Below are 57,671 nucleotides of genomic sequence, written 5' to 3' on the forward strand. Positions count from 1 at the left end.
CGCTGTTTGTAATTGTTTTTCTGTAGCAGCACGGTTTTCAACGATACCAGCTTCAGGATTCCAATCAATATTTGTTAAGCCAGTAATATACCGACCTTCTACAGCTTTATCTGGTACATCTTTATCACCAACTTTTGGCATCGGTGTTTGTTTCCCAATGTAAATACCGCCAGTTAGGGTACCCTTTTCATCTGTAGTTCCGCCAATGCGCACACTACCGTCATCAGGAAGATTGATATTCTTAGCTAATTTAACGCGTAAGCCTATAATCTTGTTATCCTTAGAATCTACATCAGCTACTACACCAATGTTATTATCAGTTAAGGAATCTGTTGCTGCACCACCTTTAATATCTAGCCGTTCATTAAGTTTCTTAGCTACATATCGGTTAGTGCCATCTTTAAAGTCATCACCAGCAAACTTCATACCGTCATTGAGCGTAGCTACTTCGGTAACAATTGGCTTTCCATCGGCACCTTTTTCGCCAGTTTCATATACGATACGCGTGATAGTTTCACCATCTTTACCATCAACGCCTGGTGTGCCTTCTTTTACAGTAATCTCAGCAACAGCATTCTTACCTGGTGTACCATCAGCACCATCTTTGCCTTTTTCACCAATAATTGTAATAGTACCTTTTTCAGCATCCTCGCCTGGTTCGCCTGGTTTGCCTTCTTTACCTGGGTTACCAATAGTCACATCATTATTAAGCTTAAGATCATATACCTTCTTGCCATTAACTTCAGTTAAACCAAGTGTTAAACTACCTTCACCAACATACTTATCCTTAACAGCGGACGTACCATCAACTTTAAGCTCTGTATGATTACCGCCAACAGATGTCTTCACCTTACCAAGCTCGTCCAGTAACTGACCATAGTTAACTGCATCAGTATCTGCTGTACCTTCAGCTACATTAGTAATCCGTTGGTTACCATTATCTAAGCCTGTAGAGGATAGTTTTACCGCGCCTACTACTGGTTTTTCTACTGGATTTACAGCTGCATTATCTTTTGTATACGACTTGGATTGTTCATCATAAACAGCATCAGTTAAATCAGCATACCAGTTTCCATCTCGGCCTTTTACTAAGGCATTACCATCAGCATCTTTTGCAGTTTCTGTAAAAGCTACACTGCCATCATTTAGAGCTAAATTCTTAGCCAGTTTAACGCGTAAGCCTATAATCTTGTTATCCTTAGAATCTACATCAGCTACTACACCAATGTTATTATCAGTTAAGGAATCTGCTGCTGCACCACCTTTAATATCTAGCCGTTCATTAAGTTTCTTAGCTACATATCGGTTAGTGCCATCTTTAAAGTCATCACCAGCAAACTTCATACCGTCATTGAGCGTAGCTACTTCGGTAACAATTGGCTTTCCATCGGCACCTTTTTCGCCCGTTTCATATACGATACGTGTGATAGTTTCACCATCTTTACCATCAACGCCTGGTGTGCCTTCTTTTACAGTAATCTCAGCAACAGCATTCTTACCTGGTGTACCATCAGCACCATCTTTGCCTTTTTCACCAATAATTGTAATACTACCTGCTTCAGCATCCTCGCCTGGTTCGCCTGGTTTGCCTTCTTTACCTGGGCTACCAATAGTCACGTCATTATTAAGCTTAAGATCATATACCTTCTTGCCATTAACTTCAGTTAAACCAAGTGTTAAACTACCTTCACCAACATACTCATCTTTAACAGCGGACGTACCATCAACTTTAAGCTCTGTATGATTACCGCCAACAGATGTCTTCACCTTACCAAGCTCGTCCAGTAACTGACCATAGTTAACTGCATCAGTATCTGCTGTACCTTCAGCTACATTAGTAATCCGTTGGTTACCATTATCTAAGCCTGTAGAGGATAGTTTTACCGTGCCTACTACTGGTTTTTCTACTGGATTTACAGCTGCATTATCTTTTGTATAAGACTTGGATTGTTCATCATAAACAGCATCTGTTAAATCTGTGTACCAGTTTCCATCTTTGCCTTTTACTAAGGCATTACCATCAGCATCTTTTGCAGTTTCTGTAAAAGCTACACTGCCATCATTTAGAGCTAAATTCTTAGCCAGTTTAACGCGTAAGCCTATAATCTTGTTATCCTTAGAATCTACATCAGCTACTACACCAATGTTATTATCAGTTAAGGAATCTGCTGCTGCACCACCTTTAATATCTAGCCGTTCATTAAGTTTCTTAGCTACATATCGGTTAGTGCCATCTTTAAAGTCATCACCAGCAAACTTCATACCGTCATTGAGCGTAGCTACTTCGGTAACAATTGGCTTTCCATCGGCACCTTTTTCGCCCGTTTCATATACGATACGTGTGATAGTTTCACCATCTTTACCATCAACGCCTGGTGTGCCTTCTTTTACAGTAATCTCAGCAACAGCATTCTTACCTGGTGTACCATCAGCACCATCTTTGCCTTTTTCACCAATAATTGTAATACTACCTGCTTCAGCATCCTCGCCTGGTTCGCCTGGTTTGCCTTCTTTACCTGGGCTACCAATAGTCACGTCATTATTAAGCTTAAGATCATATACCTTCTTGCCATTAACTTCAGTTAAACCAAGTGTTAAACTACCTTCACCAACATACTTATCCTTAACAGCGGACGTACCATCAACTTTAAGCTCTGTATGATTACCGCCAACAGATGTCTTCACCTTACCAAGCTCGTCCAGTAACTGACCATAGTTAACTGCATCAGTATCTGCTGTACCTTCAGCTACATTAGTAATCCGTTGGTTACCATTATCTAAGCCTGTAGAGGATAGTTTTACCGTGCCTACTACTGGTTTTTCTACTGGATTTACAGCTGCATTATCTTTTGTATACGACTTGGATTGCTCATCGTATACAGCATCTGTTAAATCTGTGTACCAGTTTCCATCTTTGCCTTTTACTAATAAATTGCCATCAGCGTCAGTTCCTACTTCAGAGAAAGCTACACTACCGTCAGCCAGTTTAATGTTCTTAGCTAATTTAACAGTAAGTGTATCCGTGCCAGAAGCTACTATACCAATATTATTATCAGTCAGGTCTGAAACAGTTGCACCACCAACAATGTTTAATTGTTCACTAATACCTCTATGTAATACATCAGTTGCATCACCTTTAAAATTAAGACCTGCTTCACGTAATGCTTTTAATTGTGCTACGTTAACCGCATCAGTATCTTCTGTACCAGCTGCTACATTTGTAATTTGGCGAGTATCCGCTGCAGTACCTACTGATACTGCACCTAAGCCTGATAGATACGATGAAATAATAGCATTTCTAGCATCATAGCTCTTTGAAGTTTCAGCATAAGCTGTTTTAACCTCGGCTTGTAGTTGTTCATTTTCTTTATCAACTTCTAGGGCTGCACTTTTTTCACGATATACTGCTAATTTAGCTTTAAAATCGTCATCCGCTATCTTATATTCGTCATCCTTACCTAGATACTTAGCTATATCTTCTGCTTTACTAAAAGTAACGCCATCCACTGTATACCCAAAGGCCCCTGACTCTCTATCTACAACGGAATAAGCCCCTAAGGCAACGCCACTTTCAACATTCCCTTCAGAAGCATAGCCCAAGGCCATTGCTTTATCATTAAAAGCTTCTGTATAACCACCTAAAGCAATAGTATTTGTCCCTTTAGTTTTTGCATTATAGCCTATAGCTGTACCAAACCGACCTTCTTCTGTATTTGCCCAAGGGCCAATAGCAATAGAACGATACCCATTGGCCATTGTTTTATAACCTAATGCTGTTGTCATTTCACCATTAGCTTCTGTGCCTCTACCTACTGCTAAAGACCACCCACCATTAGCTTTAGTTTCACCACCAATAGCAATACTTCCACTTGTTGGTGCTTCTGCATACGTCCCTAAAGCCATACTGAAAGTATCTTCAGCTTTTGCTCGATTACCAAGAGCTATTGCGCCTGCTGCTATTGCCTTTGATGTATCACCAATAGAAACAGAACCACGACCTGTAGCCTTTGCTTCTGACCCCATCGCATTTGATTGGAAAGTCGCTGATGCTAAATTACCTACCGCTACACCACCTTGACCCGTAGCGGTTGCTTTAGATCCTATAGCAACAGAAAGACCACTTGCATCACTAGTTGAATCATTAATATCAAACGCATTTGCTCCATCACCAATAGCTACACTAAGACCTCTTGCTTTAGCATAATTACCAATAGCTACATCTGCTTGATTAGAATCGCCGGCTACTGTATTTTTACCAATAGCCACACTAAGGTCTGATGTTGCCACAGAGCTTACACCAATTACAATCCCTTTGCCATCAGTAATATTACTACCAATTACAATTGCATTGTCAGTACCAGCTGCTACATTAGAACCTAACGCTACTATATTAGCTGCACTAGCACTTGCATTAGGACCTATAGCAATAGAATCTTCTCCAACAGCACCTTTACTGTTTTTATTACCATCTAATTTAGAGTTGATAGATACATATTCAACTTCATTGGTAATAGTATTAGAAACTTGATTTATTTTAGTTGTCAACGCAGTATTCAACGCGTCTAATTGTTTAACATTGACTGCATCATACTCATCAGCACCACCAGCAACATTAGTTATGCGGCGACGATTAGCTTCTACTGTGTAATCGCCAATACTATATTTAGCATTCCCCACAGAAACTATGCCCTGCGCTTTATTAAATGCTTCTTTTGATAAATAAGCTTCTGTACTCACATCATCAGAAATATACGCTAACGAGTTATTCCCCAGTGCTACTGAATTATCTGAAGCAGCTCGTGAGTAGCTACCCAATGTAGCCGAGCGATTTACATCTGTTGTTCCATCTAATGAGCGAATAATCGAATATGTACCAATTGCTACAGAGTTCTCACCTGTTGTTCGTGTCCAATGACCTAATGCCATAGCATGCTTGCCCTCTGCATATGCTTGTTTACCAATAGCTGTTGCATAATGGTCTTTTGCCTTAGCTGCTACCCCAATAGCAATGGTATTTGTATCGTAGGTCTCGGCTCCTGAACCAATAGAGAGTGCTTGGTACCCAAATGATTTTGCGCCATGACCTACAGCAACAGAATTCATTTGCTCCTTGCCTTCTTCAGGATTTGTATCAGACTCAACTATTTCAATGCTATTATTAGGTATACCAACTTCTGGATCACTATCTCGTACCGCTCCAATATAAGTATTACGACCTAAAGCAGTACCATTAATTCCCGAACGCTCTATAGTTGAAAGATAGCCTAAACCAACTGAGTGATTTCCACTAATTGTACTAGCACTACCTATGGCCATTGAGCTATAACCGAACGCTCTAGCTGCAGTACCTATAGCCAAAGCACTATCAGCTGATGCACCTGTCTCACTTACTACACCAATGGCGATAGATTGTAAGCCTTTAGCCTTATTACCGTATCCCATAGCAAGTGCAACTTGTCCTGTAGTTTCATTTTCTTGACCAAAGGTATAACTATATGCAGCTGTCGATTTATTATTATTTCCTACAGCTAAGCTATTCAATCCACTAGCACTAGATCTTGGTCCAATAACCACAGCATCAGTAGCTCCCGCTATAGAGTTAAACCCTAATGCAACCGAGCGGTCTCCTATACTATTGGTTCCATGACCAATAGAAATTCCATCTTCATTCGCTACATTAGTAAGATGCCCTATAGCTACACCACTCAACGCACCTTTAGATACGGTAACGTCTGGCCCTATTGCAATAGAATCAGGTGCACCTGCTCCGGCAGGGTCATTGAACAATCCAAAGTTTCTTGCTACAGGGTCTAAATCCTGACCAGTAGTGTTCACATGGACATAACCACTGGGACCTTCCGCTACTTTTTCAACTTTAGTATTAAGAGCCTTAAACTGCGCCACGTTAACTGCATCAGTATCTTCTGTACCGGCAGCTACATTTGTGATTTGACGAGTTGCATATGCAGTACCTACCGAAACAGCGCCTAACCCAGATTTATACGCAGCACTTAATTTATTTCTCTCATCTACAATAGCATAAAGTTCATCTCTTGCTTTTACTGCCGCATTATACAAAGTCTTATCATCTGGATTAGCATCTGAGACAGCTTTTTTCTCCAACATCTCTTTTTGCTTATCTATTGCTTGTGCTGTTAATGCATTATATTCATCAACCTTACCTAAATAAGTTATAATATCTGCTTCACTTGTAAAAACAGTTCCATTTGGTACATAGCCATAACTTCCGCTTGCTCTATCAGCCATTGAAAATGAGCCTAGTGCAATAGACTGTTCAGCCTCAGCCCGTGCACTTGAACCTAAAGCAATAGCACGATCCGCTTTTGCCTTTGCGCTTGCCCCCATAGCTACACTACGAAGTCCAGAAGCCAACGAATTCGCACCTAATGAAGCTGAATTTACACCACTAGCTTCAGAAAAAAAGCCTAGGGCTATACTTCTATCACCAGAACCAATTGATCTCGTACCAATAGCGACACCTGAATCGCTTTCAGCGTGAGCCCTATCACCAATAGCAATAGAGCCTTCCTTTTTAGTCTCCGTATTACTTACTGCCTTATTACCAATAGCAATACCAGCATTACCATTAGCTGTTACACTTGTGCCTAAGGCAACTGCGGATTCTCCTAAAGCATTACTATTTTGACCATAAGCTACACTATAATTACCGGTAGCTATAGATTTCCAACCTACTGCTGTATTTCGTGCATTACCAGATGCATTTGCCTCAACACCGATAGCAACACTATGATTAGATGTTGTAGAAGAACTTACACCAATAACAATACCTTTACCATCAGTAATATTACTACCAATTACAATCGCATTGTCAATACTTGCTTTTACATTAGAACCTAAAGCTACTGTATTAGCTGCACTAGCACTTGCATCAGGACCAATTGCAATAGAATCAGTACCACTAGCGCCTGAGTTATCTTTATTACCTTCCACTTTCGAATTTATATCTACATACTCAACACCACTACTGGTACTTATTTTATTAGCAATACGCGCATCTACAGCTGTACTCAAAGCTTTTAACTGTTTAACATTAACTGCATCATAATCATCGGCACCACCGGCTAATCCAGTGATACGACGATGGTTAATTGGTGCAACATTATTCCCTAAATTTAGTTCAAAATTATTACCTATTGCAACAATACCATTATCAGCAGAGAATGTTTCGCCACTTAAATACGATGTATTAGCTACACCATCAGTAAATGCATAGGAATTATGACCTAAGGCTACTGAATTAGGCCCTCCAGCAAAACTAGTAAAACCAATAGCTACGCCATTATCATGCAAAGTATGTGCACCAGCACCAATGGCTACACCAGTAGGGCTAGTACTTGCAAAATTACCAATAGCAACCGAGTCATAACTTGGATTTACATTATATCCAATACCTACCATATAATTGTTTGAATTAGGGTCATCTACTTTACCAATATCACTACCAATCAAAATAGAACGCACACCATTACTGTATACACTATGCCCAATCCCAATAGAATTACTAGCAACGTTATCATTTTCATCTGTCAATTTTACATTGGTACCAATAGCTACAGCACCATTAGTTATAGATTCAGCACCCGCACCAATAGCAATAGTTGACCCTCCAAGTGCCTGAGCTAAAGTACCTATAGCAATATTCGCATACTCTTCCTCACTAGCATTAGCCCTATTACCAATAGCAATAGCTGATTTCCACTTTGCTACCGAATCAACACCTAACGCAATACCATCTCCTGTTCCTGATGTTGGCATAGCACTGCTCTTAGTATATAAATCTCTTGTCCAACCTTGTAACTCTGTGATTTGCTTATCTTGATTTGTAATCTGCTCTCCAAACTTCGCCACCACCGCATCATACACCGCTTGTTGATCCGCTGTTAAGTCAGCAGCCAAAAGTCCCCCTCCAGTATATAAAATAGAGGTTGTAGCTAATGTGGCTACTAAAAGTGCTCTTGATTTTTTGTCCATACTAACAGTCCCCTTTCGTGTTAACAGTTACTTTGTTTTTCCCTTCTTACCTAAATTTGTGTATTTTCTCTAAACTCTCCCATAGAATAAAGAAAACATACAAACTCCATTGCAAATCACTCATATCAAACATAACTATTCTGCACTTGTACCATTATAATGGCACATTTCTTAAATTAAATCAAATATTTTTAAATTTTTTATTTATTTTTTTATTTTATAATTATAATATTTTATATCGTTTATTTTCTTAATTTTTTATCTATTTTCAATATTTTATTAATAATGTGATTAATTTACCTCATACCCAACTATTAAGATGCGGATAAGAATATTTAATTATTATTCACTAATTTTATACTTTTTCATAATAAAGCAAAAAAGTGATGGTCACTTAAACCATCACTCATACTCCACTCTATTATTTATCTAATTTGTAGGCTATCCTAAGCCACAACTAAACTAAAAGTGACTTACTTAAGTATTTTATAAAAGTAAAGAGAAAGTAAAAAAGACGAACTCTCAATGTCTTGAAAGTTCGTCTTTTTTATGATTTGGTGGACGATGACAGGATCGAACTGCCGACATCCTGCTTGTAAGGCAGGCGCTCTCCCAGCTGAGCTAATCGTCCATATGTTGGTGACCCGTGGGGGAATCGAACCCCCGATACCGCCGTGAAAGGGCGGTGTCTTAACCGCTTGACCAACGGGCCAAAATGGTGACTCACCCGCGACTCGAACGCGGGACACCCTGATTAAAAGTCAGGTGCTCTGCCAACTGAGCTAGTGAGTCATGTAAAAAATGGCAGGGGTAAAAGGATTCGAACCTTTGAATGACGGAGTCAGAGTCCGTTGCCTTACCGCTTGGCGATACCCCTATCTATACAAAGGACCAAGCCTGTGTTAATAAAATGGCTCCCCGAGTAGGACTCGAACCTACGACCGATCGGTTAACAGCCGATTGCTCTACCGACTGAGCTATCGAGGAATGAAAGTGGAGCGGAAAACGAGATTCGAACTCGCGACCCCCGCCTTGGCAAGGCGGTGCTCTACCACTGAGCTATTTCCGCATTTCACAACAGAAACAATTCTACACCGTTAACGATATTTTGTCAAGATATTTTTTAACTTGACACCATTCAAAGTGTCTTGTCCCTGACCGCTTAATAATAATAACAGACATACCTAGTCTCTGTCAACACTTTTGTAAAAAAATATTGGCAAAATTTTTACATTTCAAACAGCGTAAACACATTAGGAATTGGTAAATCCATCGACCCAAGGCCTATCCCCTTTTTAGTAGCCGTATCGGCTTGTTCCATCATGGCCATAACCGTTTCTTGCATCATCGTTTCAGATGCTAAATCGTAGGAATTACTTTCAGATGTAGGATCAACTGTTTTAGCCGTAGGCATAACTGTATTTACTGTCAAAGTCTTAACCAAAGTAGCACCTGTCGGTGTAACTAGTTCACCTTTAACAGGTGTTACATAGGTAGGATAGCCTTCAAGTAACGCTGCCGTAGCCGGTGTGGGTATATCCATTAAGCCATGATCACACCGTACCTTGCCCTGTCCTACATGGAGCGGTGAAAAAATGATACCAGTTACCCCTAAATATTCTAAACAACACATAGTCCCTACGATATCTATGATACAATCAATGGCCCCCACTTCGTGGAAATGTACTTTTTCAAGAGTCGTTTCATGCACCTTAGCTTCAGCCTTACCTAAATTCAAAAAAGCGGCTAATGCCTTTTCCTTTACCCAAGGACTTAATGGTGCGCTTTCAATCAGCGCTTTAATTTCAGGATAATTGCGACGACCTTTATGGCTATGCCAAGTCAACGGATTAAACCAACGAGGCTTCGTATGATTAAGTAGCTTTACATCAAAATATGTACCTTTTACGCCCAATTTTTCATCAGACTCACAAAGATACTCAAAATCACTAAGTCCTAGTGGTTGTAGAGCTTCCTGTAAATAGGCAAAGGGTACCCCATAATCTAAAAGAGCCCCAATCATCATATTGCCACTTATGCCAGAAGTACAAAGACCATACAAATACTTACTCATACTCATTCCTCATCTCAAACTCTCATATTTCTCTAATTATACTAAAAATAAATCGCTATATATCAGAAATAAATCGCTATATATTAGAAATAAGTCACTCACATAATCATTCCTAAAATTAATATTAGCTATTAACAAGACTGGCAAACACGGTCTAGTATTTCCTGCGTGTTTGCCAGTAACTCACGTACCTATATAACTAACGACTCATCTAAATAATTCTTAACGACCATCTTGGCGTTTATTACCAGGACCATCTTCGGCCACAGTTACAGTAGCTTCACCAAAAGTTTTCATATCATTTAGCATGTGAAGGGCTGCATCTACAACAGATAAGCCCATAACAGAGCCTAAGGCTTCATCCATTTCAAGATTATAATATAAATAAGGACTAATCCCTAAAAATTTCATCTGTGCTTTGTGAACGGGTTCATTATAAGCTGCAGACTGGAACACAAAATCCATAACAGACGGATTAATAGCACGCGCTACTAATAGAGCAGCACCTGTTACTGCATTGTCAAAGACAACGGCTAAGCGATTAACAGCGGCGCCTAAATAAAAGCCTACCATAGCCGCTATTTCAAGCGAACCTACATGTTGAAGCACGACTAATGGCTGTGCTGGACTTAATTCATAACGGGCTAAGGTAGCGGTCAAGCGCTCTGCTTTTTCTTGAATAGACAACGTGCATTCATTATCCGTTAACAATTCTGTCATTGGATATTGTGTAATGGCAGCTGTCACCGCTAAAGCACTTAATAAAGCCCGTTCGCCTACATTACCAAGAGCAACGGCCTGAACACCTTTATTGGCTAGCTCTTCAGCCATAGCAAACCCTACTTCTAAGGCTTTCTCCATAGTTTCTACTGTCATAGCCGGTCCTTTACCAAAGAACTTAGCACCATTGGCTACTTTTTTATTACTGACACCTGCTACGGTATCAGTAGCCTGTTCCAAGCCCACATCTACCGTATATACAGTGGCGTCTAGTTTTTTAGCGGCCGCTTCCGTAGCACTATGGCCACTGCCAAGACGGGTTACTGCTCGTAAACTTTCTTCACCCTTCGTCAGATTTTGCTTGCCATCAACCGCTGTATCACCAGCAAAAACGATAACACCATTTTTAATATGGTTTGGTTGTTCCACATTATAAATGCCTGCCAAACGAACAGCAATTTTCTCTAATTGTGCCAAACTATAAATTGGCTTAGTTAAATTATCTACGCGAAGTTGGCATGCCTCCATGCACGCTTCGTTTAATGGTTGAATCGTAAACTCTCTCATGCCTGGTGCCCTCCTTCTAATTCTTGATACATGCGAATGGCTAAGTCTAACATCCCCATCTGAATAGAGCCACCTGAGGCTTCACCTAAACAAAGCCCAAGATTAACATACGCTTCTAAGCCTAACGTTTTTAAGGCTTGTACATGTGCTTTTTCAGCCGATAAATGAGACGCCATTACATAGTCCATACTAGCTGGTGCCATTGTATGAGCCACTAAGGCACAGGCTGTTGTATTAAAACCATCAATAATAACCATAGCATGAGCAGCCGCAGCCCCTAATATAATACCCGTAATGCAAGCAAACTCTAAGCCTCCTACGGAATGTAAAATACCAAGGCCATCGTTTTGATCAATATCGGCATATTTTACCAATGCATCATGAACGACCTTTTGTTTTACTTTTAGACGTTCGTCTGAAATATTTGTACCACGACCAGTCGCCTGTTCAGCCGTAATACCGGCAAATTTGGCGGTCATAACCGCACTTGCCGTAGTATTAGCAATGCCCATTTCACCAACAAGGAATACATTATATCCTTCTGCTACCTTTTCATTGACGAGAGCAATCCCTACTTCCATGGCTTTAATACATTCTTCTTTGGTCATGGCTGGTTCTTTTAAAAAGTTACGTGTGCCCATCCGAATTTTATTGTGGCGTAAGCCTGGCACCCAAGTCATATCCGCTTTGATTCCTACGTCCACGACTTCCATATCAGTACCACAATAGTTGCCTAATGCATTCGCACCTGCTCCTTTAGGAATTAAATAATTTTGCGTCATGCCTACGGTTACATCAATAGGATAGGCGCTTACGCCCATTTCAGCCACACCATGATCAGCCGCTGCAATAATCATGCACCGCTTAGGAATTGTTGGCGATACTTGCCGTGTTACCATGGCATATTGTTTTACCATATCCACTAATTTACCATAGCTACCATAGGGTGTTTCCCGATCCCATACCGCTTGTACTGCTTCCCCAATACTCGTATCCTTAGGGGTAATTTTTTTACAAGTCTCTTCAAATAAGCCCATCATATCCTCCTATAAGTGGGAAAAGTCATCGCGAATTGTTTTGGCGATTTTCAAATACGTCTCTAGTGTATCATCATCTGAGGTCAAAAGTAAATTTTTAATATGTAATATTTGCTCTTCTAATTGTGATAATGCTCTCACCACTTCTTGGCGATTACTCGTAATAATTTCACGCCACATAGCTGGATTGCCACCAGCTACCCGCGTAATATCTCTGAAACCACCGGCTGCCAGCCGAAGGCGCAAAGCACCGTGCGCATCACCACCTGCTAAAGTTGCAATCATAGCGGCTACTGTATGAGGCATATGGCTCACCGTCGCCATAAAACCATCATGATCCTTCATCGCAATTTGTTCTACACGGCCGCCTAAATATTCACCCATAGCAACGAGTTCTTGGGCGCCCGCTTCACTCCAACTCGGCTCAGACTCATCAGTTAATACAATCCAAGTGCAACCTTTAAATAAATCGGCCTGTGCCATAGCATAACCGCCTTTTTCAGAACCAGCCATGGGATGAATCGATACAAAATGAGCTCCCATCGGTATATATTGTTTCACTGTACGAGCAAAATTAACCTTTGTACTGGACACATCAGTTATAAGAGTGCGAGGCTGTATATAAGGAGCTAACTCCTCAAACAGCCTCGCATTTGTGTCAGGTGGTAAGGCGAATACTAATATATCGGCCTGCTCCACCACTGCTCGAGCTTCCGTATACGCTGCCTTAACAACCCCATCCGCCATAGCCTGAGCGCCTATATGTGAGCGCCGTGCATACCCGATTACCTCATAATCGGGATGCAACGCCAATCCTTTTGCTAATGAACCACCTAATAGACCAAGTCCAATAATTCCTACTGTCCGTTTCATAACGTTCTTCCTTCCTTGAGCCTTGTGAAACAAATGCTTCACCAAACTCCCTACTACGCAGGCTCTTCAATAAGCTTGCGGTTCTTCCACTTACCACTGTGCCAACGCCATACAAAAATAATCGCGCGCACACCTTCATCAATGGCCATAGCAATCCAAATACCGATTAAGCCCCAACCTAGCCATATACCTAGGACATAGGACAAATTAACAGCACAGAGCCACATACCAAAGATTCCTACAATCATTGGCGTCCGGATATCACCGGCAGCCTGCAAACATTGTACCATAATAATATTCACAGAGCGACCAATTTCTAAAAAGATTTCAATAAACAAGATTGTTTTACCTAAGGATATAATTTCCTGATCCGATGTAAAGAAAGCAAATATATAATCACTTAATAGGTAAAACGTAGTCGATAAACCCACACTTATTGCCATACCTAGCCACATCGTATGCCATACCCGCGACGATATTTCATTCTCCCGATTAGCCCCTACTAAGAACCCTACAATAATCTGGGCTGCATTAGCCAGCGCGATCGTATACATGTAGCAAAACATAGAAATAATATAGGCATATACTTTTGTATTAATAACTACAATCCCAAAGATATTAACCATCTTCATAATCGTGGTCTGCGACAATTGGTAGGATAAGGTTTCACCACCTGATGGCACCCCAATATGAAGGAGTCGTTTCAAAGTTTCTTTCGGGAATGGTTTCAGATAGGCCCAAGATAATTTCACAGATAATTGGGTACGGAATAAATAATAAATAAGTGCTAACCCAATTCCTTTACTTACAGCCGTAGAAACGGAAACACCTAATACACCTAGAGACGGGATTGGCCCCCAACCATAGATTAATACTAAATTACTTAAAATATGGATTACGTTCATTACAAAAGCTACACACATAGTAATGATTGGTAACGAAAAACCTCTAAATGTAGCTACAAACGCTGTATAAATACCTGTAATAGGAATACTACAAGCCACTATTGTCATATACAAACTTGTGTCATCCATAATTTCATCAGGTACACCCAACCATTGAAATAAAGTCCTATGAGCCACCAAAATAAACGCTGCGGCACAAGAGCTAAACACAAAATTAAAAGCAATGCTTACGGTTGTTACTTCATTAATTTTATCGGGATTTTTCGCCCCTAAATACTGGGCAATTAAAATTGTGCTTGCTGTACTCATAACAATAATCAGCATGATAAAAATGTTCATAATCTGATTCGCATTCGCTACAGCCGCAACGGCTTCTTGGGAATAATGACTCATCATAAACTGGTCAATATTACCAATCAGCATTTGTAAGAAAATTTCGATAAAAATTGGCCAGCTTAATGAAACGACCGATAAGCTGGCGCTCTTTTTAAAGGATTTCATGCATCAACCTCAACTTTTAATTCTCACCCTTTACTTCTCAATCACTACATGCTTTATATCTCAAGCCTTGCTTGATTAGATTTTACTAAGTGCTTCGTGATCAATTAAACACTGCCAATCGGCTACAAGTTTATATTTTGCATTAGCCTGTGCTACGTCCCAATTTTCACCTTCTGGGAACCAATTGCCAGGCATGCAGCCACTTTTAGCAAAATTAATAGCAAACCCTAGCTTACGCACTTCTTTAGCAGCCCACCAAGCACCAATCGCATCACGACCTACTAAAAATAAATTCTCTACATGGGTAGCTTCTAACCAATGAGCAATCTCATCCCAATATTCACGAGGAACTACACTTTCACTCAAACACTCTTGTAAACTTTTACGTGCTGCCTCCAAAGTTTCTGGGGTTAACTCCGTCATTGTTGTCTCTCCTATTTATGAAAGTAAAGCGCCCAACTCATTGGCTAGGCGCCCTATGACACTACTATAAAGTTGCAAACGCTTCCTCTGCAACAGCTAATGTTTTCTCAATATCCTGAGGCGAATGCATAGCAGACATGAAATTGCTTTCATACTGACTTGGTGCATAATAAATGCCATGACTTAAATTATAATGGAAGAACTTTTTAAAGGCTTCCATATCACAAGCCGATGCATCATCAAAGTTTAATACTGGCTTATCACTAAAGAATAAAGTAAACATAGAGCCCACCGATTGTACTTGTACGGGAATATTATACTTAGCAGCCCGTTCACGTAAGCCTTCGCAAAGCATATCTGTAGCTTGTTCAATACGTTTAAATACCGTTGGATCTTGCTGTAAAATACTAAGAGTTGCAAGGCCAGCCGTCATGGCAATCGGATTACCACTCAATGTACCAGCTTGATAAATTGGGCCTGCTGGCGCTACATGATTCATGATTTCACGAGAGCCCCCAAATACAGCCATTGGTAAGCCACCGCCTACAATTTTACCTAAACAAGTTAAATCAGGCTTAATACCATATTTTTTCTGAGCTCCACCAGAACTTGCTCTAAAGCCACACATAACTTCATCAAAAATGAGTAATGCGCCATGAGCCGTCGTAAGTTCACGCAATGTTTCCAAAAAGCCCGGTACTGGTGGCACACAGCCCATATTGCCAGCCACTGGTTCTACGATAACGGCTGCAATAGCATGACCTTCTTTTTGGAATAAATCACGAATCGCTTCAATGTCATTATAAGGCACTGTCAATGTATCAGCAGCCACGCCAGCCGGTACGCCAGGACTATCAGGCACACCAAAGGTTGCAAGGCCTGAACCGGCTTTTACTAATAAACAATCACTATGACCGTGATAACAGCCAATAAATTTTACAATCTTATCACGCCCCGTGTAGCCACGAGCAACACGTAACGCACTCATAGTCGATTCTGTGCCAGAGTTAACCATGCGCACCATTTCCATATGAGGCATAAAAGCTTGAATTTTCTTCGCCACTTCTGTTTCTAATAAGGTAGGTGCCCCATAACTAGTACCACGAAGTACGGCTTCTTGCAAGGCTGCCACTACTTCTGATTTAGCATGACCTAAAATCATAGGTCCCCAAGATAACACATAATCAATGTACTCATTGCCATCAATATCATAAATACGATCACCAGCCGCTGAACTAATAAAAGGTGGTTCAGAGCCTACACTACGATAGGAACGGACCGGACTATTAACACCGCCCGGCATATAAGCCTTTGCCTCAAGAAAGGCTTGCTTCGATTTTTCTAACGTATACATAATTCTCTCCTTATGGTATTAACAACAGTGTATCTTATCGCAACCAACGCGCTACATCAAGAGCATGGTATGTAATAATAATCTTAGCGCCAGCACGTTTCATAGATAATAAAGTTTCTAATACAATTCGCTTTTCATCAACTAAGCCCTGAGCGGCTGCCGCTTTAACCATAGCGTATTCACCACTTACATTATATACAGCTAATGGATAGTCAAAGTTATCGCGAGCTTCCCGCACAATATCTAAATAGGAAAGAGCTGGTTTAATCATAATAATGTCAGCCCCTTCACAAATATCGCGTTCAATCATACGCAAAGATTCTAAACGGTTCGCTGGATCCATCTGATAGCTTTTACGGTCACCAAATTCAGGGGCTGAATGAACAGCATCACGGAATGGACCATAATATGCACTGGCGTATTTAGAGGCATAACTCATAATGGATACATTATTAAACCCAGCTTCATCCAAGCTTTGACGTAAATAGGCAATATGTCCATCCATCATATCAGACGGTGCTACCATCTGTGCCCCTGCTTTTGCTTGACTAACAGCGACTTTACCTAATAAAGGCAACGTTTCATCATTTAAAATTTCATGGTGATCAATCATACCACAATGACCACTGGACGTATATTGGCATAAGCATACATCACCAACTACAATTAATTCAGGTACTTCTTTACGAATCGCCGCGATCGCTTGTTGTACAGGTTGCTCCATATCCCAAGCAGATGAACCTTGTTCATCTTTATAAGTAGGAATACCAAATATTTCAACACCTAAAATCCCAAGTTCATGAGCTTCTTTGGCCATTTTAACAGCTTCATCAACAGATAAATGATATTGTCCAGGTAACGATGGGATCTCTTCTTTAACACCAGTCCCTGGCACAACAAATAATGGATAAATCATATCCTCTACTTGAAGTGTTGTTTCTTGTACTAACGCACGCATAGCTGGTGTTGTCCGCAAACGGCGCGGACGATAAGTTAAGTCTACCATAAATCCTCGTCTCCTTTATTTTAATACTACCTACTATTGTAGTACGAATTTACCAATAAGGCTACCTCTGATTAAGAAGTAGCCTCAGTATCATATTAATTATTGTTCGCTGCATCAGCTTGAATCATCGCTACCATAGCTGGAATAGTAAAAGTATCGCTAATTAAATCTGGCTCAATACCCTGTTCCACACAAGTGGCTGCTGTAATCGGTCCAATACAAGTGACCTTAGCTTTTTTAAGTAACTCTTTACCCTCTTCACCTAATAGTTTCAACGTATTAGTTACCGTTGAAGAGCTAGTAAAGGTAATGTAATCTACTGTATCAGACTGTAAAGCCTCTTGTAAGGTAACTGCTTGAGATTCATCTACCAAGGTCTCATATAAGCGAGCTACCGTCACATCAATGCCGCCTTCAGTTAGCCCATTATAAATCACTTTGCGCGCTACTTTAGGTTGAATAAGTAAAACTTTATCCCCTTCCTTTAGTATGGGGCGCAAAGCTTTAACAACGGATTCGCCTTTATAATCGGCTGGTACAATATCCGCCAACAAGCCTTTATCGTGCAAGGCTTTAGCAGTAGCACTGCCAATCGCACACAATTTAGCCTGTCCTAACACACGACTATCTTTCCCCATAGTTTGTAAAGCTTTAAAGAAATAACGTACCCCTTCTGCGGAAGTAAAAATAACAGTCTTAAAACTATGGGCCTGTAATAAAACATCTTCCGTTTTTTTCTCTAATGGTAACGCCTGTGTCTTAATAGCCGCCGCTTCAATCACATTAGCGCCTAATGCTTCTAATTGTTCACTTAAAACACTCGCCTTAGAACGAGCGCGTGTCACCATAATCGTTTTACCAAATAATGGCTTGTTATCAAACCACCGTAAGGACTCACGCAAATTAACTACGTCCCCCACGGTAATAATAGATGGCGGTTTAATCCCTGCTTTTTTGACATCATCAGCCACTGTTTCCAATGTAGAAATAAGCGTTTCTTGAATTGGTTTGGTGCCCCAACGAATAACAGCTACCGGTGTGTCCTTAGGACGACCATATTCCATAAGTTTCTGAGAAATCATAGGTAAATTACCAATGCCCATAACAAAGCTAATCGTATCAACTGAGGTGGCAAGCCCTTCCCAATTAATACCAGACTCATTTTTAGTTGGATCTTCATGCCCCGTTACAATAGCAAAGGATGTCGCCATAGCTCGTTGAGTAACCGGAATGCCTGCATACGCGGGCGCTGAAATACCAGAGGTAACACCTGGTACAAACTCAAAAGGTACGCCTGCTTTAACGAGTTCAAGCGCTTCTTCGCCACCACGCCCAAAAATAAGTGGGTCGCCACCTTTAAGGCGTGCTACAATTTTACCTTCTTTGCCAAATTTCACAAGCAATTCGTTAATTTCATATTGATGTAGCGTATGATGCTTACATTGCTTTCCTGCATAAATCAATTCTGCATCAGGCCGTGCCCAACGAAGCAAATGTTCATCAGCTAAATAGTCATATACAATTACATCGGCCTTTTCTATGCACTCACGGCCCTTTACAGTAATTAATTTATAGTCCCCTGGTCCTGCACCAATTAAATATACGATACCGGTCATTGCAAAATTCCCTCCTGAACTAACTCTTCAATAATATGTTTGCCCCCTTCTTCGAAGAGTGCTTTTGCTAAATTACGACCAATAATCTCTGCCGTTTGTTTAGGGCCTGTCATTTCCCCTTCGTAACAATTTTTACCATCTAAGGATGCAATAATAGCTTTTAAGGTTAATTGTCCTTTATGAATCGTACCATGTACTCCCATTGGTACCTGACAGCCCCCTTGCAACTGCCGTAAAAAGCTTCGTTCCCCGCGCGTACACCACATAGTGTTTTCATCATTAAGCTTAGCTAGCATGGCTAACATTTCTTCGTCATCACTGCGGCATTCAATAGCTAATGCCCCTTGACCGACAGCTGGAATTAACTCATCCGCTGTAAATACCTGTGTAATTTGATCCGCTAACCCCAATCGTTTAAGGCCGGCTTGTGCTAACACGATAGCATCAAAATTTTCATCTTCCAATTTACGTAAACGAGTCTGTACATTCCCTCGTAGTACATTAATCTGTAAATCAGGACGATGGTGCAATAATTGTGCTTGTCGACGTAAACTACTCGTTCCCACTTTGGCGCCCTGGGGCAATTTATCTAAGGTCTTATATTTTGGTGAAACAAGGGCATCACAAGGCACCTCTCGTTTCGTAATAGCCCCTAGCGTAAGTCCCGCTGGTAAATCAGTCGGCATATCTTTCAAGCTATGAACTGCAATATCAATTGAGCCTTCACGCATTGACGCTTCCAATTCTTCAGTGAATAACCCTTTACCACCAATTTCAGCTAATGGCTTTTCTAAAATGCGATCCCCTTTAGTGCTATGATGCACCAGTTCAACCTGACAGCCAGGAAATAAACGTTGTAATTCTGCCCCTACAAATTCAGCTTGCCACAAAGCTAAGGCACTACTTCGTGTACCAATACGGATTACGTCTCTCATAAGGATTTTCTCTCCTTTGCTAGGTCAAACATATCATGGAATAATTTCCAGTATTCATTCTCTTCGTCTTTACCGGCCACTTCACCAAAACGAATCATCGGATCACGCAACAATTTGCGGACAATCATACGACTCATATTATCCATAATCTTGCGCAATCTATCATCAGCATCTGGCAATTTAGCTAACGCTCTATGTAGTTCACGCTTACGAATGCGTTCGGCTTTATCACTTAATAACACCATCATCGGCCGTACCGACAAATAACCTAATTTTTCTTCTAATTCTTCAATGGCTTCAGAAATAATTGGTTTCGCTTTTTCTGCTTCTAATTCACGCTGATGTTTATTCGCTTCTACTACACTTTCTAAAGAGTCAATATTAAACAAATATACGTCTTTAATATCTGAAACGTCTGGATCAATATCACGTGGTACGGCAATATCAATCATCACAATTGGATTTCCCTTACGATTAGCCGCAATCTTGGCCGCTTCTTCAGGTCCAATAATATAATGAGGCGCTCCTGTAGACGTAATTAAAATATCGGCTTCTTTGGCTTGCTCAATAAACTTGTCAAATTGAATCGCTTCCCCACCAAAGCGTTTAGCCAATAATTCGGCTTTATGATATGTGCGGTTTGATACAAAAATACTTTTTACCCCTTTAGATTGCAAATGAGTGGCTGTTAATTCACTCATTTCACCAGCGCCCAGAACAAGAACCTTGGCCTCAGCCATAGGCTTAGTCAAGCAGTCTTCAGCTAGATTAACAGCGGCATAACTTACCGATACCGGTGTATTGGCAATCCCTGTTTGGGTACGTACTTTCTTCCCTACACTAATGGCTCGTTGAAATATAATATTAAAAATTGGACCTGTCAAGCCACGACTATAGGCTGTAATATAAGCAACTTTTAATTGACTTAAAATTTGCCCTTCACCTAGCACTAGTGAATCAAGACTAGAAGCTACATTAAATAAATGAGCTAACAAATCACGGCCTTCGTAGACAAAGAACCAATCATCTTCAATATGCATATCTTCACAGCCTTTTAAATGCTGTAATAAATGAAGCATAAATTCTTTGGGTTTCGCTACATCGTCTAATACGGCATATAATTCAGTACGATTACAAGTTGATAACAGTACACACTCGGCTACTTGTTCATGTTCGTACACATGATTTAAAGCATCCCCCACTTCAGATTTATCAAAGGAAAACACTTCACGCACGTTAACGGGTGCGCTTCTATGGTTTAATCCTAATACTACTAATTGCATTGTTTAGTATCTCCTCCACACGTTTCCATTTACCATCTATAATCATCGCCAACTGTTCCTCACCAAGGTAGGTCTGCCAGAATGTTTCACGCTCTGCTGGCGTTGGTAACAATTGTCGTACTTCTCGTCGTAACTTCTTAAATGCAGGCAATATGTCTGCCACAGGTTTATATCGTTTTAGTAAATCTTGTTTCATTAAACGACTTAGGCGTGGACTCACACGGCCCGTAAAAATCGCAAATTGTAAATCACCTATATCTACACTAGCAGGGAAGGTAAAATCACAATCATCTCGATTATCCGCCCGATTGACTAATGCCCCAAAACTTCTGGCTCGCTGCGCTACCTGCTCATTTAGTTGACTATCACTAGTCGCCAATAACACAAAATCAGCCTCTAAATCCACTGTTTCTGAATAAGGCTGCGGGTGCCAAATAATTTGTCCGGAATTGGCTAACGCCTCAATCTCAGGCGTTACCCTAGGACTTACTACGGTAATCTTAGCTTGCTCGGCTAAAAATAAAGCGATTCGCCGAGCCGCTACTGGGCCTCCACCGATAACGACACAGCGTTTCCCGGCTAAGCGTAGCGCCATTGTAATCATGTCATCCTCGCTTCCTATAGAGGTACATAATCCATATAATGATTCACTGCTAACCAATGATTCACTGCTAACATGGATAGGTAAAACCCTATAAGCTATGAATATTTTTCATAAGTTCCTCATACCAAAAACGGCTTGATATAAGATCAAGCCGATTGATACGCCATATGCAATATACACTTATTTTTGGGAGTCTGCCTCCGTCTGATTACCCTCAGACTCGGATTGGACTTCCTCGCTCTCACTATCGGCTGCTTCAGCAGCTGCATTAGCATCAAGAACCACTTGATCAACGCCAGCATTGTCATGAATAGTCGAATTATCTTCTGCTACCGCAGCCAATACTTCATCAATATCAACGGATTCTACCGGTACTGAACTATCACCAAGTACACAACCTTCTAACATCTGTAATTGAGAATTCAAAATAGATTCCATACGGGCTTTAAATACAGCCACTTCATTACGAATAATAGAATATTTTTCTTGACCTTCTCGCAAGCTACGTTCTGCCTCTTCTAAAATCTGTTTACGCTGTTGTTCTGCTTCCTGAATAATAAGGTCCGCTTCTTTACGAGCTGCATTTTTAACATTTTCACCCGTCTCTTGTGCTAATACTAATGTATTATTCATAGTCGCTTCCATCTGTTCGTATTGGGCAATGCGTTTTTCCAACTGCTCAATTTTGTCTGTCATTTCACGATTATCACGATAAAGTGTTTCATAGTCATGAACTAATTCAGCCATAAACGCATTAACAGCATCCTTATCATACCCACGAAAGCCTGTTTCAAACTCTTTATTGTGAATATCCATTGGTGTAATCATAGCTTACCTCCTATTACATGAAACGTTTGAGATAGACCCCAATACGTCCTTTACGAGATGTGCCTGTGATGGCCTCAATCTTCATCCGTCCACGACCACGAAGAGATATAATATCTCCTTCTTTCACTTCTTGCGCTGGCCCCTTAGCAGGCTGCCAATTAACTTGAACTAAACCTGCATTAATAGAGCTAACTACTTTAGTGCGAGATACACTAAAGCCAGATGATGCGACAGCATCTAAACGCAATGAAGCTACCGTAGTGCGTATTTCTTTAATTTTTTCTTCTTTTGGCTGAATCTCAGCTAACTCCATATCCTCTACCGATACGGATACCATGGCGATTTTAGTAAAATTTTGTTTTACATACTCAGCCATAGCTGAATCAACAATCAACTGAGCCCCACCAGTTTGCATGATAATATCACCAAAACTAGTACGCTCAACACCCAAACCCATGAGCGAGCCCAACACATCACGATGTGTTAACAATCGGAACCGCGGATCCCAGGATACCTTTAAGGCGCTAACGCCTAAATCAACGGTACCTTGAAAATCTTCCGCTACAAATGCAACCCGTATGCGCTCGGCTCCTTCATAGCCACCACCAAATTCTACACGCAATTGCGGTAGATTGGCTTTAATCGCATCTGCAATGATAAGTCCTGCAGGCGACATAAATTCTGTCACGCGAAATGGCTTACCGGCCACCACTTGTTCTGCTAAATCAAGCATGCGTCGTGCTTCTTCACCATTACCAGATGCTTCAAAATAACGAATTAATTTTTCTTTATCTTTCACAAATCCTCCTTTATTTCTTGCTTAACTCAAAGGAGCGTTCATAACAAGCTACTACGCCTTCTTGCATGGCCGTACGAAGACCCACTTTTTCCATAGCTGCAATACCAGCAATTGTTGTGCCTCCTGGCGAAGTCACCTGATCTCTTAAAATAGCGGGATGAGTCCCCGTTTCAAGAGCCATTTTACCAGCGCCAAACAACGTATAGGCCGCTGCTTTAATCGCCAACGAACGTGTTAAGCCAAGGCGTACACCAGCATCAGCCAAAGCATCCATAATCACAAAGGCATAGCCCGGCCCAGACCCAGAAACCGCTGTCAATCGTTCAAGATCAGCCTCTGAAACAACAACAGCTTCCCCAATAGCTCCAAATAGCTTAGTAAAAGCTTCCGTAGCTTCATCGGTCCCTTTAGTTCCTACAGATACGGCCGTTAAACCAGCGCCTACAGCTACCGGTGTATTTGGCATAGCTCGATACCAAGAGGCTTGTGGCAACGCTGTTTCTAGGGTAGCTAAATTAATACCCGCAGCTACAGACAAACAAGTTGTACCCGCTGGAATAGCTTGAAATTGCGGAACAACTTGAGGCCAAACTTGTGGTTTGACAGCCCAAATAATCGTATTAAGTTTGCTCAAATTAGGCATCTCAACACTGGCATTTACACCTAATTCAGTTCGCAAAGCATGTGCACTAGCCTCTGTTCTAACAAGCACCTGTACTTGTTTTGGTTCCAGTAAACCGGCCTGCAAGGCGCCACGCAATATAGCGCCTCCCATGGCTCCGGCTCCCACGAATAGAATCTGTCCTAACATACTAGCTCCTATTAAATTTGTGGTTCTTTCCAAGCAAATTGTTCCGACAAATCATTATAGCTCTTATCGTTATAATCAACAGTTACATTAACAGGCACACAAATGAAAATATCTTTCCCAATCTTTTCTAATTTGCCATCCAACGCAAAAGTTGCACCACTTACGAAGTCTACAATACGAGCCGCTTCATGAGCATCAGTTTTTTCAAAATTGATAACTACAGGACGCATATCACGAAGTTCATTCGTAATTTTTTCAGAATCTTCAAATACAGTTGGTTCAACAATTACTACTTTCATTGCATTAGGACGCTGTGCCACGGTGTTATATCCTCCTGTTTTTGCTGGACGAAATGCGGAACTGGTAGAATTAGTTTGAGGGGCTTGTTGTGCCGGCTCATCATAATCGGGACCTAAGTTCTCTTCATATTCTTCTTCATCATAATCGGCCGCGTTGGTTGTAAAAAACATATTTTTAATGCTATTCCAATTTAAGCTCATTTATAAACCCTCCTACATTGCGCTAAGCTATTAATTATATACTCGGTTACCAAAAATTGCGGTGCCAACGCGAATCATATTCGCGCCTTCTCCTAAAGCCACTTCAAAGTCATGGGTCATCCCCATCGATAAATAGGAAATCTGTCCGTCTGGGAATTGAGATTTCATATCTTCATAAAGTGCATGGGCTACTCGAAAAATAGGACGAGCTTCTTCCGGATTTTCAAAAAAAGGCGCCATACACATCAACCCTCTTACTCTGACATTTGGCAATGTCTTCGCATAATCGCGCACTTCTGGAAAGTCTTCCACCGTCAACCCCGATTTACTTGCTTCTCGCGCCACATTAACCTGTAATAAAATATCTTGCACTTTATTACATTTTGTGGCTACTTTATTTATTTCATCTAGTAGCTTTTTGCTATCAACAGAGTGTATCAAGGAAAATAGTGGCACTGCTTGCCGAACCTTATTCACTTGTAAATGGCCGATTAAATGCCATTCTAGTTCTGGTCCGTTATAGGTCAAAATCTTTTCCTTTGCTTCTTGTACGCGGTTCTCACCCACTGTCAGAACCCCTAATTGAGCCACCGTTTCCACCGCTGTCACAGGATGGTTTTTAGTCACTGCTATGAGCGTCACTGAGTCTGTTCGACCAGCTTGTGCCATAGCTTCTTGCATACGCTTTTGCACAGCTTCTAACGCATCTTTTATCATAGCCTACCCCCTATATGCACCAGCTAACACTTGTCAGTGCATGTCAAAAAATTACTTTCATGCGATAATATTATATAATACTTTAGATAAAATGCCAATGAAAATATGAGAAACACTGTATATATTACGGTTATTTTTAAGCTATTTTCATTTATTTTCATCTACGCTCAGTCAACATAGCAAACAGAGCCATACGCCCCGTTTTCCCATATTCTCGGCGATAGGAATAGCAAGCTGGTGCTGTCATACTATCTGTAGCAGATACAGTAATCTGCTGTAAAGGCACGCCTAGATAGCGTAAATCTTGTACTATAAATTGTTGTAGGTTAACTCTTGGCGTTTGAATTCCTTTGTCCGCTCGATATCGATACCCTACAATTTGATCTGGAATACGTGAGGCTTTTCTAAATGTATCCGCCAACTCTTCACTCACTTCAAAGGACGTATATTGAATCGATGGTCCCAAATAAATATAGCATTCTTCCGGCTTTGTACCATAAGCATTTCCCATAGCTTCCAAGGTAAGTACTGGTACATGCCCAATAGTCCCACGCCAGCCAGCATGAATCACCGCCATTGCATGATGATTTGGATCATACACTAACACTGGCACACAATCAGCAACCAGCAAGAGTAACGGCACACCAATTAGATTCGTAAACAAAGCATCACTATCAGGAATTGCTTTATCCATCTGAAATGCGCCCGCTCCCACCTTATCTTGCGTCACTTCTGAAATTTGAACACCATGAACTTGCTGAGCACACGTTAACATTTCAGGTCCTACCCGCAAATGCTTAGCTAATCGCCTACGATTTTCCCATACACCTTCTATATCATCGCCTACATGAAGGCCCAGATTAAAAGAGTCAAATGGCTTTTTAGAAACGCCTCCAAAGCGACGCGTGACACCATGCATAAGAGGAAATCCAGTGAGTGCCGTAGCGGCTTCAAATTCAAAAGGTCGACCGGGAAAGCCGCCCCCTTCACGAATTACCGTTCTATTCTGTCGTGCCATACGTTTCACCTCATCCCACACAAACGCCACAACGCTTACAGCCAACCTGACAAGGCGCTGTATAAACTTCTGTCAAACTACGCCTCCATTCCGCCGCTAAATATCCATCGGCTAATTGCATATCTAACATATCCCACGGCAATGGATCTTCGAGCCCTCGTTCCGTATATAAAGCACCTTCCATGTCATAATGAAACTCGCTACAAGCTCGTTTAAATTGTTTAGGTCCACCCGCTTCAACCGCAGCTAAGATTATATCTCCTAACCGACGATCACCACGAGCCAGCACTCCTTGAATATATGCTTCTTTGGGCGATTCAACGAGGACTTCAATACGACGATTTTTACTTAATGCTTTTTTAATCGTATTCAATTTCTTAGTCACTTCTTTTTGATGAGCCATAGGCATCCATTGGAATGGCGTAAAAGGCTTAGGAATAAAAGGGTTTATACTTAGAGTTAACCGTCCTTTACAGCCCGCTTCTTGCATATAACTATACACGTCCTCAGCCATGCTTACTATGGACAATATATCCTCATCAGTTTCCGTAGGTAAGCCTACCATAATATATAAGCGAATGTGAGGAATTCCTGCTTTAGCCGCCAATTTCACAGCCTTTGCCATATCCTCATTAGAGATTCCTTTATTAATAACACGACGCAACCGGTCACTACCAGCTTCTGGCGCAATGGTAATTGTTTGCTGTCCACTAGCGGCTAAGCCATCAACAACAGCTTGTGTTAATGAGTCCGCTCGGAGTGAAGCACACGAATAACGAAGCCCTTTAGAACGAATATAAGTTACTAGTTCATCAATATCTGGATAATCCGAAATTGCGGCCCCCATAAGCCCCACCTTTTTATTCAAAGCAGCCGCTCTGTCAACACCTTCTTTCAGAAGATCAAGGCGACGAACTCGAGGTGTGCGGTAACAATAACCAGCCATACAAAAACGACAATGTCGTCCACAACCGCGAGCTACCTCTACAATATACATAGCGCCAAATTCCGTAAAATCAGTAACAATAACTGTTTCCCCCACAGTATCAAGAGATTTCCAATGACGTGTTACCTTAGGCACATCATTGGCTTGTGTTTCAGAAAATGTGTATCCCACAAATTGCCCCGCTTCATCAAATTGCGGTTCATATAGAGCCGGCACATACACACCACCTACTTTACTTAAAGCTATTAAAATATCTGACCGTAGCCACTGTTCATTACGCCCCTGTTCAATCACATCTAATACACGAGAAACCAGTTCTTCCCCTTCACCAATAATAAAGGCATCGATAAAATCTGATATAGGTTCTGGATTAAAAGTAGCGCAAGGGCCACCGGCAATAACAATCGGATCACGTTCAATGCGATGGATTCGTTTTACCGGCACACGACCTAATTTTAAAAGCACGGGAATATTGAAATAATCCATTTCAAACGTAATGTCAATGCCAATAACATCACACTCATTTAAAGGGCGCTGTGTTTCTACACTCATCAATGGTAACCGATGCTTTTCATAATCACGCAATTCAGAATTAGGTGGTAAAAAATAGCGTTCACCACAGCTACTTTCTCTTTGATTGACTTCTTCATAAATAATTTGTAATCCCAAATTACTCATACCTACAAAATATGTATTTGGGTATACTAACCCCACTTTAAATGGTTTGTGAGGATTGCTTTCAATTCGACTTACTTCTTTCGCTCGAAGCGATTGTAAGCCATTTAATATATCATTTCTTGTCACGGCACAACCTCCTTGAGCAATCAACATCTTAATTATTAATTATAACACGAAACCCTAATATAGATAAATATAGATAAATATAGATAAATATAAATAATATAGCTCAACACAGATGAACACGAGTGAATATAGATCAATGCAGATGAACACAGATTTGTACAGAGAAACTAAAAAGAGCACTCTCCAAACCTGTAAGAATGCTCTTTAATACTCATGATTATCAATATGTTATTTTATAAAACTCATCTATGTGAACGGCCAAAGACGGAAATATATATATGTATTCAGCTATGCTTATTCAGCCAAGGCTGCTTTAATCGCTTCTTCCATAGCTGCTGGTTCTTCCGTCGGTTCAAAACGACCAATAACGTCTCCTTTACGATTAATCAAGAATTTCGTAAAGTTCCATTTAATAGAATCATCGCCTAAAAATTCAGGGAATTTTTCTTGCAAGAAATTATTCATAAAATCAGCTTTTTCCCCTTTAAACCCCTTAAAGCCCTGTTGCCCAGTTAGATACTTGAATAAAGGAATTTCACCAGCACCTCGAACTACAGCTTTACCCATTACAGGGAATGTTACACCATAATTTAATTTACAAAAACTCTGAACTTCTTCATTAGAGCCTGGCTCTTGCTCTAAAAATTCATTAGCTGGCACAGCAATCACAGAGAACCCTTGCTCCTTATATTCTTTATATAAAGCTTCTAGGCCTTCATATTGTGGTGTAAAACCACATTTACTAGCTGTATTAGCAATCACTAACACCTGACCTTCAAACTCTTTTAAACTAACTTCTTTACCTGCTTTATCTAATACACTGTAATCATATACACTCATGATAGAATCTCCTTTATTATTGCCAATAAATTTTTATCAAAAAAACTAGAAGAATCTAGTAATTTACGTCTTAATACATATACTTCCTAATCGATGTTTCGAGTGTTACCGGTTATCTCTCTTTCGATGATTTAATTGTACACAATATTTTAGTTGTTGTCAACTATATTTTACACAATCTAATTATCTAAAATCTTCAAAAAATAAAACAGAATTTTAATTTTAACAACGTACAACAAAAAAGCCATTCAGTCACAACTCGTGGTTTCTCAACGCCCAACGAATTATAACTAAATGGCCTTTATTATAACCCTTACTATTAAATATCCCTACAATTAAATCCCCCATAAATTAAGTGTACACTCAATTTATATGTTAACTTAATGAATTAACCATCCCCTTTTCTGTAGACGTTTCACCTTGTAGCGCTTGGTCGACTACAATAGAACGTTTACTAACTAATGTACATATACCAAACGTTACAGCACATACAATCCACTCTAAGTAAATAACATGAGGCACAATGCGAATAGCTGGCATTATGTTCCACAAAACCAATGTTACTACAGCCGCTACTAATGTATAAAAAGCCCCTATGCGACTACAATACTTAGGCGCAAATAATGTCATCAACACGATAACAGCAAACGCGGCCATTAAGCTTAACCCCTGCATCAAAGTAGCAATAATTCCGCTAATTGTTAAGGCAAAGGTAAATGTCAATAAACCCATCGCCACAATAGCAACACGAGTAATCAATGTATATTGCTCATCCGTTACATTTGGATTGATGAAACGCTTATAAATATCTTGCGAGAATAAAGTACCAGAGCTTAACAATAAATTGCAAGCTGTACTTACATCTGCCGCCCATAAAGCCGCCAAGGTTACACCTGCTAGCAACGGATGCAAAGAAACAATCAATTTAGGCAATGCTAACGCTGGTGATAAGTTTGGATATAATTCAGCAGCAATAACGCCTAAATAAGCACTTACGAAGCCAATAGGAAGCATAACTAAACCACCAAGAATAAAACCTTTACGGGCTACACCAACTGTTTTGGCGCCAAGGGAAATTTGAATAATGCTCTGTAGTGATAAATTCACCGTAATCAAAGTAACAATCCAAGTTAAAATAGTGAGTCCCCCTACCCCTTCAACTAGATCAAACATATGAGGCATAGGCGCTTGTGCTTCTACTGCAGCAGTGCCCCCCATTAAATGAACAGCCATATAAGCAGCCGCAGCAATGCCAATATATTTAAGCGTAACATTTAATAAATTAGAAATGCTGGCTGACCACATACCACCCATCATAGTTACCCCAATAAAAACGACAGCGCTCATAATCATACCCGTTGTCACTGTAAATACTTCTGGCAATAAAGCAGCTAAAATAGTGCCCCCAGCCACATACTGTAAACTCATAACACAAAGTTGCACTAAAATTTGGATGACAATGCCTGCAATACGACTTTTCTTGTCATAATAGCGTTCTAACATCTCAGGCACTGTCGTAATTTGCAACCGGCGATACCGTTTAGCAACCGTAAGTCCCATGACGATTGCGCCAAGCCCCCAAGCTGCCGTATACCAGCCTGCAGAAATCCCTTTCATATAAGCTTGTTCAGCTACACCAATGGTGGATGCCCCACCTACCGCGAGTCCTACAATGGACACAGTTATTAACGGTGTTGTCATTCGCCGTCCAGCCAATACATAGTTTTCTGCTTTCCCTGTTGTTAAACGACGCGATGCTAAGGAAATTACAAAGAGCAATACCACGTACAGCCCCACAATCACAGTTGAAATAGTCATTTTTTCGCTCCTTTCGCTGTGGTGATTGGGGCTTATCACCGGCTCGTCCGCCTTTTTAACTACACTCTCTTCACTCTCAAAATATGAAATAAAAAATCGCCCCTCTAAAAAGGGACGATGACGAATCGCGGTACCACCCTCATTGACGATTTTGGATAATAAAAAAAGAGCGTAGCACCAAGGGACGGAAAATCCGCGGTACCACCCTCATTATCTCGAATCGACCAACTCATAGTTCTTCTAACGACAACCACGCCGGCTCAGCCTACTCTCATTCAGCTTTGCAGTTCAGAAAGGAACTTCACACTATACTCATCACCGTTTTACACCAACCAACGGCTCTCTGCGCATGCCATATAGAGCTACTTTCTTTCATCATCACTTTTATCTGTGCTCAGCACATTTAAGATTGAACTCATTATACGAAAAACATTTGTCCATGTCAAGTGCAAATTTTAAAATAATCAAAAACACCGCCCAAGGTAATCCTCAAGCGGTGTCTCATCAAATTTTAACAACTATATGCTTATAATTGTTTCCTTACATCACGAAATTAGCCTTCGATGATTTCAGTAACAACACCAGCGCCTACTGTGTGGCCACCTTCGCGGATAGCGAAACGAAGACCAGCTTCGATAGCGATTGGTGTGATTAATTCGATGCTCATAGTGATGTTATCACCAGGCATACACATTTCAGTACCTTCTGGAAGTTCGATAACGCCCGTTACGTCTGTTGTACGGAAGTAGAACTGTGGACGGTAGTTGGAGAAGAATGGAGTATGACGGCCACCTTCTTCTTTAGTCAATACGTAAACTTCACCTTTGAATTTAGTGTGTGGGTGAATGGAACCTGGTTTAGCCAATACTTGACCACGTTCGATGTCTTTGCGGTCTACACCACGAAGAAGAGCACCAACGTTGTCACCAGCTACTGCAGAGTCCAATGTTTTACGGAACATTTCAAGACCTGTTACAACATAGCTTTCAGCTTTTTCTTTCAAGCCAACGATTTCAACAGTGTCGCCTACTTTAACTTCGCCACGTTCAACACGGCCAGTTGCTACAGTACCACGACCAGTGATTGTGAAAACGTCTTCCACTGGCATCAAGAAAGTTTTGTCAGTGTCACGTTCTGGAGTTGGGATGTAGGAATCAACAGCGTCCATCAATTCTTTAATTTTAGCTACGTATTTTTCGTCGCCTTCTAAAGCTTTTAAAGCGGAACCTACAACGATTGGCACATCGTCGCCAGGGAATTCATACGTGGAAAGAAGTTCACGAACTTCCATTTCTACTAATTCGATTAATTCTTCATCGTCAACCATGTCAGCTTTGTTCAAGAATACAACGATAGCTGGTACACCTACCTGACGAGCAAGAAGGATGTGTTCACGAGTCTGAGCCATAGGGCCGTCAGTAGCAGCGATAACTAAGATAGCGCCGTCCATCTGAGCAGCACCAGTGATCATGTTTTTAACATAGTCAGCATGGCCTGGGCAGTCAACGTGTGCATAGTGACGAGTTTCAGTTTCATATTCAACGTGAGAAGTGTTGATTGTAATACCACGTTCACGTTCTTCTGGAGCTTTGTCGATCATGCTGTAATCTTGGAAATCTGCTTTCCCTTCTTCAGCTAATACTTTAGTGATTGCTGCCGTAAGAGTTGTTTTACCATGGTCAACGTGACCGATAGTACCGATATTAACATGTGGTTTAGTACGTTCAAATTTTGCTTTTGCCATTGAAGTAATGAGCCTCCTTCACAAAAATAAAAACCTATATACGCTCATTATACTCCGTATCGATTTTGTTTGTCTACTTTTTTATAAAAATGAGTAATAATGCATATAAAAAGAGGGCTATATCGCCCAAATGAATAAAATTCACCATTCGATACAACCCTCTTAAAGTTTAGTTACCATAATTTTGTTTAAATGTTTGTAATTTATAGAAACACCATAACAGGCCAAACCAAACTGGCGTAAAGAGAAGCGCAATTAAGGTTTCCTCATTAAATGCTAACGATACTAACACAAACGCATAAAAAGCTAAAATAATGTAATTCATAGCTGGATACAAAGGCATTTTAAATGGATTCACCTTCACTTGTTCTGGATGTAACTTCCGATATTTCATATGGCATACTAAAATAATTGCCCAAATGAAAATAAAGCAGAATGTTGATACGCTAGTAATAATGATAAATACATTTTCAGGCATAATATATTGCATAATAACCGCCATAAAAATGACTAATGCGGAAAATACTACTGCATTAACCGGTACCTGATTGGAACGCAAACGGAACATACGGCGTGGCGCATTGCCTTCGCGAGCCAATGTATATACCATGCGACTCGTACTAAAAAGCCCGCTATTACAAGCTGAAGCAGCCGATGTTAACACAATAAAATTAACAATCGCCGCCGCTGCCACAATACCAGCTGCTTTAAATACTTGCACAAAAGGACTAGCTGTCGGATTAACGGCTGTCCAAGGATAGATACTCATAATAATAGCTAAAGCACCTACATAGAAAATAATAATGCGAATTGGAATATTATTAATCGCCTGTGGAATTACCTTTTTAGGATTCTCTGTTTCCCCAGCCGTCAAACCAACTAATTCAATGCCTGTAAAAGCAAATACAACCATTTGAAAGGACAGTGCAAAGCCTTCCCAACCATTGGGGAACCATCCCCCATGAGACCACAAATTAGCAAAACCAACAGCCCCTACATCTGTTTGATACCCAATAAATATAAGATATAAGCCACCCATAATAAGTCCTAAAATGGCAATGACTTTAATCAAAGCAAACCAAAATTCTAATTCCCCAAAAATCTTAACGGCCATCAAATTAGAAGCAAATAAGATCAATAGAATGCATAGGCTGGGTATCCATGGTTCCACATTAGGAATCCAATATTGTATATACACTCCAGCGGCCGTGACGTCAGCCATAGCCAAAGATACCCAACAAAACCAGTATGTCCACCCCGTAATAAAGGCGGCACCAGGTCCTAAATATTCATGTACAAAATCCACAAACGAATGGTTATCAGTATTAGATAACAAAAGCTCCCCTAAAGCACGCATCATAAAAAAAGAAATAAGTCCTGTTATGATGTATGCTAATAAAATGGATGGACCAGCCAAATGGATGGATCGACCAGATCCTAAAAACAAACCCGTCCCTATAGCGCCCCCTATCGCTAACAATTGTACGTGACGGTTTTTTAGCCCTCTAGCTAACTCCTTTTTCTCTGACATACAAATGTATACCTCCTAAACACTAAAAAAACTAAAAAAATAACTCACATTTAAAATGTGAGTATCTGATAATTTAATGGTGGCGGCACACGGATTTGAACCGCGGACACACCGGGTATGAACCGATTGCTCTAGCCAACTGAGCTATGCCGCCATGTGTATATGGAGCTAGTGACCGGGATTGAACCGGTGACCTTATCCTTACCAAGGATACGCTCTGCCGACTGAGCTACACCAGCATACGTATTTAAAAGAATGGTTGCGGGGACAGGACTTGAACCTGCGACCTTCGGGTTATGAGCCCGACGAGCTACCAACTGCTCCACCCCGCGATGAATGGTGGAGGGAGAAGGATTCGAACCTTCGAAGTCGAAGACGGCAGATTTACAGTCTGCTCCCTTTGGCCGCTCGGGAATCCCTCCACGAATAAAAATGGAGCTGGCGATAGGAATTGAACCCACAACCTGCTGATTACAAGTCAGCTGCTCTACCGATTGAGCTACGCCAGCGTACCACGACAAGGAATATTATACATATTCCTGAACATCTTGTCAATAGATTTTTTTCAGCTCAGTTTGACAATCTGTTCGCTAACACATCCAGTGCGTTAGTGCTTTATTATAATAGCATAGACATAATAATTGTGCAAGTACTTTTTTCATAAAATTCAAAAATTTTTTCAAAGAGTTAAAAATAGCTCTGCATACAGTATTAATCAACTATACACAGAGCCTGTTTTATTCATTTTAAAATACGAAGAAATAAATTAACGCAACAGCGGCCACAGCAAATCGATAGTATGCAAATCCAGCCAAAGACGATTTATTTAAGAATTTTAAGAACCATACAATGGACAAGTACGCAAATACAAAGGCTGTTACGAAACCAATGAAGAACATAATAAAGTCGGACCAATACAATTGGTCAATGATTTTTAATAAGTCATATATACAAGCAATCAACATAATAGGTACTGCCATAATAAAGGAGAAATCAGCAGCAGCCTTGCGACTCACCCCTAAAATTAGGCCCCCTGCAATTGTTGAGCCAGATCGCGAAAAACCGGGCCATAAAGATAATACTTGAAATAAACCAATCAATAAGCATTGGTACATGGTCAAACGCTCTACATTATGCGTAGTAATTGGGCGGTGATACTTTTCAGCGAATAGCATGAACAAGCCACCAATAATTAAACCAATAATAACTGTACCCGGTGAAAAGAGATTGTTTTTAATAAACGAATGTCCTAAATAGCCAATTCCCATAGCCGGTAACATACCAAAAAAGATATGAGCTAACGATAACCCATCATTGCGAATCCAATTCTCACGACGCAACATAGTCATAAACTTTTCTCTATAATAAATAAATACAGAAAGAATCGCACCTAACTGGATAAACACTTCAAATACGCTAGCACGTTCCCCTGTAAAGCCTAAAAAATCTCCCACTAAAATCATATGACCCGTACTTGATACCGGTAAAAATTCAGTGGCCCCTTCTACAATACCTAGTATAAAGGCAATAATATTTTGATCCATTATGTCACCTCAGTTACCAATCTGCTAGTTAACTTCGTGGTTCTTATATAAACCACATACACTAATATAACACTGTAACGTATATAACACTAACATAGCGCTATAACTCATTCATTATAGACGTTTTAGTCGAATTTCACAACGCTAATTTCTATGTAATCGTTAAAAATTTAAAATTTGTTTAAGTTTTCGCTGGTTTTATTATACTTTACCTTCTTTAAACGTAAATATTGTAATTTCACGTGGACAATTATAACGAACGGGGAACCAATGACCTGTCCCCTTATTCACATAGCCATACTTCCATGAATCACGGTACATACCTTTATAATACGGTGTGCCTACTGGCACTAATGGCGTATCCCCCACTACAATTTGACCACCATGAGTGTGTCCCGAAAGCGTTACAGGAATATCATGGGCAAAAGCGTTTTCAATAAAGTCAGGATGATGTGCTAATAAAATAACAAAGGCTTCAGAAGGCACATTAGCTAAGGCTTCTTGTAAGTATACTTCCCGTTGTTTGCCGCTACGATCAAAAGAGTACTCTACCCCCGCCAAATAGACAGGCCAAGAACCACCACTTAAACGCAACGATGAATTACGATGCATACGCATAGAAATTTTACTAAATGCCTCTAGTACAAGGGGTAAATTTTTAAAATACTCATGGTTACCTAAAATATAATCAATACCATCTGGAATTTTAGGAAACAATTCTTCTAATCGCCCACATAAAGGATTTAACCAATCCAGTTCATCAATTAAATCGCCTGTAATTACCAAACGATCTGGCTTTTCAGCCAACACGGCTTCCGTAATTTTATCAAAATCATGTAAATCAACAAAAGGACCAATATGGACATCACTAATTTGGGCTAATTTATAGCCTTTTAAATACTCAGGTAAACTACGGAATACTAAATCAATATGATTGATTTCTAATTCTTTAGAGCCTTCATAAGCTCTTACTACGCCACCGCCAGCAGTTACTGCAGGAACGGCCCATAACGCATTCCGTAAAAATGTACGCCGGCTCGCCTGTTCGGCCTCCGTAGTTTTATGCGCACGCCAATTAACCGCAGCCACGACTAATGCGAGTGGAATCATAATCGCAAAACAAACGCCCAGACCTAATAATAACCCATATGAACCAACCGTCCAATGTTTCCAAAAACCATATAAAGCGGTATCAAATATTTGAACTTGTGCCATCTGATAATACGTGGCCCCAGCAATAGCTATGATTTGTACAATTACTAATCCCCAAAACCATAACGCACGCCTTGCTACTTTAGTTAATCGTACAATTAAATACGAATTCACAAATACAATAAGGAACACTATTGTTCCTGCAATAATTTTAAACATAAATTATGTAATCATCCTTTCACTCTCTTCTTTACTCTATTACTATTTATAACATAACTCAAAACTATAAAATTTTAATACATCCAATCAAATTATATACTTTCGATATAATTTATAATATCATATTTAACTTTTACAATATACAGTTAATTTACCATGAGGACCAGCCCACGGCAAATCTGTAAATTCACTAGGTAACACCCAACGCCACTGCGTCTCTTCTATCCTATCAATCTTCTCGTCCACAAAATCAGGCCAAATCCCCCTATATACTTCCATGTCCCAACAACGATGAGAAAATACATGACGTAAGGTCGTTATAGAAGAATCTTGCCATTGAATCTTAGCCCCTGCGTTTCTCCAATATGTGGCCAAAGGTTCTACGCCAATTAGCGGTAATGACTTCTTATCTTGTACCAAAGCCTCTCGCGGTACTTCTACATTAGGAAATTCCCACATAGAATGCAACAAGCCTTTACTCGGACGTCGGTGTAACAAATATTCGCCACGTTCGTTTTGAATAAGACCTGTCACAACCGAAATGATTGGTACGGCTTTTTTTACAATGCGAATCGGTAATTCCGTCGCTATCCCCAATGCATCAGCTTTACACCAACGACGTAAGAGGCAACTTTCACAACGAGGCACTTTAGGAATGCAAACACTCGAGCCAAAGTCCATCAATGCCTGATTAAAATCACCAGGACGATTATAGGGCAACGTTTCCTCCACCAAAGCAGCAATAGCCTTTTTACCAGCCGTTCGCATAATATCCTCTTGCACGGCATATAAACGCGCATATACACGCAATACATTCCCATCTATGGCCGCTTCTCGTTGATTAAAAGCAACAGATAAAATGGCGCCTGCCGTATAAGCACCTACCCCTTTTAAACTTTCTACTTCTTTACGAGTCTGTGGTATTTCGCCCCCATATTTACTCATCACTTCTTGCACACCTAAACGCAAATTACGAGCTCGCGAATAATAGCCTAATCCTTGCCAAGCTTTTACAACAGTATCCTCGTCAGCCGCCGCTAACGCTTCTTTAGTAGGAAATTGTGCCATCCAATTCTCATAGTACGGTTTCATCGCTTCAATACGAGTCTGTTGTGACATAATTTCAGACACCCAAATACAATAGGGATCCTTTGTCTGGCGCCAAGGTAAATCACGCTTATTTACGTCATACCATTGTAATAATTCCTGTGGCCACCTAGCCATATTTCCTTTATTTTTTGTTTCACTCACAATTGATTATCCCTTTCGCAAACAAGCGGCAATTTCTGCTGTTGTTTCAAATTCTTCAATAGTGTCAACATATGTATTTTCAGCCAATTTCACTTCATCATTATCTTTACCAAACACCAGTAATGTATGTAGTAATTTGCCCTTTAAAACCTCTGGAATCCACATGTCATCCCCTTTCCACATTGTTTCAAAAGGAATGTCATCAAAAGCAAACCAACGAGGCTCCATTTCTTCACTTTCTAAAGGTAAGCCTTCATAGTTCTTAACAATATATGTATAATTTAAATGATTTAATTCTTCCTCATAGGGAAATTGAAAATTCATAATCGCCACTGGTATTAAATCTTCTGGTTGTACCACTAATGATACTTCCTCAAAAATCTCACGAACTGCACATTGACGAAATGTTTCATTCTCCTGTTTCTTCCCGCCAAAGCCATTATATTTACCAACCCCAAAGCCACGTTTCTTCCGGCCTAGCAAAATCTCATTCTTATCATTTATTATTAAACATAATGTTGTCGGTTTCATATAAACTCCTAGCAAGCGCTTTTTTCATAAATAAACACTACCTATAACTCATTGTTATAATATTTCTATATAGATTTTTTTAAATTATCTATACTAATTAATTATATCATACTGCCCAAAAGGTCTAACCTGTGATAGTATTAAATAAGAGAGGTGCATTTATGAACGAACCACTAACATTTAATATTGCCATGGGCCGCAGTAAACCTGAAAATATTCGCCACCGCGAAGTGGCGTGTCCTTTCTGTGCAGTCGACGAATTAACAAATATTCTAGATACTCAGGGAGATATTATTTGGCTCATGAATAAATACCCTGTTTTAGATCGTACTTGGCCTACAGTCATTATTGAAACAAATGACTGTTTTAGTGAATTTTCACGGTATACACCAGAAAAAGCCGAAGAAGTGCTCGCCTTTTCCTTGCACAAGTGGCAAGAAACCATGGCGCGTGATGAATTTAAATCTGTATTATATTTTAAAAATTTTGGACCTATGTCTGGCGGCTCTATTCGCCATCCCCATAGTCAAATTATAGGTCTATATGATTACGATTATCGTAAGGATATTAAAGAATATCATTTTGAAGGTACCGTCCTAAAAGAAGACGACGAGCTAGTCATTACACTATCCAATAAACCTATTATTGGTTTCTTCGAATTTAATATGAAATTCAACCAACATACATCTCTAGCCCTACTCAGTCGTCGTATCCAACAACTCTTGCGGTATATCTTAACCGATTTTTCAAAACATAGCGGGTCTTACAACTTATTTTTCTATGATTTACATACTGATTCACAATATGTTAAAATAGTACCTCGTTATATTACGTCCCCATTATATGTGGGCTATACAATTAGTCAAATTAGCAACCATGAACGCATTGAACAAGTTAAAGCCGAATTAAATCGCGACTTTTTTAAATAACTTTTTTAGTAACTTCTATTACCACTATAGAACGACTGTAAGGAGACATGATGAAAATTTTTGCCATTGGCGATCTTCATTTTTCAGGCGAACCACCTACTAAGCCAATGGATGTTTTTGGTGCCCATTGGCAAGACCATCGCCAACGTATTATCACGGCCTGGCATGAACAAGTAAGCCCAGAAGATATCGTCTTTGTAGTGGGCGATATTTCTTGGGCTTTAAAATTATCTGAAGCAATACCTGATTTACAAACTATTGCTGCTTTACCTGGCCAAATTTATTTAATTCGAGGTAATCATGACTATTGGTGGAGTAGCGCTAATAAAATGAACACTGCTATGAACCATAGTCTTACTTTTTTACAAGGTCATAGCATAATCGCTGATACCCTTGCCTTTGGTGGTACACGCGGCTATATTTGTCCACGTGATACAGCCTTTATCGAGGCCACCGATACTTCAATTTATGCCCGTGAGTTACTTCGCACCGAAGCGGCTTTGCAGGAAATGGGCGATGCCACTACACGAATTTTACTATTACATTATCCTCCATTTAACGATAAAAATGAGGCTAGTGGCTTTACTGATTTATTAGCTAAATACCATGTTGATCATTGCATTTTTGGTCATTTACATGATAAAACATCTTTTGAGCGTATACCTAGTCATTTTGGCAATACACAATTACATCTAGTATCCGCTGATTTTATGAATTTCAAGCTAAAACAAATTATCTAATCTTTTACAAAAGGAGTTTCGAAGTATGAGTCGAATCCACAAAGAACATTTACAAGCAGGCTATATCTTTGGTGATACTACTAACGAAGAATATATCTATCTACCAGCGGGTGAAGTGGGTGTTGATCATCCTATATGCATCTTAGAACGACAAGGTCATTATGAAGATGTCGATTTGGAAACAGCAGCCCATCTCATTGATACGTTAACCTTGCGCCCTTGTAGCCATCCCAAATTAGGCAAACGGTCCTTTTAATCAAAACGAATTATATTCTAATCGCTCTAATGTATCTAGTTTCTCTAGTTTTCACAACTTTGTCTGATAACCCCCGATTTTCCTAATTTCATAATAAAACAATTTTGAGGCCGTAATTAATTACGGCCTCAATTTTATGTCTTATTCTATTATAAATATCAACAATCAATTACTCTTCTGACCCAAATGGTACTAATTTTTGAGCCTGTTCACGATGCATCGGTTTAATAGAACGATTCGCCACCTTAAAAGCTAAGGCAATAACAGCGGCATCATCGACCCAACCAAGACCTGGAATTCTATCTGAAATCACATCAATCGGCAAAATCAAATAACCTAATGCACCAGCAATAATGGCTTTCACATATTTTGGGGTATCTGGATCTTTAAAACAATAAAATAAAATACAGGCACGACGTAAAAATGCTACATTTTTACCAATGCCACTGGCAAACCGTAAAAACTTAGATGACGAAAAAAACTTCGCATACTTTAATAATTTTAAAGGATTCATCAAAACTCACTCCTACATACTATATATGGTACTTAGCCTTGCGCATTCACTAAATTATTTTTGTAATTTAGATTTTGCTTCATCAATCGTTTCTTCCACTTTGCCCTTTACTTCATCAGCCTTATCTTTAGCTTTGTCGGCTAAATCACTAGCTTTATCAGCTAACTCTTCTTTCTTATCTTTAGCTAAATCAACTAATTCTTCTTTTTTATCTTTAGCAGAATCAACTAAATCGCTCACTTTTTGCACAACCTCTTCGCGTTTGTCACCAGCGGAAACGATAAAATCACTTACTCGTTCAACTACATCTTCTTTACGGTTGCCTGCCACAGATAAGAAATCACTTAATTTACCAAGTACCGTGGATTTTACATCATCTGTCGTTTTAACAGCTGAACTAGCACCACCAGCAGCCAAATCAAGAGCTGCTTCACTAACTGTCGCCAATAATGAGCCAATACCAGATAAAGCATGTTTAGCATCAGCTATATAGTCTTTATCTGAATTAGCAATGGCTTTACCTGCAACCCCCGCTACAGCAGCCGTCGCAAGACCAAGCACTACATTTCTTAAAGAACCTAAGCTAGCTAAGGTATCACCATTTAAAAGATTACCTAAATTCAAACGACTAAGACCTAGGAAATCCTCTTTATCTACACCAGCTTCAGCTAAAAAGTCTTTTCCTTCATCACCTAATGGTTGACTCTTCATAGGCGAATCCATTAACGCTTTAATCGTGGTCTTATTATAATCAATAATTTCTACAAGACGTTCTCTATATTCTGAGAAATCACCAGGCATAGGCATGCCACCTTCTACCCAAGTTTTAGCACATTTACCAACCGCATAAGTTAAGCATACAGCCAATGGAATTTTAAGTTTAGGCGTTGGTAATACTGAGGTTAATAAAGCACTAACAAGGCTGCCACCTAAGCCACCAAGGAACCCAATAATAGCTCCAGCAGTTGCGGTATGTCCATATACCGCAGCAATACGGCTTACCATGTAAGCATCATTAGCAATTAAAGCGGTCGTACTAAGTTTTGGTGCCATCACAAGCACGCCTGCACGAGCAGCCGCCCAGCGACAAATCGTTTCAATTTCAGCATCACGGTTTGCTAATTCTGCTTCAACAGCTGCTAACGTTCCCTCAGGGTGAGTCATCAAATCTTTTACGTCTTCCATCTATATCGCTCCTTTATCACCTGTAAAGTTTCACACTATATTACAATTATAGTCCTTTCCTATAATTATTTCTATATTGAGTGTGAAATCTCCTCTTTTTTCCTATATAAATTATACAACTTGATTTTACCAGCTAGTAAGGCCACCATCAATGGTCCAAGCAGCGCCCGTTACAAAGGATGCTTTCGCACTCAACAAAAAGGCTATCACTTCGCCAATTTCTTCTGGTTTAGCAATGCGCCCTAGTGGATAATGCGTGGCCATTTCTTCCATAGCCTCTTCAAAAGTCTGATTACTTTCAGCTAATTGTTTAGCCACTAACGATGTATCTACATCCCCCGGACATACGCAGTTAACACGCACATTGTGAACCGCCATTTCAAGAGCTAAGGATTTTGTAAAACTCACAATCGCGCCCTTAGAAGCACCATACACAGAACAAGCTACATTACCTTGAAGACCTGCATCACTCGATACCGTAACAATACTCCCTTTAGTTCGTCTTAAACAAGGCGCCGCTGCTTGACACAAAAAAACAGTGCCTTTTACATTCGTCCCAATCATTTCGTCAAAGTCTTGTTCCGTCACATCATCTAATAATTCTTCTTTATAAAACCCAGCGGCCGTCACAAGAGCACTTACATCACCAAATAAACGACAAGTTTCTTCTACAATACGACGACAATTCATAACCTTACTTACATCGCCTTGTACAAAGCGCACCTTAGACGAAATACGACGTAATTTAACAACAGCTTCTTGTCCAGCTCGTTCATTACGACCATTAATGACTACACACCAGCCTTGTTTTAACAATAACTGAGCTGTCGCGAAGCCAATGCCGGATGTACCACCACTAATAAGAGCCACTTGATTTTCACTATTAATCGGCATAGAGTCACCTTCCTTCGCTTACCAATGAGTCACAACATAATCGTAAGTTAATTTACAGAGCATACTAACTGTCGTGGCAATAAATACAAAACGAACTAAACCAACGCCTTTTTTAATGGCTAACCGAGAACCCAAAGTAGCCCCAATAATCTGCCCTGCGCCAGCAGATAGGCCAAGTACATAATCTACATGTCCAAGACCTAAAAACAAAATTAATGAGCCTAAATTACTAACAAAATTTAGTAGTTTCGCATTCCCAGAAGAATACAAAAAGTTAAATCCCGCATAGATAAACATAAAAATTAAAAAAGTACCTGTTCCTGGGCCCACAAAGCCATCATAAAAGCCTATCGTCAAAGCACCCAAACCTAAAAGCAATAACTTCTTCTGCGAAGCCCCTGCATAGGTTGTCACTGTACCCCAATCCTTTTTAAATAATACAAATAAGAGTACACTAATCAGCAGTACAATAATAATTGGTTTTAAATATAATGGGGGAATACTAATCACTAATAAAGTGCCCAATAAAGAGCCTATAAATGTAACAGGCAATAACTTTTTAACCAAAGGCCATTCTACCATACCTGATCTTGCGTATGTAATGGAGGCCGTTAAGGCACCAAATACGCTAGATAATTTATTACTACCTAACGCTACACTAGGTGGCAAATTCGTCAATAACATAGCGGGTACTGAAATTAAACCGCCACCACCTACTATGGAATCTACAAATCCGGCCAAGGCGCCTGCTACAAACAAAATCAATGGCATAACCAAAGCAGGATCTACTGCATTCACAATATCCATACAAGCCTCATTTCAAACGACTTAGTATCGTCTTATAGCCATCAGCGCCGTATACTAAACAACGTTTCACACGACTAATGGTAGCCGTACTCGCACCAGTTGTTTCCACAATATTATCGTAACTTTCACCATTTTCTAACATACGAGCTACCTGCAACCGCTGTGCCAACGCTTTAAGCTCATTGACCGTACAAATATCTTCAAAGAATTCATAACACTCATCGATTGTTTCTAATGCTAACATAGCCTCAAACAATTGGTCATTCATGGGGTTGCGTAATTTTTCATTGACACTCATAAAGATCCTCCCTTAGTCATTTAGATTTAGTTTAATTATATTACATAATCATGTAAAAGAAAAAGACTTTCACACAAAAAAGTGCAAAAGTCTTTTTCATAGTTATTATAAACAATATTAAATTTTTAGAAAGCAGGGATAATAGACCCTTTGAAGGTATCTTCAATAAATTTCTTAGTAGCCTCAGATTGGTAAATGGCTAAGAATTTTTTAAGTGCTTCACTATTCTGATCATCTTCACGTACAGCGACTACATTCGCATACGGAGACTCTTTACTTTCAACCACTACCGCATCTTTCAATGGATTAAGACCTGCACTCAAAGCATAGTTAGTATTGACACAAGCAATATCTACATCATTGAGAGACCGAGCAATTTGAGCGGCTTCCAATTCCTTAATCTGTAAATTCTTAGGATTTTCTACAATGTCAGCGACGGTAGATTTTGGTGAACCGCCATCTTTTAGTTTTAAAAGACCTGCTTGTTGTAATAATAACAAGGCACGACCACCATTGGTTGGATCATTAGGAATCGCTACAGAGGCCCCATTAGGAACGGTCCCTAAATCTTTATATTGATTGGAATAAAGCCCCATTGGTAATAAGATTGTTTTCCCTACAGAAACTAAATGTAATCCACGTTCTTGTACCATATTATCTAAAAATGGTTGATGTTGATACGAATTCGCACTCAATTCTTTCTGTTCCAGCGCAATATTTGGCTGAATATAATCGTTAAATTCTACAACTTTAATTTTAAATCCTTGTTTTTCCGCTTCTTTAGCTACAAAATCCATAACTTCCGCATGCGGTCCAGCCGTTACACCTATAGAAAACTCTTGACTGGCTTCAGCAGCACTCTCTTTAGTATCACTACCACAACCAACTAATACAAGTGCTAAAGTAGCAATAGCCGCTAATAAAAATGCTAATTTCTTCATACATTCTCCCTCTTTCTGTTTCTCTCAACTCTCAATAACTAGCGTTTATTCACTTTGCGGGACAAGAAGTCACCACAAGACTGAATCAATTGTACTAATACGATTAAGATGACAATGGTAGCTAACATTACGTCCCCTTGGAAACGTTGGTACCCATAACGAATGGCGATATCCCCAAGACCACCGCCACCAATAGCACCAGCCATAGCAGAGTAACTGATTAAGTTAACAACCAGAACCGTAATGTTGTCAATAATCGTTGGCAACGCTTCTGGCAACAACACTTTACGAATAATCTGTAGTGGTGAAGCCCCCATAGCTTGAGCTGCTTCAATAACACCGCTATTAATTTCACGAATCGATGTTTCCACCAAACGTGCTAAGAATGGAATAGCCGCCAAGGTTAACGGAACACAAGCCGCCGTCGTACCAATAGAGGTGCCAGCAATAATACGAGTCAACGGAATAATCGCCACCATCAAAATGATGAAAGGAATGGAACGCAATGCATTCACAACCGTCCCCAATACACCATTTAAGGCTTTATTTTCTAAAATATGGCCTTTGCCTGTAATGACTAAAATTACCCCCAATGGAATACCAATAATCATAGCGACTACAGTGGAGATGACCGTCATTTGTAGAGTTTCACCTAACCCTTGAATCAACAAATTAATGATTTGTTGCGACATAGCCAATCACCTCGCTTCCAATTGGTAAATCTTTCAAGTATTGAATGCCCCGCTCTTCATTAGCTCGTTCGCCATCTAAGACAACAATTAAATGACCAAAGCTTGTATCTTGAATATAATCAACGCCCCCAAATAGGATGCTAACATCAAGGCCAAACCGGCGAATCATGCCTGCTACAATTGGCTCATCAACAACATCTCCGGTGAAATTAAGGCGGATGATAGGATGTAAGCCTTCCTGCCATTCAGATTGTACATTTAAATGGCGCCACGCTTCTTCTGGCAATTTGTGACTAATAATAGCACTTACAAATTCCTTGGTTGTTTTTTCTTTAGGCCCAGTAAATACATCTACTACAGGCCCTTCTTCTAAAATAACGCCACCTTCAATAACGGCCACACGATCACAAATCTCTTTAATAACCTGCATTTCATGTGTAATAAGAACAATCGTTAATTTTAACTTTTCATTAATGTCCTTTAACAATTCTAAAATAGATTTCGTTGTTTGTGGATCAAGCGCTGACGTAGCTTCATCGCAAAGTAATACTTTCGGATTACTTGCTAACGCACGCGCAATACCAACACGCTGTTTCTGACCGCCAGACAATTGTGATGGATAATTGTTCAAGCGATCGCTCAATTTTACAATATCAAGAATTGGCAATATACGTTCTTTAATTTCGGCCTTACTAAGTCCTTGCAATTCCAATGGAAACGCCACATTGTCATATACAGTACGGGAGGATAATAAGTTGAAATGTTGGAAGATCATGCCAATATTTTTACGTTGTTCGCGTAAATCTTTATCATTTAATTTTGTTAAGTCTACCCCGTCTACAACAACTTGACCAGACGTAGGTCGCTCTAACATATTAATACAACGAATCAACGTAGATTTACCAGCCCCACTTTGGCCAATAACACCAAAGATTTCCCCTTCTTTAACGGAAAGGCTAATATCTTTTAAGGCTTCTACACGATTCGGACCCTCATAGACTTTGCTGATGTGTGTCAGTTCAATCATGTGATCGCTCTCCTTTTCTCAAATCACTCTCTATTTAAAAGCACATTAAAAACAAAAAAACTCTTCACAACACATGAAGAGTTACCTGTTCTTCATCTGTCGAAGTATCACTTCGTTGGAATTGGCACCGTTCCAAACTTGGATGGTTGCCGCGACTTCATCGGGCCAGTCCCTCAGTCAACTCTTGATGAACCTATGTATTTTTTAACGTGATAAAATCATATCACCGGAAAGACATACTGTCAATAGAGGAATTAAGTATATCTAAAATTTTAATATAAAGATAACAAAAAGGACTTAGCCTACAACTATCATATACGGTGACATAACAGAACTAGGCTAAGTCAACTATCAATGAACTAATTTTACAAATATGCATCTATTGCCATACCTTAAACGCTTTACGATTTAATAAAAAGCGTGTACCTAATACAGCAATGGCACTTGTAATTAATTGGGGCCAACTCATCATCATTAAGATAGCCTTTTCAATGGGATACGGCACTGAAAAGCCTATAAACAATAAAGAAAAACTACCGTATAACACAACCCCTTTAGTAACGCTACAAACAAAGGTCTGCAACCATACGGGCTGATGTTGGCACAAGCGCCCTAAAAGGACAAACACCGTATTGCCAATGCCCACCAATGGAATAAAAGGCGCAAACGGCAGCATAGATTGCATAAAAGCAATAACAGGTGTCACCCACGCAATCACAAGTCCACTAATCACACCATAACGCAGGGTAGCCAAAAGCATGGCTAAGCCTACGAGCGAACCAATAAGAAACATACTTGCTATCGGTGGCACAGGCAAAATGAGGCGCAAACTTTGACTCAATAAGGCCACCGCTAATAATAGGGCCGTGCCTGTTAATGTACGAAGATCCATAAATATCCTACGCCAAACCTTCAGCTAATAATTTTTCATAGCCGTCACGAAGTTTCATAGTTACAGGCCCTACGTTACCATTTCCTACAGGTTGACGATCTAGTTTAATAATTGGAATAATGCCGCCAATCGTATCTGTGAAGAATAATTCATCCGCATTGTCTACAAATTCACGGTCAAATTCTTTTTCAATCAAGGAAACCCCTGCTGTTGGCGCTACACGCGTTACCACTAATTGACGCGTAATCCCTTTTAAAATCAATTCATCAGCTGGATGTGTATATAAAATACCATCTTTGACAGCAAACACATTCGAAGTAGCCCCTTCAGTACAAATACCATCACGGAACAACACGGCCGAATAAGCAAATTTCTTTTCTGCCTTAGTCTGTGCCAAAATATTAGGAATTAAATTTAACGTTTTAATATCTACATGATGCCAACGTTCATCAGGTAAGCTAATGGCCTTTACGCCGTCCCCTAATTTGCTTAAATCCTCTTTAATAGGACGAATATACATATACATGGTAGGCTCTAATTTAGCTCGATCATACGCGTGATGACGAGGTTCTACACCACGGGTAATCTGCAAATAAATATACCCATCGGTAATACCACTTTGTTCAATCATTATCTCATGTAATTCTTGCAAATCTTCTGGTGGCATTTTCACAGGAATATCCATGAAACGCATGGAGCGATAGAGTCGATCTTGATGATAGGAAAAAGCAAAACAACGGCCATTAAATACACGGGTTACTTCATATACACCATCGCCAAAGCAATACCCACGATCATCAAGGCTCACACATTTAGCACCGGGCTCAACAAATTCGCCATTAAAATAGGTTAACTCTTTCATTGGAACACCTCTCTATTCTAAGCTGCCAAAAACAACCGACCGTAAAATGTAATAATTATGTTTCGATTATAGCACAGTCCCACAAAATCTGCACTATCGCCCTAATAAAATACGTCGCACCACTTTTGGTAGTTGCTGTAAGCCTAGCGTTCCTAAATAGGATAGACAAACAGTGCAAATATAGAGTCCAATCACAACAACTGCTGTATATTGAAGTTGCGCTTTAACCATACCAAAAGTCAAAACAATCAACATGAATGGATGAATTAAATAAATTCCATAAGACTGCGTCCCTATTTGTTCCCAAAAGGCCTTTGCCACACTACTCATAGGCGTAGACAAGAAGAAAAATAGAAAGAACAACGTAGCAGCCCCAGTATATACCATACCCATAGGACTGAGTTGATGAATGGTATAAATAGCTTCCAATAGCGTATAATGACGTTCACTTAATACATAATAATAACTCCCCATCATGAGAGCTACCGATAAAGCAAACACGATTGTTAATAGGCCTCTATAACGCCACAAACCTTCAACCACGGCTTCATAACGCTCGGCTACGACGGCACCCAATAAGAAAATCCAAACGTAGTGCAACACCCAGTAATTAAGCTTCATAGCATATGCATATTGTAACCACGGATTCTGAAAGGTAATTTGCCCACTATAATAAGATGACCAAAAGTTAAATGCCACTTGCACTAAAAACAGTACACTTAACCAAACTATAGGCTGTTGTAAAATCCCCCGCACCATTACACGCCACAACGGCATAAGTAAATAAAACCACAATAGAATAACCATAAAATATAAATGGTAATAGCCATTGCCAAAAAACAATGTCGGCACTAAATATCGCGGTAGAAGACCTGCAAAACTCCCTACAGTAGCACCTGCATACAAAACATATAATAAAGACCACGCTACATAAGGAAATAAGACGACCCTTGAACGGCGCCACAAAAAATCTTTATACGAAAAGACTTCAAAACTAGACGTATGATAAAACAAGCCAAAAGCCGATAAAAAGAAAAAAGCGGGCACTGTAAAGCGCGATAAAATCTCCAATAAGCCGATAAGTTGCGTATTGGCCTGCGGATTACTCAGTGCAAAAGAACCAACGTGAATTCCAATAACACCAAGCATACAGAGTCCACGCATATAGGTGATTTCAGGTAAAAACGACTGTCTCAAAACAACTCTCCTCGCTAACAAAAACAGGACGAAGGACTAAGCCCTCCGTCCTGTATCCATCTGTCTATTCTTTCGTTACTGGCACAACTGTAGACATAGCGCCACTCGCTCCATTAGCGGTTGTTGCTACTGCGCCGCCATTCGCTGCCGCTTTTGCTTTAGCCTCAGCTTCAGCCTTAGCTTTTGCTTCTGCTTCTGCCTTAGCACGTGCTTCCGCTTCACGCTGTAAACGTAACTCTTTCTGTAATGGGGCTATTGGTTGATCATACACGGTAATATCTGTTTCAAACAAACGTCCCCATGGGAAACGTGCCGATACCGTCCGCGGATCAATTTGCAAGTACTTTTCAGCAAAATCTTGAACTCGTTCACCCATATAAGCCTCTAATTTTTCATTCAAGGTGCCGGTATAACGAACATTGTCAGTTCGAATAGAATCTTGCATACGATAAATATCCTTGCGAATATTCGCTTGATAAGCCCAATTATCTAAATATTGTTGCGTTAACATATTATGATGCTTCTGTTCAGGCATAACCTTACCAAGTACACCTTGAGCAATCGCATACCCCACCGTGTTACTAGCTGTGTTCCAGCCATTATACGACTCTACTTTATATAATAACCCTCGTTTATAAAGTCCGTATACAAATGTATTGTCTGCCCCATTAGAGTAGGAAATATCTGCTACACTAACAGGCACCTGTTGATTAATAGCCGTTTCCACTTTATCAAGGAAAGCATTCGTACTCGCTGAAATCATAGGGAAGTTTTCAAACGCTTCCGACTCACCCGTTACTTTACCAAGTGGCGTATTTACAGCTAACAAGATATCTGGTTTGCCATTCGTAGTCATTGTACCACCAACAGCTTCCACATGTTCCGCAATCGTCTTAGCTACCGACTGATCTTCATAATGAGGCACCGTTTCACCAGCACCACCTAATGGATAAATCACTTCAAAGGAAGGTTTTAAATGATTACGGTCTACATGAGCACGGGCAATCAATAATAAGCCTAATTGGTCAGCCCCTGGGAAACTGCCATATTGATCCACTTTAAGTCCTTTACTATATAGTTTTAAGTAACGACTTTCTAACGCAGACTGCGATAAAGTGCTGGTATCATCATGACCCAGTGCAAAATATTTGAAAACGCCCTTACGAGTTTCATCAATCAAGGCCCGATTCACCGTCATATTCTTTTGACGACGATTAAACCAGTCCTGTAAATATTCAATAGGCACCGTTGACTGTAATTGTACAAGACTTGCTTGTTCCTCTTGATTCAAATTACCAGCATCTAATTTATCTTGTAAAGCTGCAATTTGGAAAATCGTAGGACCATATTCATCATAATAGGATGGTTCTACACCACCCCCACTAGCCCTAGGCGAACGCATAACGGTACCGAAAGCATAAATTGGCACATTAGGATATTTTTCATGCAAGCTACCAATCTGCTTCGTCCGGTTTAATAACATATTTAAGGATAAATTATGTTTACGTGAATCTACTAAACCACCATAAATTAAAGTATCCGTACTCAATACCATCACATCGGCCCGCGCTGCATTTTCATCAACCCATTGCCAAATCTTATCCGCTTCACCACGATAATTTTTACCAGATACTAAATAATCCGGTGGCGTAATCACCGTATAACCAGCCCCTTCGGCAGTATCAACTGTGTAGGATAAACTAACTGGTCGATTGTCTTGTGGTACAAATAAAATCGTAGCCGCCGACACTTGCGATGTTCCCCATAAAACAGCAGCTGCTAACGCTCCTGCAAACCAGGAAAATCGTTTACTCACGCTTCTCAACTCCTTTTAAGCCACATGCTATTACTAAATCCATCAATTCATTACATTGTTTATAATCTTATCTATTATACCATACGAAAAAATATAATAAAACTAGCGAATACGCGGTAAACTCCAGTTATAACGCAGCGCTAATGTACGGATAACTACAACAATAATAAACGCACTATACGAAGCTAACTGCCATTGCCCCATATGATAAAATCCATAATACACAATGCCCCCTATAATCGCTGGTAACGCATAGACCTCTTCACGCAATACGGATGGCACGCGCTGCGCTAAGATATCACGAATCACGCCACCACCAACAGCCGTTAAAAGACCTAATATGACGGCCAACACAGGCATTTCAGGATAACTATACACGCCAATCCCCGCTCCAGTTACTGTAAACGAAGCAAGTCCCAGTGTATCTGCACCAAGATACATACGTCGTACCCAACGAGTACCAATATAATGTGCCCGCCGTACTCGATAGATAAAAAATACACCAAAGGTGACAGCCATAACAATAAACACATAGGTAAACGTACGTAATGAATTAGGCGGTATATTGCCTACCATCAAATCACGCATAATCCCACCGCCAATAGCTGTCGCTAACGCTAAGACTAACATGCCAAAAATATCCATACGTCGCCCAATTCCTACCAGCGTGCCTGAAATGGCAAAGGCAATTGTACCAATAATGTCAAATGTAAACCATAGTAATTCCAAGCTAATGTCTCCTTATGAAATAGTCGCATATTATATGCCACGCCCAATTGTAAAATGCCCCACGCTTACTAGGTCTCTTCTTATGCTCAAATTTACATCAAATTATAAATAATTATATCATTTATAGGCTCTCATTTACACTCTTTTAAAAATACATCCGAATAAACTAGCCAATAATTAAATAAGTCATACATGCTATGTCTTTTTAAAATAAACATTTGTCTTTACAAAGAGGATTTTTAGTGATACTATAGAAGCCATATTCTATGAGAATATACGTATTTAGGTATGAGGTTACATGTTTGAGGTTACTTAAGAAAAAGGAGTGTCATCGTATGGAAAGCTTTATTGGAGCAGTTGAAACCATCGTCAATACAGTGAACGATGTATTATGGGGCTATATACTTATGTATGCCTTAATCGGGATTGGCGTTTTCTTTACTATTTATTTAGGGGCACCACAATTTATTCGTTTTGGTCCTGCCTGCCGCCAAGTATTTGGTCGACTCTATAAAGGCCACAAGCCAAAAGGTAGCGATGATAATAAATCAATCTCCTCTTTCCAAGCCCTTGCCGTTGCCATCTCAGCGCAAGTAGGCACAGGTAATGTGGCCGGCGTAGCTACAGCCATTATGGCCGGTGGTCCTGGGGCTATCTTCTGGATGTGGTTAAGTGCTATGTTTGGCATGGCTACTATCTTTTCAGAAGCAATTTTAGCTCAGCATTATCGGGAAGATGTAAAGGGCCAATTCATTGGGGGCCCTGCGTTCTATATTTCAAAAGGGTTAAAAAATATAATTGGCCATGGTTCCGCTAATTTTCTCGCTTACTTTTTCTCCGTTGCCATTATTATAGCCTTAGGTTTTATAGGCTGTATGGTACAATCTAACTCCATCGCTTCGTCCATCAATAGTGCTTTTGGTTTTGAACCCTTATACGTTGGTCTTATCATCGCCCTATTTGCCGGTTTAATTTTTATTGGTGGTATACGACGCATTGCTACCTTTGCCCAATTAGTAGTTCCTTTTATGGCCATTCTTTACATACTTTGTGCCATTATTATTCTATTTGAATTTTCTGATCACATTGTACCAACCATCCAATATATTTTTGAAGGTGCTTTTAACCCACAAGCTATCGGGGGCGGTGCTTTAGGGGTAACTATAAAAGAAGCGATTCGCTTTGGTGTTGCCCGTGGGCTATTTTCTAATGAAGCCGGTATGGGATCTACACCGCATGCCCATGCAACAGCTTTAGTATTGCATCCAGTTCTACAAGGTTTTGTTGCTTTCTTTGGTGTATTCTTTGATACCATTATCATTTGTACAGCTACCGCTTTAATTATTCTTTTGACTGGTAGTCATGAACTCGGCCTATCTGGTGCACTTGTTACCCAGCAAGCCTTCGCTACAGCCTTTGGTGATATTGGACCTGCTATTATCGCTATTTGCTTAACATTCTTCGCTTTTACTACCGTTGTCGGTTGGTATTATTTCGGCGAATCCAATATTCGATTCTTATTCAAACAAAAAAATATAGCCATTCATATCTATCGTATTATTGTATTGGTATTCATTGTACTAGGATCTGCTGGTAAAGTGGATTTAGTCTGGAACTTAAGTGATATGTTTAACGGGATCATGGTTATTCCAAACTTAATTGCCTTAATTCTACTTCGCAAAGAAATCAAGGATATCCTAAAACATTATGATGAAAGTCGCCAAGATGGTCCCCCTTCTTATGAATATCCTGAAATGAATCGATAGGTTAAACGCCGGTTAACACAAAAAGAGCGCCTTGTGAATACTCACAAGGCGCTTATTTACTGTATGGTGCGGTTGATGGGACTTGAACCCATACGAGCGTACGCTCACCACCCCCTCAAGATGGCGTGTCTGCCATTCCACCACAACCGCATGGAATTATTAATGGTGCCTCAGGACAGAATCGAACTGTCGACACAAGGATTTTCAGTCCTTTGCTCTACCGACTGAGCTACCGAGGCAAATGAGGAAAAACATCTGTAAATAAAAAAATGGCGACCCCGATCAGATTTGAACTGACGATCTTCGCCGTGACAGGGCGACATGTTAACCGCTACACCACGGGGCCGCAATACCGTTGTTTCAGGTACTTACATATAGTATCATGATTTTATTTTTTGCGCAAGAGGCAAAATGAATTTTTTTACATTTTTTTGAGGGAATATGTAAAAGAGAATTTCCTATTCTACATACATAGCATTTAAGTATATTCTTAATCTAGATTGTACATTAAAATTATTAGCTAATTAGTAGATTAACAAATAGTTGATTTTTCATTTTCCAAGTATTATTATACTCTCAGAAAAACGATTTGTTTTCTTCCAAAGAATCCAATCAACCATTTAACTTAAAAGGAGTCTTAACTATGCAATACAAACGTCTTGGCACTACCCATATTGCCTTTCGTCTTAATCCGGGTGAAGAGCTTGTCGAATCCATTGAAAAAATTGCTCGTGAAGCAAACATAACTACCGCTATGATTCAAGGTCTTGGTGCGACTAACGACATTGTCCTTGAAACCTATCGAGCCTCTGAAAAGAAATATTATCATCATCGCCTAACCGGTGATTTTGAAATTACTTCTATCACAGGTACTATTGATTTATTAAACAACGACTATTACTCTCATCTCCACATTACTATTGCTGACCAAGAAGGCCATTCACATGGTGGTCATTTAACAAGTGCCATTATCAGTGTAACTGCGGAAATGATACTTACCTTATTACCTGAGGATATTCATCGGGACTATGATGAAGAAGCTGAGTTGAACTTGTGGCAGTTGGATGAATAAAAAAGTTTTACAAATTAATAGTAATATTACAAAGCCCTAGGAGAATACTTTATTCTCCTAGGGCCAATTTTATACTAAAAAAAATTGTAAAAAACGAATTAATGAAATACACAAAATCGAATAGATAAAAAATACTTCATATACAGTGATAGCCGGAAATGGACAAGCACAAAATCCATGCACTATACCACGCATAGAATAGCTAGCGGTTTCTAACTCTAATAGCAAATTTAATTCAGTTTCAGAAACTGGTGTATGTGCGTCCATGCGACAATATTGCCAAAATAAAAGAACAACTATTGCTTCTTCTTTAATCAAACTCAACCATATATACCCTTGGAAAATTATCCAAAGTAAAAATAAAATCCGACCTATAAGATAACGTTTTCCTAGTAATATCGAAAAACAAAGTCCTATTGTACTACCTAATGTGCCTAATAAAATGCTCTCATTAGTAGTCAATGTAGAAATGCCTACACCCCAAAAGAATATACTCCAACACGCTGCCATTCCTTGAAAAATAAAAACAGCTAAAACCATTCCAGAAGAATGCCTCCTTAATTTAATTCTACCGCCTCACAACTAATACGCCTCTTCACGCTGAAAGTTACTATTATTCTCATACTTCACTGTTATTCTTATATTACACCTGTTACTAATTGAAATATTATATTCAACATCCCAAAAATCAATCCATTTAAAATGTATACCATTACCAAAAGGGCTACAAAATTTACATAATAAATTGCCATATATTTAAAAATCTTAGGTTTTACCCTATTAAGCACATAGTCTATATTCGTCTCTGCATTTACAGGTGCATGATTATCAACATATATAATAAGTCGTTTTTTAAGCTTTTGTACAACTAATAAGGTAAAACACCAAATAATACCTATATCCAGTAAGACTAGCAAAGGAATAACACTAGATAAAACCATATATCGAAGGCCTATAAAATACGAAATAGTAGCTGCAAAACTTACAATTAACAAAGGCAACAATCCCCAACAAATCCTCTGCACAGAAGTATTGAGTATATCTGAACCAACTAAAATTCCCACAAACAAAATCCAAGTCACTACTTCTGCTATTATAAAATGCCCCCAAGGCAACGATAAAATTGGTTGTATTATAAAAGTACTACCTATACCTAATACAACTGCTAAATAAAATACGTTCCTATTTAGTTCCTGTGTACCAAAAGCCCAAACACTAAATAATCCCCAAACACTCATAACAGCAATTATCATATGAATAGTATTGAATTCTTGAAATCCCATTTCCAAGAATATTTTTGAAATCACACAACCTAATAAATGAATTGCAAACATATATTTAAGAGTTAAATTATCCACTAAGTCTATAATCTGAGAAGATATTGATGTATTCCCTTCATAATTAATAAATAATTGTTTCCAATGCAGTTCCATAAAGCTCCCCCTTGAACCTTATATTATAATAATAAAATACTTTTGAGCATATAAAATCACCCCATATCCAGGTGTATGCTCACTATAGCATATCCCATAGACAATGGGGTGTCCGATTGAAATGATATTTAATTCATGCTTATTCTTGTTTCACCCAACCCTTGAGCTGTCAACCGACCTACACCACAAAATTCAGCAAAACTAGCTAATAAGCAAATTAATCGTTGCTCTTCTAAGGATAGATGCCCTATAGCAAAAGAGATGTTTCCAATAAAGCCATTGACACCTCTATCACGCCCATAAAATACTCGTTGTGTTCTACCTTTCCAAAAAACTGGTGGCATAGAAGAAGCAATTGACTCTATAAGCTCCTTATCAAGGATATTATCTGTTGTATTCATATTCCATTTTATAAGCAATGATTTAAAAATTAATTGTGGTAATGGCATGGGATAATCAAATGTATCTACCCGAAATGAAACAGGGCTCAAAAACTCAAATTTTACCTCTTTAAACTTTTTATCAATTTGACAAATTTTAAATAAATCCATTTCAGAAATTACGCCTGTATTCGGATGCGACTCCTCTCCACCTACATAACGTTCTTCCAAAACAAATACAGCCTGATTAATTTTAATTTCGCTATATTGTGGAATA

General features: G+C 39.7%; 49 protein-coding genes, 14 tRNA genes, 1 riboswitch and 1 other annotated feature (2 of these 65 running past the window's edge). Of the genes, 5 read left to right on the plus strand and 58 right to left on the minus strand.

Annotation, left to right across the window (positions count from 1 at the left end; translation table 11 throughout):
* The 39 genes from DYE54_RS04830 to DYE54_RS05020 form a co-directional block, all read right to left on the minus strand.
* Positions 1 to 8,013: the 5' portion of a YadA-like family protein gene (locus DYE54_RS04830; protein ID WP_115310182.1), read on the minus strand. 1,281 nt of this gene lie to the left of the window's left edge; the window shows 8,013 of its 9,294 coding nt (coding positions 1-8,013); it begins with the start codon at positions 8,011 to 8,013; the stop codon falls past the left edge of the window.
* Between the two features lie 555 nt (positions 8,014 to 8,568).
* Positions 8,569 to 8,644, minus strand: a tRNA-Val gene (locus DYE54_RS04835).
* Positions 8,645 to 8,650: 6 nt separating this feature from the next.
* Positions 8,651 to 8,725 (minus strand) — tRNA-Glu (locus tag DYE54_RS04840).
* 4 nt (positions 8,726 to 8,729) lie between these two features.
* A tRNA-Lys gene (locus DYE54_RS04845) sits at positions 8,730 to 8,805 on the minus strand.
* Between the two features lie 10 nt (positions 8,806 to 8,815).
* A tRNA-Gln gene (locus tag DYE54_RS04850) sits at positions 8,816 to 8,890 on the minus strand.
* A gap of 34 nt (positions 8,891 to 8,924) precedes the next feature.
* Positions 8,925 to 9,000: transfer RNA gene (locus DYE54_RS04855), tRNA-Asn, on the minus strand.
* Between the two features lie 7 nt (positions 9,001 to 9,007).
* A tRNA-Gly gene (locus DYE54_RS04860) sits at positions 9,008 to 9,082 on the minus strand.
* Between the two features lie 159 nt (positions 9,083 to 9,241).
* On the minus strand, positions 9,242 to 10,087 hold the full coding sequence (gene larC / locus DYE54_RS04865) for a nickel pincer cofactor biosynthesis protein LarC (protein ID WP_172460563.1): 846 nt from the start codon (positions 10,085 to 10,087) through the stop codon (positions 9,242 to 9,244).
* 222 nt (positions 10,088 to 10,309) lie between these two features.
* Positions 10,310 to 11,374 carry a nicotinate-nucleotide--dimethylbenzimidazole phosphoribosyltransferase gene (locus tag DYE54_RS04870; protein WP_115310184.1) on the minus strand — a complete coding sequence of 355 codons (1,065 nt, stop codon included), beginning with the start codon at positions 11,372 to 11,374 and terminating at the stop codon, positions 10,310 to 10,312.
* Positions 11,371 to 12,411, minus strand: a complete 1,041-nt coding sequence (cobT, locus tag DYE54_RS04875; protein WP_115310185.1) for a nicotinate-nucleotide--dimethylbenzimidazole phosphoribosyltransferase — start codon at positions 12,409 to 12,411, stop codon at positions 11,371 to 11,373. Before cobT ends, DYE54_RS04870 begins: the two co-directional genes overlap by 4 nt.
* Positions 12,412 to 12,420: 9 nt before the next feature.
* Positions 12,421 to 13,284, minus strand: coding sequence for a prephenate dehydrogenase (locus DYE54_RS04880; RefSeq protein ID WP_115310186.1), 864 nt, complete (start codon positions 13,282 to 13,284; stop codon positions 12,421 to 12,423).
* Positions 13,285 to 13,337: 53 nt separating this feature from the next.
* A complete protein-coding gene (locus tag DYE54_RS04885; protein WP_115310187.1) occupies positions 13,338 to 14,690 on the minus strand; it encodes an MATE family efflux transporter in 1,353 nt (450 codons plus the stop codon).
* A 75-nt stretch (positions 14,691 to 14,765) separates the two neighbouring features.
* Entirely contained in the window at positions 14,766 to 15,113 is a 348-nt protein-coding gene (locus tag DYE54_RS04890) for a hypothetical protein (protein WP_115310188.1), read from the minus strand.
* Positions 15,114 to 15,177: 64 nt separating this feature from the next.
* Complete coding sequence (gene hemL / locus DYE54_RS04895; RefSeq protein WP_115310189.1) at positions 15,178 to 16,467, minus strand: glutamate-1-semialdehyde 2,1-aminomutase; 1,290 nt, start codon at positions 16,465 to 16,467, stop codon at positions 15,178 to 15,180.
* A gap of 34 nt (positions 16,468 to 16,501) precedes the next feature.
* Positions 16,502 to 17,473, minus strand: coding sequence for a porphobilinogen synthase (hemB, locus tag DYE54_RS04900; RefSeq protein WP_115310190.1), 972 nt, complete (start codon positions 17,471 to 17,473; stop codon positions 16,502 to 16,504).
* Between the two features lie 95 nt (positions 17,474 to 17,568).
* Positions 17,569 to 19,089: a uroporphyrinogen-III C-methyltransferase gene (gene cobA, locus DYE54_RS04905; protein WP_115310191.1), complete on the minus strand. Its 1,521-nt coding sequence runs from the start codon at positions 19,087 to 19,089 to the stop codon at positions 17,569 to 17,571.
* Positions 19,086 to 20,024, minus strand: coding sequence for a hydroxymethylbilane synthase (hemC, locus tag DYE54_RS04910; protein ID WP_115310192.1), 939 nt, complete (start codon positions 20,022 to 20,024; stop codon positions 19,086 to 19,088). The genes cobA and hemC overlap by 4 nt, the downstream gene beginning before the upstream one ends.
* The gene (gene hemA / locus DYE54_RS04915) at positions 20,021 to 21,307 is read right to left on the minus strand and encodes a glutamyl-tRNA reductase (protein WP_115310193.1); all 1,287 of its coding nucleotides are present in this window, start codon (positions 21,305 to 21,307) and stop codon (positions 20,021 to 20,023) included. Before hemA ends, hemC begins: the two co-directional genes overlap by 4 nt.
* The gene (locus DYE54_RS04920; protein ID WP_115310194.1) at positions 21,276 to 21,911 is read right to left on the minus strand and encodes a precorrin-2 dehydrogenase/sirohydrochlorin ferrochelatase family protein; all 636 of its coding nucleotides are present in this window, start codon (positions 21,909 to 21,911) and stop codon (positions 21,276 to 21,278) included. The genes hemA and DYE54_RS04920 overlap by 32 nt, the downstream gene beginning before the upstream one ends.
* A 180-nt stretch (positions 21,912 to 22,091) precedes the next feature.
* Positions 22,092 to 22,739 (minus strand): DivIVA domain-containing protein, encoded by a 648-nt coding sequence (locus tag DYE54_RS04925; RefSeq protein WP_115310195.1) that lies wholly within the window; start codon positions 22,737 to 22,739, stop codon positions 22,092 to 22,094.
* Positions 22,740 to 22,752: 13 nt separating this feature from the next.
* Positions 22,753 to 23,538 carry a YlmH family RNA-binding protein gene (locus tag DYE54_RS04930; protein ID WP_115310196.1) on the minus strand — a complete coding sequence of 262 codons (786 nt, stop codon included), beginning with the start codon at positions 23,536 to 23,538 and terminating at the stop codon, positions 22,753 to 22,755.
* A 10-nt stretch (positions 23,539 to 23,548) separates the two neighbouring features.
* Positions 23,549 to 24,349, minus strand: coding sequence for a pyrroline-5-carboxylate reductase (gene proC / locus DYE54_RS04935; protein WP_115310197.1), 801 nt, complete (start codon positions 24,347 to 24,349; stop codon positions 23,549 to 23,551).
* An 11-nt stretch (positions 24,350 to 24,360) separates the two neighbouring features.
* A complete protein-coding gene (locus DYE54_RS04940) occupies positions 24,361 to 24,849 on the minus strand; it encodes a cell division protein SepF (protein ID WP_115310198.1) in 489 nt (162 codons plus the stop codon).
* A 30-nt stretch (positions 24,850 to 24,879) separates the two neighbouring features.
* The gene (locus DYE54_RS04945; protein ID WP_115310199.1) at positions 24,880 to 25,566 is read right to left on the minus strand and encodes a YggS family pyridoxal phosphate-dependent enzyme; all 687 of its coding nucleotides are present in this window, start codon (positions 25,564 to 25,566) and stop codon (positions 24,880 to 24,882) included.
* Between the two features lie 157 nt (positions 25,567 to 25,723).
* Positions 25,724 to 26,584 (minus strand): peptidoglycan editing factor PgeF, encoded by an 861-nt coding sequence (gene pgeF / locus DYE54_RS04950; protein WP_115310200.1) that lies wholly within the window; start codon positions 26,582 to 26,584, stop codon positions 25,724 to 25,726.
* Between the two features lie 10 nt (positions 26,585 to 26,594).
* Positions 26,595 to 28,334 carry a radical SAM protein gene (locus DYE54_RS04955; protein ID WP_115310201.1) on the minus strand — a complete coding sequence of 580 codons (1,740 nt, stop codon included), beginning with the start codon at positions 28,332 to 28,334 and terminating at the stop codon, positions 26,595 to 26,597.
* A gap of 294 nt (positions 28,335 to 28,628) precedes the next feature.
* Positions 28,629 to 29,174 (minus strand): glutathione peroxidase, encoded by a 546-nt coding sequence (locus DYE54_RS04960; protein WP_115310202.1) that lies wholly within the window; start codon positions 29,172 to 29,174, stop codon positions 28,629 to 28,631.
* A 375-nt stretch (positions 29,175 to 29,549) separates the two neighbouring features.
* A complete protein-coding gene (locus tag DYE54_RS04965) occupies positions 29,550 to 30,992 on the minus strand; it encodes a sodium:solute symporter family protein (RefSeq protein WP_115310203.1) in 1,443 nt (480 codons plus the stop codon).
* 177 nt (positions 30,993 to 31,169) lie between these two features.
* Positions 31,170 to 31,380: a binding site (T-box leader), on the minus strand.
* Between the two features lie 165 nt (positions 31,381 to 31,545).
* Positions 31,546 to 32,736: an elongation factor Tu gene (gene tuf, locus DYE54_RS04970; RefSeq protein ID WP_115310204.1), complete on the minus strand. Its 1,191-nt coding sequence runs from the start codon at positions 32,734 to 32,736 to the stop codon at positions 31,546 to 31,548.
* 169 nt (positions 32,737 to 32,905) lie between these two features.
* Positions 32,906 to 34,267 carry an amino acid permease gene (locus DYE54_RS04975; RefSeq protein ID WP_115310205.1) on the minus strand — a complete coding sequence of 454 codons (1,362 nt, stop codon included), beginning with the start codon at positions 34,265 to 34,267 and terminating at the stop codon, positions 32,906 to 32,908.
* A 77-nt stretch (positions 34,268 to 34,344) separates the two neighbouring features.
* Positions 34,345 to 34,421, minus strand: a tRNA-Met gene (locus DYE54_RS04980).
* 9 nt (positions 34,422 to 34,430) lie between these two features.
* Positions 34,431 to 34,506: transfer RNA gene (locus tag DYE54_RS04985), tRNA-Thr, on the minus strand.
* A gap of 17 nt (positions 34,507 to 34,523) precedes the next feature.
* Positions 34,524 to 34,599 (minus strand) — tRNA-Met (locus DYE54_RS04990).
* 5 nt (positions 34,600 to 34,604) lie between these two features.
* Positions 34,605 to 34,689, minus strand: a tRNA-Tyr gene (locus DYE54_RS04995).
* 11 nt (positions 34,690 to 34,700) lie between these two features.
* Positions 34,701 to 34,776, minus strand: a tRNA-Thr gene (locus DYE54_RS05000).
* Between the two features lie 237 nt (positions 34,777 to 35,013).
* Entirely contained in the window at positions 35,014 to 35,811 is a 798-nt protein-coding gene (locus tag DYE54_RS05005; protein ID WP_115310206.1) for an undecaprenyl-diphosphate phosphatase, read from the minus strand.
* Between the two features lie 201 nt (positions 35,812 to 36,012).
* Positions 36,013 to 37,182 carry a metallophosphoesterase gene (locus DYE54_RS05010; protein WP_115310207.1) on the minus strand — a complete coding sequence of 390 codons (1,170 nt, stop codon included), beginning with the start codon at positions 37,180 to 37,182 and terminating at the stop codon, positions 36,013 to 36,015.
* A gap of 126 nt (positions 37,183 to 37,308) precedes the next feature.
* On the minus strand, positions 37,309 to 38,433 hold the full coding sequence (gene mutY, locus DYE54_RS05015) for an A/G-specific adenine glycosylase (RefSeq protein WP_422822088.1): 1,125 nt from the start codon (positions 38,431 to 38,433) through the stop codon (positions 37,309 to 37,311).
* A 6-nt stretch (positions 38,434 to 38,439) separates the two neighbouring features.
* Positions 38,440 to 38,964, minus strand: coding sequence for an 8-oxo-dGTP diphosphatase (locus DYE54_RS05020; protein ID WP_115310208.1), 525 nt, complete (start codon positions 38,962 to 38,964; stop codon positions 38,440 to 38,442).
* Positions 38,965 to 39,125: 161 nt separating this feature from the next.
* Here DYE54_RS05020 and DYE54_RS05025 point away from each other — a divergent pair, with 161 nt between their 5' ends.
* The 3 genes from DYE54_RS05025 to DYE54_RS05035 are packed head-to-tail and all read left to right on the plus strand — an operon-like array spanning position 39,126 to position 40,889.
* Positions 39,126 to 39,893, plus strand: coding sequence for a DUF4931 domain-containing protein (locus tag DYE54_RS05025; RefSeq protein ID WP_115310209.1), 768 nt, complete (start codon positions 39,126 to 39,128; stop codon positions 39,891 to 39,893).
* Between the two features lie 50 nt (positions 39,894 to 39,943).
* Positions 39,944 to 40,633 (plus strand): metallophosphoesterase, encoded by a 690-nt coding sequence (locus DYE54_RS05030; RefSeq protein ID WP_115310210.1) that lies wholly within the window; start codon positions 39,944 to 39,946, stop codon positions 40,631 to 40,633.
* 25 nt (positions 40,634 to 40,658) lie between these two features.
* Positions 40,659 to 40,889: a hypothetical protein gene (locus DYE54_RS05035; protein WP_115310211.1), complete on the plus strand. Its 231-nt coding sequence runs from the start codon at positions 40,659 to 40,661 to the stop codon at positions 40,887 to 40,889.
* 169 nt (positions 40,890 to 41,058) lie between these two features.
* Here the strand turns inward: DYE54_RS05035 and DYE54_RS05040 are convergent, their stop codons facing one another.
* From DYE54_RS05040 to DYE54_RS05100, 13 genes are all read right to left on the minus strand, one after another.
* The gene (locus DYE54_RS05040) at positions 41,059 to 41,403 is read right to left on the minus strand and encodes a YkvA family protein (RefSeq protein WP_115310212.1); all 345 of its coding nucleotides are present in this window, start codon (positions 41,401 to 41,403) and stop codon (positions 41,059 to 41,061) included.
* Positions 41,404 to 41,457: 54 nt separating this feature from the next.
* Positions 41,458 to 42,588, minus strand: coding sequence for a YtxH domain-containing protein (locus DYE54_RS05045; protein ID WP_115310213.1), 1,131 nt, complete (start codon positions 42,586 to 42,588; stop codon positions 41,458 to 41,460).
* A 126-nt stretch (positions 42,589 to 42,714) separates the two neighbouring features.
* Entirely contained in the window at positions 42,715 to 43,482 is a 768-nt protein-coding gene (locus tag DYE54_RS05050; protein WP_115310214.1) for an SDR family NAD(P)-dependent oxidoreductase, read from the minus strand.
* An 18-nt stretch (positions 43,483 to 43,500) separates the two neighbouring features.
* Positions 43,501 to 44,289, minus strand: a complete 789-nt coding sequence (locus DYE54_RS05055; RefSeq protein ID WP_115310215.1) for a TSUP family transporter — start codon at positions 44,287 to 44,289, stop codon at positions 43,501 to 43,503.
* A gap of 7 nt (positions 44,290 to 44,296) precedes the next feature.
* Positions 44,297 to 44,587, minus strand: a complete 291-nt coding sequence (locus DYE54_RS05060) for a YerC/YecD family TrpR-related protein (protein ID WP_115310216.1) — start codon at positions 44,585 to 44,587, stop codon at positions 44,297 to 44,299.
* Positions 44,588 to 44,712: 125 nt separating this feature from the next.
* A complete protein-coding gene (locus DYE54_RS05065) occupies positions 44,713 to 45,528 on the minus strand; it encodes a MetQ/NlpA family ABC transporter substrate-binding protein (RefSeq protein WP_115310217.1) in 816 nt (271 codons plus the stop codon).
* 38 nt (positions 45,529 to 45,566) lie between these two features.
* Positions 45,567 to 46,220 (minus strand): methionine ABC transporter permease, encoded by a 654-nt coding sequence (locus DYE54_RS05070; RefSeq protein WP_115310218.1) that lies wholly within the window; start codon positions 46,218 to 46,220, stop codon positions 45,567 to 45,569.
* Positions 46,201 to 47,247 (minus strand): methionine ABC transporter ATP-binding protein, encoded by a 1,047-nt coding sequence (locus tag DYE54_RS05075; RefSeq protein WP_115310219.1) that lies wholly within the window; start codon positions 47,245 to 47,247, stop codon positions 46,201 to 46,203. The genes DYE54_RS05070 and DYE54_RS05075 overlap by 20 nt, the downstream gene beginning before the upstream one ends.
* An 89-nt stretch (positions 47,248 to 47,336) precedes the next feature.
* Positions 47,337 to 47,441, minus strand: a riboswitch (SAM riboswitch).
* Positions 47,442 to 47,626: 185 nt separating this feature from the next.
* Positions 47,627 to 48,139, minus strand: coding sequence for a hypothetical protein (locus DYE54_RS05080; RefSeq protein ID WP_115310220.1), 513 nt, complete (start codon positions 48,137 to 48,139; stop codon positions 47,627 to 47,629).
* A gap of 7 nt (positions 48,140 to 48,146) precedes the next feature.
* Positions 48,147 to 49,001 carry a D-amino-acid transaminase gene (gene dat, locus DYE54_RS05085; protein ID WP_115310221.1) on the minus strand — a complete coding sequence of 285 codons (855 nt, stop codon included), beginning with the start codon at positions 48,999 to 49,001 and terminating at the stop codon, positions 48,147 to 48,149.
* 93 nt (positions 49,002 to 49,094) lie between these two features.
* A complete protein-coding gene (locus DYE54_RS05090) occupies positions 49,095 to 50,198 on the minus strand; it encodes an acyltransferase (protein ID WP_115310222.1) in 1,104 nt (367 codons plus the stop codon).
* Between the two features lie 64 nt (positions 50,199 to 50,262).
* Positions 50,263 to 52,014 carry a DUF4127 family protein gene (locus tag DYE54_RS05095; RefSeq protein WP_115310223.1) on the minus strand — a complete coding sequence of 584 codons (1,752 nt, stop codon included), beginning with the start codon at positions 52,012 to 52,014 and terminating at the stop codon, positions 50,263 to 50,265.
* Between the two features lie 102 nt (positions 52,015 to 52,116).
* Positions 52,117 to 52,743 carry a trimeric intracellular cation channel family protein gene (locus tag DYE54_RS05100; protein WP_115310224.1) on the minus strand — a complete coding sequence of 209 codons (627 nt, stop codon included), beginning with the start codon at positions 52,741 to 52,743 and terminating at the stop codon, positions 52,117 to 52,119.
* Positions 52,744 to 53,078: 335 nt separating this feature from the next.
* Between DYE54_RS05100 and DYE54_RS05105 the strand changes: the two genes are divergently transcribed.
* Entirely contained in the window at positions 53,079 to 54,509 is a 1,431-nt protein-coding gene (locus DYE54_RS05105; RefSeq protein WP_115310225.1) for an alanine/glycine:cation symporter family protein, read from the plus strand.
* 64 nt (positions 54,510 to 54,573) lie between these two features.
* Here DYE54_RS05105 and DYE54_RS05110 read toward each other — a convergent pair.
* The 3 genes from DYE54_RS05110 to DYE54_RS05120 all read right to left on the minus strand — a co-directional run bounded on the left by DYE54_RS05110 (position 54,574) and on the right by DYE54_RS05120 (position 54,855).
* A tRNA-Leu gene (locus tag DYE54_RS05110) sits at positions 54,574 to 54,659 on the minus strand.
* A 13-nt stretch (positions 54,660 to 54,672) separates the two neighbouring features.
* Positions 54,673 to 54,748, minus strand: a tRNA-Phe gene (locus DYE54_RS05115).
* Positions 54,749 to 54,779: 31 nt separating this feature from the next.
* A tRNA-Asp gene (locus DYE54_RS05120) sits at positions 54,780 to 54,855 on the minus strand.
* 297 nt (positions 54,856 to 55,152) lie between these two features.
* On the opposite strand from DYE54_RS05120, the gene DYE54_RS05125 reads away from it, so the two are divergent.
* The gene (locus DYE54_RS05125; RefSeq protein WP_115310226.1) at positions 55,153 to 55,581 is read left to right on the plus strand and encodes a PPC domain-containing DNA-binding protein; all 429 of its coding nucleotides are present in this window, start codon (positions 55,153 to 55,155) and stop codon (positions 55,579 to 55,581) included.
* Positions 55,582 to 55,650: 69 nt separating this feature from the next.
* On the opposite strand, the gene DYE54_RS05130 is transcribed toward DYE54_RS05125, so the two are convergent.
* From DYE54_RS05130 to cas6, 3 genes are all read right to left on the minus strand, one after another.
* On the minus strand, positions 55,651 to 56,121 hold the full coding sequence (locus tag DYE54_RS05130; RefSeq protein WP_115310227.1) for a hypothetical protein: 471 nt from the start codon (positions 56,119 to 56,121) through the stop codon (positions 55,651 to 55,653).
* A 98-nt stretch (positions 56,122 to 56,219) separates the two neighbouring features.
* Entirely contained in the window at positions 56,220 to 57,014 is a 795-nt protein-coding gene (locus tag DYE54_RS05135) for a hypothetical protein (RefSeq protein ID WP_115310228.1), read from the minus strand.
* Between the two features lie 128 nt (positions 57,015 to 57,142).
* Positions 57,143 to 57,671, minus strand: partial view of a CRISPR system precrRNA processing endoribonuclease RAMP protein Cas6 gene (gene cas6 / locus DYE54_RS05140; protein ID WP_115310229.1) — the 3' portion only. It continues 290 nt past the right edge of the window; the window shows 529 of its 819 coding nt (coding positions 291-819); the start codon falls outside the window, past its right edge; the stop codon is at positions 57,143 to 57,145.

The sequence above is a fragment of the Veillonella criceti genome (assembly GCF_900460315.1).
In the GTDB taxonomy this organism is placed as follows: Bacteria; Bacillota; Negativicutes; order Veillonellales; family Veillonellaceae; genus Veillonella_A; species Veillonella_A criceti.

Bases quoted from the DNA above. Each gene is read 5' to 3' on its own strand.
- DYE54_RS05080 (WP_115310220.1), bottom strand. From the start codon at position 48,139: ATGGATCTTCGTACATTAACAGGCACGGCCCTATTATTAGCGGTGGCC.
- cobA (WP_115310191.1), bottom strand. From the start codon at position 19,089: ATGACCGGTATCGTATATTTAATTGGTGCAGGACCAGGGGACTATAAA.
- DYE54_RS05050 (WP_115310214.1), bottom strand. From the start codon at position 43,482: ATGCCGATTAATAGTGAAAATCAAGTGGCTCTTATTAGTGGTGGTACA.
- DYE54_RS05010 (WP_115310207.1), bottom strand. From the start codon at position 37,182: ATGTTTAAAATTATTGCAGGAACAATAGTGTTCCTTATTGTATTTGTG.
- DYE54_RS04975 (WP_115310205.1), bottom strand. From the start codon at position 34,267: ATGTCAGAGAAAAAGGAGTTAGCTAGAGGGCTAAAAAACCGTCACGTA.
- DYE54_RS04885 (WP_115310187.1), bottom strand. From the start codon at position 14,690: ATGAAATCCTTTAAAAAGAGCGCCAGCTTATCGGTCGTTTCATTAAGC.
- DYE54_RS05020 (WP_115310208.1), bottom strand. From the start codon at position 38,964: ATGAAACCGACAACATTATGTTTAATAATAAATGATAAGAATGAGATT.
- DYE54_RS05045 (WP_115310213.1), bottom strand. From the start codon at position 42,588: ATGGAAGACGTAAAAGATTTGATGACTCACCCTGAGGGAACGTTAGCA.
- DYE54_RS04940 (WP_115310198.1), bottom strand. From the start codon at position 24,849: ATGAGCTTAAATTGGAATAGCATTAAAAATATGTTTTTTACAACCAAC.
- DYE54_RS05070 (WP_115310218.1), bottom strand. From the start codon at position 46,220: ATGTCGCAACAAATCATTAATTTGTTGATTCAAGGGTTAGGTGAAACT.
- DYE54_RS05075 (WP_115310219.1), bottom strand. From the start codon at position 47,247: ATGATTGAACTGACACACATCAGCAAAGTCTATGAGGGTCCGAATCGT.
- cobT (WP_115310185.1), bottom strand. From the start codon at position 12,411: ATGGGCTTATTTGAAGAGACTTGTAAAAAAATTACCCCTAAGGATACG.
- DYE54_RS04870 (WP_115310184.1), bottom strand. From the start codon at position 11,374: ATGAGAGAGTTTACGATTCAACCATTAAACGAAGCGTGCATGGAGGCA.
- DYE54_RS04880 (WP_115310186.1), bottom strand. From the start codon at position 13,284: ATGAAACGGACAGTAGGAATTATTGGACTTGGTCTATTAGGTGGTTCA.
- tuf (WP_115310204.1), bottom strand. From the start codon at position 32,736: ATGGCAAAAGCAAAATTTGAACGTACTAAACCACATGTTAATATCGGT.
- DYE54_RS05125 (WP_115310226.1), top strand. From the start codon at position 55,153: ATGCAATACAAACGTCTTGGCACTACCCATATTGCCTTTCGTCTTAAT.
- DYE54_RS05005 (WP_115310206.1), bottom strand. From the start codon at position 35,811: ATGGATCAAAATATTATTGCCTTTATACTAGGTATTGTAGAAGGGGCC.
- hemL (WP_115310189.1), bottom strand. From the start codon at position 16,467: ATGTATACGTTAGAAAAATCGAAGCAAGCCTTTCTTGAGGCAAAGGCT.
- DYE54_RS05035 (WP_115310211.1), top strand. From the start codon at position 40,659: ATGAGTCGAATCCACAAAGAACATTTACAAGCAGGCTATATCTTTGGT.
- larC (WP_172460563.1), bottom strand. From the start codon at position 10,087: ATGAGTAAGTATTTGTATGGTCTTTGTACTTCTGGCATAAGTGGCAAT.
- DYE54_RS04920 (WP_115310194.1), bottom strand. From the start codon at position 21,911: ATGATTACAATGGCGCTACGCTTAGCCGGGAAACGCTGTGTCGTTATC.
- dat (WP_115310221.1), bottom strand. From the start codon at position 49,001: ATGAAAGAGTTAACCTATTTTAATGGCGAATTTGTTGAGCCCGGTGCT.
- proC (WP_115310197.1), bottom strand. From the start codon at position 24,349: ATGTTAGGACAGATTCTATTCGTGGGAGCCGGAGCCATGGGAGGCGCT.
- DYE54_RS04960 (WP_115310202.1), bottom strand. From the start codon at position 29,174: ATGAGTGTATATGATTACAGTGTATTAGATAAAGCAGGTAAAGAAGTT.
- DYE54_RS04965 (WP_115310203.1), bottom strand. From the start codon at position 30,992: ATGACTATTTCAACTGTGATTGTGGGGCTGTACGTGGTATTGCTCTTT.
- DYE54_RS04890 (WP_115310188.1), bottom strand. From the start codon at position 15,113: ATGACGGAGTTAACCCCAGAAACTTTGGAGGCAGCACGTAAAAGTTTA.
- DYE54_RS05130 (WP_115310227.1), bottom strand. From the start codon at position 56,121: ATGGTTTTAGCTGTTTTTATTTTTCAAGGAATGGCAGCGTGTTGGAGT.
- DYE54_RS05065 (WP_115310217.1), bottom strand. From the start codon at position 45,528: ATGAAGAAATTAGCATTTTTATTAGCGGCTATTGCTACTTTAGCACTT.
- hemA (WP_115310193.1), bottom strand. From the start codon at position 21,307: ATGCAATTAGTAGTATTAGGATTAAACCATAGAAGCGCACCCGTTAAC.
- DYE54_RS05135 (WP_115310228.1), bottom strand. From the start codon at position 57,014: ATGGAACTGCATTGGAAACAATTATTTATTAATTATGAAGGGAATACA.
- DYE54_RS05030 (WP_115310210.1), top strand. From the start codon at position 39,944: ATGAAAATTTTTGCCATTGGCGATCTTCATTTTTCAGGCGAACCACCT.
- DYE54_RS05025 (WP_115310209.1), top strand. From the start codon at position 39,126: ATGAACGAACCACTAACATTTAATATTGCCATGGGCCGCAGTAAACCT.
- DYE54_RS05105 (WP_115310225.1), top strand. From the start codon at position 53,079: ATGGAAAGCTTTATTGGAGCAGTTGAAACCATCGTCAATACAGTGAAC.
- DYE54_RS05055 (WP_115310215.1), bottom strand. From the start codon at position 44,289: ATGGATATTGTGAATGCAGTAGATCCTGCTTTGGTTATGCCATTGATT.
- DYE54_RS04945 (WP_115310199.1), bottom strand. From the start codon at position 25,566: ATGATAAAAGATGCGTTAGAAGCTGTGCAAAAGCGTATGCAAGAAGCT.
- DYE54_RS05040 (WP_115310212.1), bottom strand. From the start codon at position 41,403: ATGAATCCTTTAAAATTATTAAAGTATGCGAAGTTTTTTTCGTCATCT.
- DYE54_RS05060 (WP_115310216.1), bottom strand. From the start codon at position 44,587: ATGAGTGTCAATGAAAAATTACGCAACCCCATGAATGACCAATTGTTT.
- hemC (WP_115310192.1), bottom strand. From the start codon at position 20,024: ATGAGAGACGTAATCCGTATTGGTACACGAAGTAGTGCCTTAGCTTTG.
- DYE54_RS04925 (WP_115310195.1), bottom strand. From the start codon at position 22,739: ATGATTACACCAATGGATATTCACAATAAAGAGTTTGAAACAGGCTTT.
- hemB (WP_115310190.1), bottom strand. From the start codon at position 17,473: ATGGTAGACTTAACTTATCGTCCGCGCCGTTTGCGGACAACACCAGCT.
- pgeF (WP_115310200.1), bottom strand. From the start codon at position 26,584: ATGGCACGACAGAATAGAACGGTAATTCGTGAAGGGGGCGGCTTTCCC.